This is a genomic window from Sphingomonas canadensis (genome assembly GCF_026013525.1).
In the GTDB taxonomy this organism is placed as follows: domain Bacteria; phylum Pseudomonadota; class Alphaproteobacteria; order Sphingomonadales; family Sphingomonadaceae; genus Sphingomonas; species Sphingomonas canadensis.
The window spans coordinates 160212-216620 of sequence record NZ_JAPDRA010000003.1 but is presented as its reverse complement, the minus strand read 5'-3'; the positions used below and the strand labels follow the sequence as shown (position 1 = coordinate 216620).

Annotated in this window: 53 protein-coding genes, 1 pseudogene and 1 riboswitch (2 of these 55 running past the window's edge); of the genes and pseudogenes, 30 read left to right on the top strand and 24 right to left on the bottom strand. The window is 69.0% G+C overall.

Translation table 11 applies throughout. The annotated features are described in order from the left end of the window. Positions 1 to 301, top strand: the final stretch of a protein-coding gene (locus OM513_RS08670) for a mechanosensitive ion channel family protein (RefSeq protein ID WP_264943775.1). It extends 806 nt beyond the left edge of the window; 301 of the gene's 1107 nt are visible here — the last part of the coding sequence; its start codon lies beyond the left edge, outside the window; it ends in the stop codon at positions 299 to 301. Positions 302 to 305: 4 nt separating this feature from the next. Here the strand turns inward: OM513_RS08670 and OM513_RS08665 are convergent, their stop codons facing one another. Further along, the gene (locus OM513_RS08665) at positions 306 to 797 is read right to left on the bottom strand and encodes a hypothetical protein (protein ID WP_264943774.1); all 492 of its coding nucleotides are present in this window, start codon (positions 795 to 797) and stop codon (positions 306 to 308) included. A 127-nt stretch (positions 798 to 924) separates the two neighbouring features. Here OM513_RS08665 and OM513_RS08660 point away from each other — a divergent pair, with 127 nt between their 5' ends. After that, the gene (locus tag OM513_RS08660; protein ID WP_264943773.1) at positions 925 to 1533 is read left to right on the top strand and encodes a TetR/AcrR family transcriptional regulator; all 609 of its coding nucleotides are present in this window, start codon (positions 925 to 927) and stop codon (positions 1531 to 1533) included. Positions 1534 to 1558: 25 nt separating this feature from the next. Here the strand turns inward: OM513_RS08660 and OM513_RS08655 are convergent, their stop codons facing one another. Further along, positions 1559 to 2533, bottom strand: a complete 975-nt coding sequence (locus OM513_RS08655; RefSeq protein ID WP_264943772.1) for a DUF2167 domain-containing protein — start codon at positions 2531 to 2533, stop codon at positions 1559 to 1561. 151 nt (positions 2534 to 2684) lie between these two features. Beyond that, positions 2685 to 5615, bottom strand: a complete 2931-nt coding sequence (locus OM513_RS08650; RefSeq protein WP_380916293.1) for an L-glutamate gamma-semialdehyde dehydrogenase — start codon at positions 5613 to 5615, stop codon at positions 2685 to 2687. A 145-nt stretch (positions 5616 to 5760) separates the two neighbouring features. Between OM513_RS08650 and OM513_RS08645 the strand changes: the two genes are divergently transcribed. The 4 genes from OM513_RS08645 to OM513_RS08630 all read left to right on the top strand — a co-directional run bounded on the left by OM513_RS08645 (position 5761) and on the right by OM513_RS08630 (position 9448). Beyond that, complete coding sequence (locus OM513_RS08645) at positions 5761 to 6222, top strand: MaoC family dehydratase (protein ID WP_380916300.1); 462 nt, start codon at positions 5761 to 5763, stop codon at positions 6220 to 6222. A gap of 137 nt (positions 6223 to 6359) precedes the next feature. Further along, positions 6360 to 7538, top strand: a complete 1179-nt coding sequence (locus tag OM513_RS08640; protein ID WP_264943769.1) for an acetyl-CoA C-acyltransferase — start codon at positions 6360 to 6362, stop codon at positions 7536 to 7538. 544 nt (positions 7539 to 8082) lie between these two features. After that, entirely contained in the window at positions 8083 to 9030 is a 948-nt protein-coding gene (locus OM513_RS08635) for a glucokinase (RefSeq protein WP_264943768.1), read from the top strand. A gap of 49 nt (positions 9031 to 9079) precedes the next feature. Then, the gene (locus OM513_RS08630; protein WP_264943767.1) at positions 9080 to 9448 is read left to right on the top strand and encodes a YkvA family protein; all 369 of its coding nucleotides are present in this window, start codon (positions 9080 to 9082) and stop codon (positions 9446 to 9448) included. A gap of 36 nt (positions 9449 to 9484) precedes the next feature. On the opposite strand, the gene OM513_RS08625 is transcribed toward OM513_RS08630, so the two are convergent. Then, positions 9485 to 10714 (bottom strand): polyhydroxyalkanoate depolymerase, encoded by a 1230-nt coding sequence (locus tag OM513_RS08625; protein WP_264943766.1) that lies wholly within the window; start codon positions 10712 to 10714, stop codon positions 9485 to 9487. A gap of 177 nt (positions 10715 to 10891) precedes the next feature. Between OM513_RS08625 and OM513_RS08620 the strand changes: the two genes are divergently transcribed. Continuing rightward, the gene (locus OM513_RS08620) at positions 10892 to 12691 is read left to right on the top strand and encodes an ABC transporter transmembrane domain-containing protein (protein ID WP_264943765.1); all 1800 of its coding nucleotides are present in this window, start codon (positions 10892 to 10894) and stop codon (positions 12689 to 12691) included. A 24-nt stretch (positions 12692 to 12715) separates the two neighbouring features. On the opposite strand, the gene OM513_RS08615 is transcribed toward OM513_RS08620, so the two are convergent. After that, positions 12716 to 13582 (bottom strand): restriction endonuclease, encoded by an 867-nt coding sequence (locus OM513_RS08615; RefSeq protein ID WP_264943764.1) that lies wholly within the window; start codon positions 13580 to 13582, stop codon positions 12716 to 12718. A 363-nt stretch (positions 13583 to 13945) separates the two neighbouring features. Between OM513_RS08615 and OM513_RS08610 the strand changes: the two genes are divergently transcribed. Continuing rightward, complete coding sequence (locus OM513_RS08610; protein WP_264943763.1) at positions 13946 to 15118, top strand: saccharopine dehydrogenase family protein; 1173 nt, start codon at positions 13946 to 13948, stop codon at positions 15116 to 15118. 8 nt (positions 15119 to 15126) lie between these two features. Here the strand turns inward: OM513_RS08610 and OM513_RS08605 are convergent, their stop codons facing one another. Continuing rightward, positions 15127 to 15489 carry a hypothetical protein gene (locus OM513_RS08605; protein ID WP_264943762.1) on the bottom strand — a complete coding sequence of 121 codons (363 nt, stop codon included), beginning with the start codon at positions 15487 to 15489 and terminating at the stop codon, positions 15127 to 15129. A 107-nt stretch (positions 15490 to 15596) separates the two neighbouring features. Then, positions 15597 to 17969, bottom strand: coding sequence for a ribonuclease R family protein (locus tag OM513_RS08600; RefSeq protein ID WP_264943761.1), 2373 nt, complete (start codon positions 17967 to 17969; stop codon positions 15597 to 15599). A gap of 117 nt (positions 17970 to 18086) precedes the next feature. On the opposite strand from OM513_RS08600, the gene glpD reads away from it, so the two are divergent. Next, on the top strand, positions 18087 to 19538 hold the full coding sequence (gene glpD / locus OM513_RS08595; protein WP_264943760.1) for a glycerol-3-phosphate dehydrogenase: 1452 nt from the start codon (positions 18087 to 18089) through the stop codon (positions 19536 to 19538). An 81-nt stretch (positions 19539 to 19619) separates the two neighbouring features. Then, a complete protein-coding gene (locus OM513_RS08590) occupies positions 19620 to 20264 on the top strand; it encodes a hypothetical protein (protein WP_264943759.1) in 645 nt (214 codons plus the stop codon). Between the two features lie 20 nt (positions 20265 to 20284). Here the strand turns inward: OM513_RS08590 and OM513_RS08585 are convergent, their stop codons facing one another. Next, positions 20285 to 20539 (bottom strand): hypothetical protein, encoded by a 255-nt coding sequence (locus tag OM513_RS08585; RefSeq protein ID WP_264943758.1) that lies wholly within the window; start codon positions 20537 to 20539, stop codon positions 20285 to 20287. A gap of 55 nt (positions 20540 to 20594) precedes the next feature. Between OM513_RS08585 and OM513_RS08575 the strand changes: the two are divergent. Continuing rightward, a pseudogene (locus tag OM513_RS08575) lies at positions 20595 to 21406 on the top strand (IS5 family transposase). 134 nt (positions 21407 to 21540) lie between these two features. Here OM513_RS08575 and OM513_RS08570 read toward each other — a convergent pair. Together OM513_RS08570 and proS are read right to left on the bottom strand one after the other, a co-directional pair. Then, complete coding sequence (locus tag OM513_RS08570) at positions 21541 to 22158, bottom strand: TIGR02466 family protein (protein WP_264943756.1); 618 nt, start codon at positions 22156 to 22158, stop codon at positions 21541 to 21543. A gap of 158 nt (positions 22159 to 22316) precedes the next feature. Then, complete coding sequence (proS, locus tag OM513_RS08565; RefSeq protein WP_264943755.1) at positions 22317 to 23849, bottom strand: proline--tRNA ligase; 1533 nt, start codon at positions 23847 to 23849, stop codon at positions 22317 to 22319. 118 nt (positions 23850 to 23967) lie between these two features. Between proS and OM513_RS08560 the strand changes: the two genes are divergently transcribed. Together OM513_RS08560 and OM513_RS08555 are read left to right on the top strand one after the other, a co-directional pair. Then, positions 23968 to 24759, top strand: a complete 792-nt coding sequence (locus OM513_RS08560; RefSeq protein ID WP_264943754.1) for a hypothetical protein — start codon at positions 23968 to 23970, stop codon at positions 24757 to 24759. Positions 24760 to 24803: 44 nt separating this feature from the next. Further along, on the top strand, positions 24804 to 25703 hold the full coding sequence (locus OM513_RS08555) for a DMT family transporter (protein ID WP_264943753.1): 900 nt from the start codon (positions 24804 to 24806) through the stop codon (positions 25701 to 25703). On the opposite strand, the gene OM513_RS08550 is transcribed toward OM513_RS08555, so the two are convergent. Next, positions 25678 to 26271, bottom strand: a complete 594-nt coding sequence (locus OM513_RS08550; protein WP_264943752.1) for a class I SAM-dependent methyltransferase — start codon at positions 26269 to 26271, stop codon at positions 25678 to 25680. The two genes, OM513_RS08555 and OM513_RS08550, sit on opposite strands and share 26 nt — an antisense overlap. Before the next feature lie 91 nt (positions 26272 to 26362). Here OM513_RS08550 and OM513_RS08545 point away from each other — a divergent pair, with 91 nt between their 5' ends. Further along, on the top strand, positions 26363 to 26836 hold the full coding sequence (locus OM513_RS08545; RefSeq protein ID WP_264943751.1) for a methyltransferase family protein: 474 nt from the start codon (positions 26363 to 26365) through the stop codon (positions 26834 to 26836). A gap of 4 nt (positions 26837 to 26840) precedes the next feature. Further along, the gene (locus tag OM513_RS08540) at positions 26841 to 27536 is read left to right on the top strand and encodes a tail fiber protein (protein WP_264943750.1); all 696 of its coding nucleotides are present in this window, start codon (positions 26841 to 26843) and stop codon (positions 27534 to 27536) included. Positions 27537 to 27553: 17 nt separating this feature from the next. On the opposite strand, the gene gcvPB is transcribed toward OM513_RS08540, so the two are convergent. From gcvPB to OM513_RS08515, 5 genes are all read right to left on the bottom strand, one after another. Next, entirely contained in the window at positions 27554 to 29125 is a 1572-nt protein-coding gene (gene gcvPB / locus OM513_RS08535) for an aminomethyl-transferring glycine dehydrogenase subunit GcvPB (RefSeq protein ID WP_264943749.1), read from the bottom strand. A 118-nt stretch (positions 29126 to 29243) separates the two neighbouring features. After that, on the bottom strand, positions 29244 to 30602 hold the full coding sequence (gene gcvPA / locus OM513_RS08530) for an aminomethyl-transferring glycine dehydrogenase subunit GcvPA (protein ID WP_264943748.1): 1359 nt from the start codon (positions 30600 to 30602) through the stop codon (positions 29244 to 29246). A 110-nt stretch (positions 30603 to 30712) separates the two neighbouring features. Beyond that, positions 30713 to 31084: a glycine cleavage system protein GcvH gene (gene gcvH / locus OM513_RS08525; protein ID WP_264943747.1), complete on the bottom strand. Its 372-nt coding sequence runs from the start codon at positions 31082 to 31084 to the stop codon at positions 30713 to 30715. Between the two features lie 4 nt (positions 31085 to 31088). Then, positions 31089 to 32228: a glycine cleavage system aminomethyltransferase GcvT gene (gene gcvT / locus OM513_RS08520; protein WP_264943746.1), complete on the bottom strand. Its 1140-nt coding sequence runs from the start codon at positions 32226 to 32228 to the stop codon at positions 31089 to 31091. A 59-nt stretch (positions 32229 to 32287) separates the two neighbouring features. Continuing rightward, a riboswitch (glycine riboswitch) is annotated at positions 32288 to 32394 on the bottom strand. 230 nt (positions 32395 to 32624) lie between these two features. Then, positions 32625 to 33275 carry a hypothetical protein gene (locus OM513_RS08515; protein ID WP_264943745.1) on the bottom strand — a complete coding sequence of 217 codons (651 nt, stop codon included), beginning with the start codon at positions 33273 to 33275 and terminating at the stop codon, positions 32625 to 32627. A 107-nt stretch (positions 33276 to 33382) separates the two neighbouring features. Here OM513_RS08515 and ispH point away from each other — a divergent pair, with 107 nt between their 5' ends. From ispH to rnhA, 3 genes are read left to right on the top strand one after another with little or no spacing between them, the layout of a single operon-like run. Then, on the top strand, positions 33383 to 34336 hold the full coding sequence (ispH, locus tag OM513_RS08510) for a 4-hydroxy-3-methylbut-2-enyl diphosphate reductase (RefSeq protein ID WP_264943744.1): 954 nt from the start codon (positions 33383 to 33385) through the stop codon (positions 34334 to 34336). A gap of 2 nt (positions 34337 to 34338) precedes the next feature. Further along, on the top strand, positions 34339 to 35295 hold the full coding sequence (gene thrB, locus OM513_RS08505) for a homoserine kinase (RefSeq protein ID WP_264943743.1): 957 nt from the start codon (positions 34339 to 34341) through the stop codon (positions 35293 to 35295). Continuing rightward, the gene (gene rnhA, locus OM513_RS08500; RefSeq protein ID WP_264943742.1) at positions 35292 to 35744 is read left to right on the top strand and encodes a ribonuclease HI; all 453 of its coding nucleotides are present in this window, start codon (positions 35292 to 35294) and stop codon (positions 35742 to 35744) included. The genes thrB and rnhA overlap by 4 nt, the downstream gene beginning before the upstream one ends. 47 nt (positions 35745 to 35791) lie before the next feature. Here rnhA and OM513_RS08495 read toward each other — a convergent pair whose 3' ends face one another. The 4 genes from OM513_RS08495 to OM513_RS08480 all read right to left on the bottom strand — a co-directional run bounded on the left by OM513_RS08495 (position 35792) and on the right by OM513_RS08480 (position 38626). After that, entirely contained in the window at positions 35792 to 36208 is a 417-nt protein-coding gene (locus OM513_RS08495) for an acyl-CoA thioesterase (protein WP_264943741.1), read from the bottom strand. Between the two features lie 190 nt (positions 36209 to 36398). Next, on the bottom strand, positions 36399 to 36569 hold the full coding sequence (locus tag OM513_RS08490) for a YegP family protein (RefSeq protein ID WP_264943740.1): 171 nt from the start codon (positions 36567 to 36569) through the stop codon (positions 36399 to 36401). Positions 36570 to 36581: 12 nt separating this feature from the next. Beyond that, positions 36582 to 37682, bottom strand: coding sequence for an NAD(P)/FAD-dependent oxidoreductase (locus OM513_RS08485; protein WP_264943739.1), 1101 nt, complete (start codon positions 37680 to 37682; stop codon positions 36582 to 36584). Beyond that, positions 37679 to 38626 (bottom strand): alpha/beta hydrolase, encoded by a 948-nt coding sequence (locus OM513_RS08480; RefSeq protein WP_264943738.1) that lies wholly within the window; start codon positions 38624 to 38626, stop codon positions 37679 to 37681. The genes OM513_RS08485 and OM513_RS08480 overlap by 4 nt, the downstream gene beginning before the upstream one ends. Before the next feature lie 50 nt (positions 38627 to 38676). On the opposite strand from OM513_RS08480, the gene OM513_RS08475 reads away from it, so the two are divergent. From OM513_RS08475 to OM513_RS08440, 8 genes are all read left to right on the top strand, one after another. Beyond that, a complete protein-coding gene (locus tag OM513_RS08475; protein WP_264943737.1) occupies positions 38677 to 39147 on the top strand; it encodes an A24 family peptidase in 471 nt (156 codons plus the stop codon). 53 nt (positions 39148 to 39200) lie between these two features. Beyond that, positions 39201 to 40241, top strand: coding sequence for a Flp pilus assembly protein CpaB (gene cpaB, locus OM513_RS08470; protein WP_264943736.1), 1041 nt, complete (start codon positions 39201 to 39203; stop codon positions 40239 to 40241). A 1-nt stretch (position 40242) separates the two neighbouring features. Beyond that, positions 40243 to 41823, top strand: a complete 1581-nt coding sequence (locus tag OM513_RS08465; protein WP_380916292.1) for a type II and III secretion system protein family protein — start codon at positions 40243 to 40245, stop codon at positions 41821 to 41823. A 21-nt stretch (positions 41824 to 41844) separates the two neighbouring features. Then, on the top strand, positions 41845 to 42483 hold the full coding sequence (locus tag OM513_RS08460; RefSeq protein WP_264943735.1) for a CpaD family pilus assembly protein: 639 nt from the start codon (positions 41845 to 41847) through the stop codon (positions 42481 to 42483). Next, positions 42480 to 43766: a P-loop NTPase family protein gene (locus OM513_RS08455; protein WP_264943734.1), complete on the top strand. Its 1287-nt coding sequence runs from the start codon at positions 42480 to 42482 to the stop codon at positions 43764 to 43766. Before OM513_RS08460 ends, OM513_RS08455 begins: the two co-directional genes overlap by 4 nt. A 57-nt stretch (positions 43767 to 43823) precedes the next feature. Continuing rightward, positions 43824 to 44804 (top strand): type II secretion system F family protein, encoded by a 981-nt coding sequence (locus tag OM513_RS08450; RefSeq protein WP_264943733.1) that lies wholly within the window; start codon positions 43824 to 43826, stop codon positions 44802 to 44804. Between the two features lie 4 nt (positions 44805 to 44808). After that, positions 44809 to 45810 carry a type II secretion system F family protein gene (locus tag OM513_RS08445; RefSeq protein WP_264943732.1) on the top strand — a complete coding sequence of 334 codons (1002 nt, stop codon included), beginning with the start codon at positions 44809 to 44811 and terminating at the stop codon, positions 45808 to 45810. An 84-nt stretch (positions 45811 to 45894) separates the two neighbouring features. Beyond that, positions 45895 to 46449 (top strand): hypothetical protein, encoded by a 555-nt coding sequence (locus OM513_RS08440; RefSeq protein WP_264943731.1) that lies wholly within the window; start codon positions 45895 to 45897, stop codon positions 46447 to 46449. A 22-nt stretch (positions 46450 to 46471) separates the two neighbouring features. Here the strand turns inward: OM513_RS08440 and OM513_RS08435 are convergent, their stop codons facing one another. From OM513_RS08435 to OM513_RS08420, 4 genes are all read right to left on the bottom strand, one after another. Continuing rightward, entirely contained in the window at positions 46472 to 47014 is a 543-nt protein-coding gene (locus OM513_RS08435) for a hypothetical protein (protein ID WP_264943940.1), read from the bottom strand. Positions 47015 to 47019: 5 nt separating this feature from the next. Then, positions 47020 to 49686 carry a pyruvate, phosphate dikinase gene (ppdK, locus tag OM513_RS08430; protein ID WP_264943730.1) on the bottom strand — a complete coding sequence of 889 codons (2667 nt, stop codon included), beginning with the start codon at positions 49684 to 49686 and terminating at the stop codon, positions 47020 to 47022. A 209-nt stretch (positions 49687 to 49895) separates the two neighbouring features. Further along, the gene (gene glyS, locus OM513_RS08425; protein ID WP_264943729.1) at positions 49896 to 52208 is read right to left on the bottom strand and encodes a glycine--tRNA ligase subunit beta; all 2313 of its coding nucleotides are present in this window, start codon (positions 52206 to 52208) and stop codon (positions 49896 to 49898) included. Positions 52209 to 52243: 35 nt separating this feature from the next. Beyond that, positions 52244 to 53098, bottom strand: a complete 855-nt coding sequence (locus OM513_RS08420; RefSeq protein WP_264943728.1) for a glycine--tRNA ligase subunit alpha — start codon at positions 53096 to 53098, stop codon at positions 52244 to 52246. 172 nt (positions 53099 to 53270) lie between these two features. Here OM513_RS08420 and OM513_RS08415 point away from each other — a divergent pair, with 172 nt between their 5' ends. The 4 genes from OM513_RS08415 to pth form a co-directional block, all read left to right on the top strand. Next, positions 53271 to 54290, top strand: coding sequence for a TraB/GumN family protein (locus OM513_RS08415; protein ID WP_264943727.1), 1020 nt, complete (start codon positions 53271 to 53273; stop codon positions 54288 to 54290). Positions 54291 to 54298: 8 nt separating this feature from the next. Further along, entirely contained in the window at positions 54299 to 55183 is an 885-nt protein-coding gene (locus OM513_RS08410; RefSeq protein WP_264943726.1) for a TraB/GumN family protein, read from the top strand. Between the two features lie 506 nt (positions 55184 to 55689). Continuing rightward, the gene (locus tag OM513_RS08405; RefSeq protein ID WP_264943725.1) at positions 55690 to 56301 is read left to right on the top strand and encodes a 50S ribosomal protein L25/general stress protein Ctc; all 612 of its coding nucleotides are present in this window, start codon (positions 55690 to 55692) and stop codon (positions 56299 to 56301) included. Between the two features lie 81 nt (positions 56302 to 56382). Continuing rightward, on the top strand, positions 56383 to 56409 hold the 5' end (the start) of the coding sequence (gene pth / locus OM513_RS08400) for an aminoacyl-tRNA hydrolase (RefSeq protein ID WP_264943724.1). 543 nt of this gene lie beyond the right edge of the window; 27 of the gene's 570 nt are visible here — the first part of the coding sequence; its start codon is at positions 56383 to 56385; its stop codon lies off the right edge, out of view.

Below are 56409 nucleotides of genomic sequence, written 5' to 3'. Positions count from 1 at the left end.
CCGCCGCCTGAAGCTGGTCTTCGGCCTGATCTACCAGACTCCGGCGGACAAGCTGGCGCGCGTGCCGGATATCCTGCGCGCGCTGGCGGAGGCGAACGGCGCGGTGTTCCGCCGGGCGGCCTTCACCGGTTTCGGCGCGAACGCGCTCGACTTCGAATTCGAGTTCGAGCTGGAGAGCGCCGATTTCGCCACCGCGGACGCCGCGCGCCACCGGATCGGGCTGGCGATGGTCGAGCGCTTCGCCGCGGAGGACATTGCGTTCTTCTCGCCCGTCCGCCCCGAGCTTCCGCCAAAAGCCTGAGGGTTCAGGCCCCGGCGCCCATCGCCTGCATCAGCCGGTTCCAGCCCGCGACCGTCATCGTCTCGCGATATTCGGCCTGCATCTCGGGCGTCAGCACCTCGATCATGCGGGTGCCCTCGACCCAGATCTCCAGCACGCCGAAGATGTCGCCGCGCTTGCGGTATTTCACCGGCCAGCCCTCGCGCCGGGCGATCGCGATCACCTGCTCCACGCCCAGCGCGGTGCCCATGGCGAAATGGGTCGCGGAACGTGCGCCCGTGCCGCCGGGCACGCCATAGGCGTCGGTGTCGCCCTCGCCCTCCACCAGCACGGTGCCGCGCGGATACACCTCCAGCGTGGTGTTCCGCTCGTCTCCTGCCATCGCCATCCAGCTTCCTTCCGTAACCGGTGGAAAAGGCGTGGCGATGCCGCCCCACAGCTCGGCGATCACCTCGGCCACGTGGCGCGGATCGTCCGCGTCGATCGACAGGTGGAAGATCATCTTTCTCGACTCCATGATGTGTATTGCCCGCTCAATACGCATGGCACAATTTGTGTCAATAGGGATTTGACACTTTTTGTGCCATTCCCTAGGGTCGCGTCCGGGCCGCTTCCGGCCCACACCCTCCCGCAGCGGACAGGACATGACAGGCCGCAAGTTCATCCTCTCCGATCCCGCGCGGCCCGAACGGCCGGAAAACCCGCACACCCGCCACCGGATCGAGGATGCGCTGCTCGCGCTGATGGCGGACGGCGAGCCGCTGAACCATGACGGCGTCGCGGCACGCGCAGGCGTCTCGCGGCGCACGGTCTATCGCTACTTCCCCGATCGCGAGGCGCTGCTGCGCGCGCTGTGGGCGCGGCTCAGCCCCGGTCCGCCGGGGCAGAAGATGCCGCAGAGCCTGGAGCAGATGCTGGAGCGCCAGCGCGAGCTGTTCGAATGGTTCGATGCCAACGCCCCGGCGATGACGGTGGCGATGGCAAGCGCACAGGGCCGCGCCATGCGCAACGCGGTGACGGACCAGCGCACCGCCGCCTATCGCGAGGCGCTGGCCCCGCATGTCGCCCACCTGCCCGAACCCGCGCGGACCCAGGCGGTGGCGGCGATCCAGCTCCTCAACTCGGGCTTCGCCTGGCGCGAGATGCGCGATCAATGGGGGCTGGACGGCGCAGGGATCGCCGCCGCCTGCGGCTGGGCGATCGCGGCGCTGGCGAAGGACCTGGACGCGGGCGGCGGACCAGCCCCGGACTGAGCCGGCCGCGCCACCCCGCGCGCGCCTATGCCGGGTTCCCGCCCTCGCCATCCCCGGCCGGCGGAGGCGGCGGGGGCGGCTGCTGCGCCGCATCGCCCGCGTCATAATATTCCTCTTCCTCCTCGTCCTTGCGGCCGAAAAGGCTGCGGATCGCTCCCCATATCGCCGCGCCGAAGGCGACCAGGCCGATCAGGATGAACTTGCCGAACTTGAACAGGATCGCGAGCAGCCCCGCCTTCTTGGCCACGGCCACCGCCGTCCCGCCGGCCACCAGCCCGGCCAAGCCATAGCCCGCCACGGCATCGGTGCCCGCGTCGAAATCGGCATAAGCAGCACCCGGATCGAACGCGGCGGTGCGGCCGAATTCCTGCGCCGCCGCGCGCACCTGCGCCAGCGCGCGCATGTCGGAGACCATGTTGAGGCTCAGCACCCCGGCCCGGCCCAGCATGCGCACGTCATAGTTCAGGCCATGGACCGGCGAGCCCTCATTCTCATATTCCAGCGCCCAGATCAGCGAATGCGCGGCCTTGTCATAGGACGGCGCCTGCGCCCAGCCGACCAGCCGCATCGCCGGATAGCCCGCCGCCTTGCGCGCGCGATTGTCCTCCTCCTCGCCGCTGCGCATGCCGGCGAGCACCTGATCATAATCCGCCTGGGCGGCATCGTCCGAGACATGGCCTACGTTGCGATAGGTGATCACGGCGCCCCAGGGAGCGTCCAGGATCGTCTGCCCCGCCTCGATCACCAGCCCCAGCACATCGCCCACCGAATCCGGCGGATTGCCCCAGGCCTCGGTCAGCACGCGCCGAGCCTCCAGCGCGGGAAAGAACTGATAGCGGTCGCCCAGGTGCAGCACCGCCTTTGCCTCCGCGATGCGGACGTCGCCGTTCACCGGGTGCAGGCTCTGCTGCAGCGCGCGCAGCTCCGCAGTGATGCCGGACTTTGCGGGCTTTGGCGCGGGCGCCGGGGCCGTTGCCTGCACCGGAGCGGGAAGGGGCATGGAAGCGGCCCCGCCCTCTTCCCTGGCTCCCGCGGCCGCCGCCATTGTTGCCGCCAGCGCCACTGCCGCGAGCCAGGCGCCCGCCCTGATCAATCCCCGCATCCTGCCCCCCCGATTCGCGCGGCGAGTCGCGCGAAGGGGGATTCGCGCCTCAGATGCCGCCTTCGTCAAGGCTCAGCAGCGTGGCGTTGCCGCCCGCGCTGGTGGTGTCCACCGAAACCGCCCGTTCCGCGCAGAAGCGCTGGAGATAGTGCGGCCCGCCCGCCTTGGGGCCGGTGCCCGAATGGCCTTCGCCGCCGAACGGCTGGCTGCCCACCACCGCGCCGATCATCGAGCGGTTGATGTAGAGGTTGCCCACGCGCGCCCGCGCCTCGGCCAGTTCGCCCGATCGCGCGATGCGGCTGTGCAGCCCCATGGTGAGGCCATAGCCCTTTGCGTTCATCCGCGCGATCGTCTCGCCCAGCGTCCCCGCCTTCCACGTCGCGACGTGCAGGATCGGGCCGAACCATTCCTGGTTCAGCGCGTCCATATCCGCCAGGCGGATCAGCGTGGGCGGCACGAACAGCCCGCCCGCGGGCGCGGGCAGCGACTTGATCCACTGCGGCTCCATCGCCGCGCGATAATCCATCAGCCGGTCATAGGCGGCGCGATCGATCACCGGGCCGATGTCGGTCGCCGGATCGCCGGGATCGCCCAGCACCAGCAGGTCCATCGCGCCCTTAAGCATCGCGATCACGCCTTCGGCGATATCGTCCTGCAGCAACAGCAGGCGCAGCGCCGAGCAGCGCTGCCCCGCCGAGCGGAAGGCGGAGGTGATCACGTCCGCCACCACCTGTTCGGGCAGCGCGGTCGAATCGACGATCATCGCGTTGATGCCCCCGGTCTCGGCGATCAGCGGCACCAGCGGGCGGCGCTCGTCCTCCAGCAGCGTGCGGGCGATCCGCCGCGCGGTGGCGGTCGATCCGGTGAAGGCCACCCCCGCCACGCGCGGATCGGCGACCAGCGCGGCGCCCGCCTCCGGCCCGCCGGGGCACAGCACCAGCGCGTCCTGCGGCACGCCCGCCCGGTGCGCCAGCGCCACCGCGGCGCGCGCGATCTCCGGCGTCTGCGGCGCAGGCTTGGCGACCACTGCATTGCCCGCCACCAGCGCGGCGGCGGTCTGGCCCAGGAAGATCGCGAGCGGGAAGTTCCACGGCGCGATCGTGGCCCAGACGCCGCGGCCCTCCATGTGCAGCTCGTTGCGCTCGCCGGTAGGCCCCGGCAACGCCACCGGCCACAGATCGGCGCGGGCGCGCGCGGCATAGTAGCGGCAGAAATCCGCCGCCTCGCGCACCTCGCCCAGCGCGTCGGGGATGGTCTTGAACGCCTCCTTCACCGCCAGCGCCATCAGCGGGATCCGGTTCTCCTCCAGCAGGTCCGCCAGCCGCTCCAGGATCGCGGCGCGATCGTCGATCGGGGTATCGGCCCAGTCGCGGAAGGCGGCGGCGGCGCGGTCCACCGCCTCGGCGGCGCCCGGGTCCGCCGCGTCCGTGCCCGCCGTCGCCGGGGCGGCGGCAATGCCCTGCGCGGTCTGTACCAGCACCTCGCGTACCGAAAGATCGATCCCGCCCGAATTGCGCCATTCGCCGAACAGATCGACGGGCAGCGGGATGCTGGGGTGGCGCGTGCCGCCCACCGCGGCGATCTTCTCCACCGGATCGGCGAGCAGCTCCTCCTCGCTCAGATGCTCGTCGGCGAGCTGGTGGACGAAGCTGGAGTTGGCGCCGTTCTCCAGCAGCCGCCGGACCAGATAGGCGAGCAGGTCGCGGTGGCCGCCCACCGGGGCATAGACGCGGCAGCGATAGCCCTGCTCGCGCACCAGCCGTTCGTACAGCCCTTCGCCCATCCCGTGCAGCCGCTGGAACTCGAAGTTGCGCGTCTCGCCCGCCCATTCCAGGATCGTCGCCACCGTCAGCGCATTGTGGCTGGCGAAGGCGGGAACGATGTTCTTCGCCTGCAGCATGTCGCGCGCGCAGGCGAGGTAGGACACGTCGGTCGCCGCCTTGCGCGTGAACAGCGGGTAATCGGCCAGCCCCTCCACCTGGGTGCGCTTGATCTCGCTGTCCCAATAGGCGCCCTTCACCAGCCGCACGTTCATCGGCCGCCCGAGCGCGTCCGCCCAGCCGATCACCGCACGGGCGCGCTTGCCATAGGCCTGCACCGCCATGCCGAAGCCGTCCCAGCCTTTCAGCCCCGGACGCGCGGCGACGTCGCCGATGATGTCCAGGCTCATCTCCAGCCGCTCGCTCTCCTCCGCATCGACGGTGAGCGGGATGCCCAGCGCCGCCGCATCGGCGGCCAGATCGGCCAGCATCGCGGTCAGCTCGGGCACGCAGCGGTCATATTGCGCGACCTCGTAGCGCGGGTGGAGCGCGGAGAGCTTCACCGACACCGAATGGCCCGCCGCCGCATCGGCGCCCACCGCGCGGATCGCGTTGCGATAGGATTCGAAATAGCGTTCGGCGTCCTCGCGCGTGCGCGCCGCCTCGCCCAGCATGTCGAAGCTGGCGGTGAAGCCCTGGTGCTCGGGCCTGGCCATGCGGTCCATCGCCTCGCCGATGGTGCGGCCCATCACGAACACCTCGCCCATCAGCCGCATCGCCGCGCCCACCGCCTGGCGGACGAAGGGCTCGCCCGCGCGCTGGATCAGCCGGCGCAGCACGCCGCCCTGCTCGCCCACCACCGCGCGGCCCAGCATCAGCCCCCAGGTGGCCGAATTGACCAGCACCGAATGCGAACGCCCGGCATGCGCGCGCCAGTCCGCGTCGCCCAGCTTGTCGGCGATCAGCAGGTCCGCGGTTTCCGGGTCCGGCACGCGCAGGAACGCCTCGGCCAGGCTCAGCAGCGCCACGCCCTCCGACGAGTTCAGCCGGTATTCCTGGAGGAACTGGTTTACCCAGCCGCGGTTCTGCGCGGCGCGCAGATCGGCGAGCAGCGCCAGCGCATGGCCCATCACCCGGCGCCGCGAATCGGGCGTCAGCCGCGCGCGCTCCAGAAGCGGCTTTAGAACTTCGGGTTCGCTCGCGCGGTGCAGCGCAACCATGGAAAACCGTGGGGACGACGTAACGTCATTCGTCATTTTCAAATATCCGGTCAGCCAAGGGCTTGCGGGAGACCCGCGTCGCTCACTAGATGGGATGCCGCGCTATGATACGAAAGCCGGTGGGAGGATAGTCTCTTTGGATACCATAGCCTTCGAGCCGGTAAGCCCCGAACAGCGTGCCGCCCAGGTGGGCAGCGAGTCCGTTTCGGACTGGGTTGAGGTGACCCAGGCGATGATCGACAAGTTCGCCGACGCGACCGGCGATCATCAATGGATCCACACCGATCCCGAACGCGCGAAAGCGACGCCGTTCGGCGGCACGATCGCCCACGGCTTCCTCTCGCTTTCGCTGATGCCGATGCTCGCGGCGCAGACGCCCACACCCCCCATCGCGGGCGCGAAGATGGACGTGAACTACGGCGGCAACAAAGTCCGTTTCATGACCCCGGTGCGATCGGGCAGCCGCGTGCGCGGCCGTTTCAAGCTGCTCAAGTTCGTCGAGCGCAAGCCCGGCGTATGGGAGCAGGCCACCGAATTCACGCTTGAGATCGAGGGGCAGGAACGCCCCGCCCTGATCGCCGAATGGATTAGATTGACCTACGTGTGACCCGAACGGGGCCGTTCTCCCTGGGGAGCGCGGCCCGGGGGTGCGGCATGTCTCCGGAACGACATCGCTTTCGGACATGCCCCATCCCACCCCCCTCGCGCCGCGGCGGAGGGGCCATAGAGAAAGGAAGAAACAGCATGTCCCGCTCCGCAGTCATCGTTTCCACCGCCCGCACGCCGATCGGCCGCGCCTATCGCGGCGCGTTCAACGCGGTGCTCGGCCCCTCGCTCGGCGCGCATGCCATCAAGCATGCCGTGGCCCGCGCCGGAATCGACCCGGCCGAGGTGGACGACGTCGCGTTCGGCGCCGCGCTCCAGCAGGGCAGCCAGTCGCCCAACATCGCCCGCCTGGCGCTGCTGCGCGCCGGGCTGCCGATCAGCGTGGCGGGCATGTCGCTGGATCGCCAGTGCGCGTCCGGCCTGATGGCGATCGCCACCGCCGCCAAGCAGGTGATCGTCGACAATATGGACATCACCGTAGGCGGCGGGCTGGAATCGATCAGCACGGTGCAGACGCCGCAGATGCGCGTGCAGGCCGATCCCGATCTGATCGCGATGCACGACGACACCTATATGCCGATGCTGCAAACCGCCGAGGTGGTGGCCGCGCGCTATGGCATCGGGCGCGACCGCACCGACGCCTATTCGCTCCAGTCGCAGCAGCGCACCGCCGCTGCCCAGGCCGCAGGCAAGTTCGACGACGAGATCGTGCCGATGACCGCGGTGATGAACGTCACCAACAAGGAGACCAAGGAGGTCACCCAGAAGGAGGTGACGCTGGCCAAGGACGAGGGCAACCGCGCCGATACCACGCTGGAGGGGCTGAGCGCGCTCCAGCCGGTGCTGCCGAACGGCACCATCACCGCCGGCAACGCCAGCCAGCTTTCGGACGGCAGCTCCGCCTGCGTGGTGATGGAGGAGAAGCTGGCCGAGAAGCGCGGGCTCCAGCCGCTGGGCCGCTATGTCGGGATGGCGGTGGCGGGCACCAAGCCCGACGAGATGGGCATTGGCCCCGTGTTCGCGATCCCGAAGCTGCTCGATCGCTTTGGCCTGAAGATGGACGACATCGGCCTGTGGGAGCTGAACGAGGCGTTCGCGGTGCAGGTGCTCTATTGCCAGGACAAGCTGGGCATCCCCGGCGAGCTGCTGAACGTCAACGGCGGTGCGATCTCGATCGGCCACCCCTATGGCATGTCGGGCGCGCGCATGACCGGTCACGCGCTGATCGAGGGCAAGCGCCGCGGCGCGAAATATGTCGTCGTCACCATGTGCATCGGCGGCGGCCAGGGCGCGGCGGGTCTGTTCGAGGTGCTGTGAGGCGCCTGACCGGGGCGTGCCGCACAGGCACGCTCCGGCAATGACCGGCCGAACGGGCTGGGCCGCGCCGGCTTGGTTTATGGTTCACGCGAAGGTGCGGAGGCGTGGAGATGCTTCGCTTGCTTGCGCCGAAGGCACCCAAGCGACGGCCCGCCTGCGGCGGCGCTGGACATGGAGGGCCGCTATCGCGGCAAGTCCTTCTCCGCGCCGTCCGGGCCTTCGCTTGATTCAAATCGAGGCGGGCCAACGCCGCCACCCGGGCACCGCCGCCCGGCCTCCACAGCAGACTGCGTTCAATCCGCCGAGGAACGCGCCCCGGATCTGAGACGCGATGCTCCCGCCACACCGGCGGCATCCGCGATTCTACCGGTGCGCCGTCTCATGTGGCGCTAACCGCGCGGCGCGACAATGCCCGCCGATGGAAGCTCCGTTCAGCCGCCTCCCGTGCCTGCCCGACAACGCCATTGCCATTTCCCGCGACATTGGTAGCGTTACCATAATTCGATCCCCGCAGAATGGGGACGATGGGGAGAGGGGAACGGCGATGCCCGGGGCGCTCGCGCTCGTTGCGGATATCGGCCGGCTGTCGGTCCGGTTCGGGCTGGTGGGCGGCGATGGCGGCCCGATGCCGCGCGAGGTCCGCAAATATCTGACCGCCGATCACCCGACCTTCACCAGCGCGCTGGTCGCCTATCTGGCGCACGCCGGGTTGCACGACGCCCGGCTGCCCGCGGTGCTGGCGGTGGCGGGCGCGGTGCATGGCGACCTGATCAACCTGACCGGCAGCCGCTGGTACATCTCGCTCTCCGGCGTGGAGGCGGTGCTGCGCGAGCGGCCGCGCGCGCTGAACGAATGCGCCGCCAACGCGCTGGCGCTCACCCGCGTCCCCGCCAGCGCCTTCACCCCGCTCCACGGCCCCGCGCCGCGCGCGGTGGAGGCCGGCGGCAATTACCTGGTGATCGGCGTGGGCACCGGGCTGGGCGTGGCCGCGCTGATCAGCGCGGGCGGCAAGCTGGTCCCCGTGCAGAGCGAGGCCGGGCACATGAGCTTCGCCGCGCAGACGGTGGACGAGCAGAAGTTCGCCGAATTCTGCATCGCCCGCGGCCAGCAGGTCGATGCCGAGACGCTGCTGAGCGCGCCGGGCCTGCTCACCGCCTATGAAGCGCTGAGCGGCGGCCAGCGGCTCGCCCGGCCGGAGGATGTGACGCGCGCGATGGGCCGCGATCCGCTGGCGACGCGCGTGGTGCGGATGTGGGTGGAGCACCTCGGCTCGTTCGCGGGCGACGTGGCGATGGCGTTCGGCGCGTGGGACGGCGTGTTCCTGACCGGCGCGATCGCGCGCGCGCTCCAGCCCCAGCTCGCCGACGCCGGCTTCCGCCGCCGGATGGAGGCTAAGGCCGCGTTCCGCCGCCAGCTAGGCGTCGTCCCGGTGGCGCTGGTCAACCGCAACGACCTGGAGCTGATCGGTGCCGCCGCCGCGCTGGACGGATGAACCGCCACGCCGCTTGCGCCACCCCGCCCTGCCCGTCCATAGCCGTGCCATGGGACCGACCTTAGGCCATCGTATCCGCGTCGAGGCGCATGCCGTGTGGCTAGCCGCGCGCGATCCGCGCACGCCGCTGCTCGCCAAGCTTATCGGGCTGCTGGTGGCGGCCTATGCGCTTTCGCCGATCGACCTGATCCCGGATTTCATCCCGGTGCTCGGGCTGGTGGACGATGCGCTGCTGATCCCGGCGGGCGCATGGCTGTTCGAAAGGCTGGTTCCGGCCGAGGTGCTGGCCGAGCACCGCGCGGCGGCCGAGGCCGCAGCGGAGCGGCCGGTGTCGCGCTGGGGCATCGCGATCGTCGTCGCGCTATGGCTGGCGCTTGCCTGGCTGGCGTGGAGCGCCGCCACCTTCCACTTCGACTGATCGCGCGCCCGGACCTCGGCCGGCCTCAACCGGCCTTCAGCCGGAGTGTTCGGCCATCCAGCGCTCGACCACCGGGGCGATGCGGTTGCGCCACTTGGATCCGTTGAAGATGCCGTAATGCCCCACCTCGGGCGCGAGGTGGTAATGCTTCAGCCCGGCGGGCAGCGCCGTGGCGATTTCCAGCGCCGCGCGCGTCTGGCCGATGCCGGAGATGTCGTCGCGCTCGCCCTCGATCGCCAGCAGTGCGACATCGGTGATCGTCGCGGGATCGACCGGGCGGCCGCGGTGCGCCATCTCGCCCTGCGGCAGCGCGTGCTTCTGGAACACGGTCTCGATCGTCTGGAGATAGAATTCGGCGGTCATGTCGCACACCGCGCGATATTCGTCGTAGAAGGCCATGGTCGCCTCGGCGCTGTCGTCGTCGCCGACCACCAGATGCTTGAACATCTCCCAATGGCTGATCATGTGGTTGCCCAGGTTCATCGTCATGAACCCGGCGAGCTGCAGGAAGCCCGGATAGACCTTCCGCCCCGCCCCGCCATAGGTGACCGGCACGGTGGCGATCACATTCTGCTCGAACCAGGCGCGCGGCCGCTCCGTCGCCAGCGTGTTGACCGCGGTGGGCGCCTCGCGCGTGTCGATCGGGCCGCCCATCATGGTCAGCGTGCGCGGGCGGCACGGGTGGCCGTCCGCGCTCATCAGCGCAGCCGCGGCATAGCAGGGCACCGAGGGCTGGCACACCGCCAGCATGTGCGGCCGTTCGCTGCCGCCGCCGATATGCGTCAGATATTCGACGACATAGTCGATATAGTCGTCCAGATCGAAACGCCCGTCGGCCAGCGGCACCAGCTTCGCGTCGCGCCAATCGGTGATATAGACGTCCGCCACCGGCAGCATCCGTTCCACCGTGCCGCGCAGCAGCGTGGCAAAATGGCCGGACATCGGGGCGACGATCAGCAGCTTCGGACCGCCCTCCACGCCCTCGCGCACGAAGCGCTTGAGCTGGCCGAACGGCTTGCGCAGCACCACCTCCTCATGCACCGCGACCTCGGTGCCGCCGACGGTGGTGCGATCGAGCCCGAAGGCGGGCTTGCCGCGCGGGGCCGAAGCGTGGGCGAAGACCTCCAGCGCGGAGGCGAGCACCGGACCGCCGCCGAAATAGGCGAAGGGATTGGACGGGTTGTTGAGCAGCCCCGCGCTGAAATTGGCCACGGCGCTGGCGCCGGCAAGCCAGGAGCGCTGAATCTCGTAAGCGTTATAAAGCATCACTCGCGTCCCCCGTCCGTCACCATAGCAAACGGCGGCGGCCCGCGCGGTTATAGCGTGGTCATGGTGCGGTGCAACGTCCGTCGAATTCCGGGTATGCTCCGGCACCGTCCCATTTGCGCAACCGCGGAAACAGCCTTTCCCCCGGACCCGCATTCGCGCTAGGCCGCGTGCGAAATGGCCGACCAAGCATCGCCTCCCGCCCCGCCCGCCCCGGCTGCGCAGCCCAAGCGCAAGCTCTCCAACCTGCGCGTCGTCTGGGGCTTCGCGCGGCGCTATCCGCTGGTGTTCACGGTGGCGATGGCGGCGCTGGTCACCTCGTCGCTGGCGACGCTGTGGATCCCGCGCACCTTCCAGCAGATCATCGACCACGGCTTCACCGCAGGCGCGGACATGAGCCGTATCAGCACCTATTTCCAGGGGCTGCTGCTGGTCGTCGCGGTGCTGGCGGTGGCGACGGCGACGCGATTCTACTTCGTCTCCTGGCTCGGCGAGCGGACGGTGGCGGACATGCGCGTCGCGGTGCAGCGCAACCTGCTGCGCCTGCCGCCGCGCTGGTTCGAGGAGAACAGCCCGTCGGAGATCGCATCGCGGCTGACCGCCGATACCGCGATCATCGAACAGGTGGTGGGCTCCACCGTCTCGATCGCGCTTCGCAACCTGCTCACGGGCACCGGCGGTGTGATCTATCTGTTCACGCTGTCGCCCAAGCTCGCGGCCTATCTGGTGATCGGCATCCCGGTGGCGGTGATCCCGATCGTGCTGCTGGGCGGGCGCGTGCGCGCGCTTTCGCGCAGCAGCCAGGACAGCGTGGCGAAGGTGGGCGCCAACGCCGTGGAGACGCTGGGCGCGATGCGCATCGTCCAGGCGTTCGGCCAGGAACCGCGCGAGGCGCAGCGTTTCGCCGATACCGTCGCCGCCACCTTCGCCGCCGCCAAGCGCCGCATCGCGCTGCGTGCCTTCACCACCGCGACGGTGATCGGGCTGTTCTTCACCGCGCTAACGCTGATCATGTGGGACGCCGCCTATCAGGTCTCGTCCGGGCATCTCAGCGGAGGGGCGATCGCAGCCTTCGTGTTCACCTCCGCGCTGGTCGCCGGATCGTTCGGCGCGCTGACCGAGGTGTACACCGATCTGCTGCGCGCGTCGGGCGCCGCCAGCCGCCTGGCCGAGCTGCTGGCGGAGGAGCCGGAGATCGCAGCGCCCGCCGATCCGGTAGCGCTGCCCGTGCCGCCGCTGGGGGCTATCGTGTTCGATCAGGTCCGCTTCCGCTACCCCACCCGGCCGGAGGTGCTGGCGCTCGACGATTTCAGCCTGTCGGTGAGCCCGGGAGAGACGGTGGCCGTGGTCGGCCCGTCGGGCGCGGGCAAGTCCACACTGTTCCAGCTCGTCCAGCGTTTCTACGACCCCGAAGGCGGCGAGGTGCGCGTGGACGGGGTGCCGGTGAAGCGCGCCGATCCCGCCGAAGTCCGCGAGCGCATGGCGCTGGTGCCGCAGGAAACAGTGATCTTCGCCGCCAGCGCTCGCGACAACCTGCGCTATGGCAAGTGGGACGCGCCCGACGAGGCACTGTGGAAGGCCGCCGAGGCCGCCAACGCCGCCGAATTCCTGCGCGATCTGCCCCAGGGCCTCGACACCTTCCTGGGCGAGGGCGGCGCGCGGCTTTCCGGCGGCCAGCGCCAGCGCATCGCCATCGCCCGCGCGCTGCTGCGCGACGCGCCCATCCTGCTGCTCGACGAGGCCACGAGCGCGCTGGACGCGGAGAGCGAACGGCTGGTTCAGGACGCGCTCGATCGCCTGATGGAGAACCGCACCACGCTGGTGATCGCCCACCGCCTCGCCACCGTCCGCGCGGCGAGCCGCATCATCGTGATGGAGGAAGGCCGCATCGTCGAAAGCGGCACCCATGCCGAACTAGTGAGCCGCGACGGCCTCTACGCCCGGCTGGCGGCGCTGCAGTTCAACGAGCCGGCCTGATTCCCGGCGGCCCTGCGCGCAGGCTCAGTCGGGCGGCGCGAGGAAATAGACCGGCACGAGGGGCAGTTGCCGCTGCGCCTCGTCGCCAAGGCGCGGATAATGTTCGACCCACATGTCGAAGAAGCGCCGCGCGTCGATCAGGGTGACCCGCCGGGTCTCCTGATTGCGCGCATAATCCTGCGCGTCCTTGGTGAAACCCGCTAGACAGACATAGATGCCGACATCGCCCGTCGACAGCGTGGCGAGGAAGGATTTCAGCCCGTCGCTGTCGATCTTGCTCTGCCAGCGCTTCACCTGCGCCTTGATCCGCGGCCCAGTGGCGCCGAGCGGATCGGTGAACGCGATGACGTCGACGCCATTGTCCTTCCCCGGCGGAGAGACCCAGGCGACATGATAGCCCATCGCGCGCAGCAGCCCGGCGACCATCTCCTGAAACTCGAACGGATCGGTGGAATGGAGATAGGCCGAAATCTCGGTCCATGCATGGTCGATCGCGGCTTCGACGGTCACGCTCAGCTTCTCGGCCGCCTCGTCGATCGCCTCTGGTTCGGCGGCTTCTCCAGGCTGAACCGAAGTCGCGTCCCGCTGCGCCTTCCACTCGCCGTATAGGCGGCAGGCTTCCTTGTAGAAGGCCTCCGGATCCGCGTATTTCAAATAGGCCTGACGCCCCGCCTCGGTGACGGTCCAGATGCCCTTGTTCTTGTGCAGCCAGCCCGCCTTGACGCAATCGATGGTGGCGAAGCGAAGGATCTTCTCGAAACGCTGGCCGCCGGATGGATAATGATCGGACTCGAACTTGGTCAGGGACATCGACGCGCGGACGGCTTCCAACGCCGCGGCGGCACCGACTCCCTCAGGCTCGGCGAGCAGTATTTCAAAGAGCCTGCGCAAGAACTCACCGGTCCGGCGGCGCGAGATATTAGCCAATCACCATCTCCTTTCCGGGCAGACTAGGCACCGGTGCCGCCATCGCCAATAGTCATTGCAGGCGGCAATGCTTCCGCGACGCTCCGGCTACTCCATCACTCCGCTACGCGAAGGCGTGTCCCATGCGGGATCGCCTTGCCCGGTCGCGGCCGGGCGGCGGCGCGTGTTCTGCCGGTTCGAATATCGGGTAGCGTGGCGCGCCACCCGCTTTGCTGTTGGCCAGCGGCTTGGCTTTGGAATATGGAGTATGCTGCGGGCACAGGCCATGCGGCCGGCGCATCATGATAAACTTCCGGGACCGCCGGATCGAAATGGAGAGGGAAGCGGATGGCATCGCGCGAGTTCGACATCATCGTCTATGGCGCCACCGGGTTCACCGGCCGGCTGGTCGCCGAATATCTCGCCGAACGCTATGGCAAGGACGTGCGCTGGGCGATGGGCGGGCGTTCGCTGACCAAGCTGCAGGAGGTGCGCGACGCGATCGGCGCGCCCGCGGACACCCCGCTGATCACCGCCAACGCCGACGATCCCGCCAGCCTGGAGGCGATGACCGCGCGCGCCAGCGTGGTGATCACCACCGTCGGCCCCTACCAGCTTTACGGCGAGCCGTTGCTGGAGGCCTGTATCGCGACGGGCACCGCCTATGCCGATCTATGCGGCGAGCCCGCATGGATGGCGCAGATGATCGCCAAGCATGAGGCGGCGGCCAAGGCCAGCGGCGCGCGCATCGTCTTTTCCTGCGGCTTCGATTCGATCCCCTTCGATCTTGGGGTATGGACGGCGCAGCAGGCCGCGATCACCCGGTTCGGGCGCCCGGCCCCGCGCGTGAAGGGCCGGGTGAAGGCGATGAAGGGCACTTTCTCCGGCGGCACCGCCGCCAGCGCCAAGGCCAGCATGGCCGCCGCGGCGCGCGATCCATCGGTGCTTAAGGCGCTGCTCGATCCGTTCGCGCTGGCGGGCGGCTTCCGCGGGCCGGACCAGCCCAACGGCGCCATCCCGCATTACGACGCAGCCGTGGGCGCCTGGGTCGCGCCTTTCGTGATGGCGGTGATCAATACCAAGAACGTCCACCGGACCAACGCGCTGTCCGGCCGCCCCTATGGCGACGACTTCCAATATGACGAGATGATGATCGCCCCCGGCCTGGGCGATCTGGGCAAGGCGGCGGCGGAGGCGATCGCCAAGATGCCCGCGATCGGCGCCGGCGACGGCGGCCCCAAGCCCGGCGAGGGGCCGAGCAAGGAAGAGCGCGACACCGGCTTCTACGAGCTGCTGTTCGTCGCGGAGATGCCGGGCGGCGAGCGGGTGACCGCCACGGTGAAGGGCGATCGCGATCCCGGCTATGGCTCGACGAGCAAGATGATCGCCGAGGCCGCGCTATGCCTGATCCGGGACGTGCCGGACGCGCCCGGCGGCATCTGGACGCCGGGCGCGATCATGGCCGCGCCGCTGGTGAAGCGGCTGGAGGCCAATGCGGGGATCAGCTTCGCGACGGATTGACCGCCGCGTCAGGGGCAGGCGGTGACCACCGGCCCCACCAGCGTGCGGCCGTCATCCTCCGATTCGACGCGCAGCTTGGCGCCGCTGGTGAAGAAATCCGCGCCCTCCTTGCAGAATCCGCTCAGCAGCGCGTCCGACACGTCATCGGCGTCGAGCCCGGCACGCCAGCCGCTGGGGCCGCCGACGCCGATCACCAGAATCTCGCCCTCGGCGCCGATCTGGGTGATGGTCAGGCCGCCCTCGAACTCGGAGCCGACCATCGACTGCATGCCCTCGGCAACCGTGGCGACGAGTTCGGCGACACCGTCGCTCTGCGCGGCAGCGGGCGTGGCGAAGACGAGCGCGACGGCGGGGATGAGATACTTGAACATGGTGGCTCCCAGACTGGTTCGCGGGTGAGACTAAGGGTGCGGGCCGCAGCGTCAACCGTTCTTGCGCGGCCCGACCGCACGCATCGTCCCGCCGCGCGCCGGTAAGGCTAGCGCCGCTTGCCCTGATGCCGGATGCCGGGGGGCCGTCCGCGCCGCTTCAGCACGCGCTTGGGGCCGCCCTTGCCCCGCCCCGGCCCGCGCCCGCCTCCCGCGCCGCCGAAGCTCCCTTCGGGCAGTTCGAAGCGCAGCGCGCCGGACACTGGATTGGCCTCGGCCAGCCGGAGCCGGAGCCGCTGGCCCAGCGCATATTCCTCGCCGCTATCGTCGCCCACCAGCCGCTGGCCGGCCTCGTCGTAGCGGAAATATTCGGTGCCCAGATCGCGCGCGGGGACCAGTCCGTCGCCGCCCACGCCCTCCACCGTGGCGAAGAAGCCGAAGCTCTGCACCCCGGTGATCCGCGCATCCATCACCTGCCCGACATGCTCGGCCAGATAGGCGGCGACATAGCGGTCGATCGTCTCGCGCTCCGCCTCCATCGCACGGCGTTCGAGCTGGCTGATGCTCTCGCCGATACGCTCCATGGTGGTGGCCTCGTCGGCCGTCAGCCCGCCGGGGCCGAGCCGGTACGCCTCCACCAGCGAACGGTGGACGACCAGATCGGAATAGCGGCGGATCGGGGAGGTGAAATGGGCGTAGCTGCCCAGCGCCAGGCCGAAGTGGCCGGCGTTCTGCGGCCCGTAATAGGCCTGGGTCTGGGTGCGCAGCACCTGCTCCATCGCCTGGGGACGGAAATCGGCATCGCCGACACGCTCCAGCACGCGGTTGAAGGTGGCCGGGCGGATCACCTGCCCCAGCGCGAACTCGACGCCGAAGGTGGCCAGATAGTCCTTGAGCGCCACCAGCTTCTCACGCGCGGGCGGCTCGTGGATGCGGTACATCACCGGCGCCTTCTTCGCCTCCAGCGCCTTGGCCGCGGCGACGTTGGCGGTGACCATATATTCCTCGATCAGCCGGTGCGCGTCGAGCCGCTCGCGCGGGGCGACCGACATGATCCGTCCCTTCTCGTCCAGCACCACGCGGCGCTCCGGCAGGTCGAGGTCCAGCGGATCGCGCTTGCGCCGCGCCTTGTCGAGCGCGGCCCAGCAGCCCCACAGCGGCCTGAGCGCGTCGATCATCGCGCCCTCGCCCGCGTCGAACGTCGCCTGCGCATCCTCATAGGCCAGGTTCGCCGCCACGCGGATCACCGCGCGGGTGAAGCGCCACGCCTTCAGCGCGCCGTCCTTCGACACCTGGAGGTGGCACACCAGCGCGGCGCGATCCTCCCCCGCCTTCAGCGAGCAGACGTCGGCCGACAGCAGCTCGGGCAGCATGGGCACGACGCGATCGGGGAAATAGACCGAGTTGCCGCGCCGCCGCGCCTCACGGTCCAGCGCCGATCCGGTGCGGACGTAGAAGCTGACGTCGGCGATCGCCACGATCGCCTTCCAGCCGCCGGGGTTCCCGGGATCGTCGTCCGGCGCGGCCCAGACGGCGTCGTCATGGTCGCGCGCATCTGCCGGGTCGATCGCGACGATGGGCAGGTGGCGGAGGTCCTCCCTAAATCCTGCCCGGGCTTGCTCGGGGAGGGGGACCGCCGAAGGCGGTGGAGGGGCGGCGGCGTCAGCCGCCGTCTTCGACGGCGCCCCTCCACCACGCCGCTTCGCGTCGCGGTCCCCTTCCCCGAGCGGAGCTCGGGGGGGAATGATCGGGAGCTTCGCCACCCGTACCGCTTCCTCGAACACTTCCTCGCCGAAGACGCTGGGGATGCCGTGCTTGTGGATCGCGATCAGCGAGAAGCTGCGCGGCTCGAACGGGTCGCCCAGCCGCTGGGTTACGCGCGCGGTGATCCGCGGCGGGCGGCCGGCCTTTTCTGCGAGCACCAGATCGCCCGGCTGCGCGCCGCCCGCGTCGGAGACCGGGAAGTCGCGGCGCTCCTTCTTCTCGACGCCCTGGAGCCAGAGCTTGCCGCCCTCCTCGTGCAGCACGCCCAGCATCAGCGCCTCGCCGCGCTGCAGCTTCTTCATCGGGTGCGCGATCCAGCCGTTGCCGGCCTCTTCGGTGCGCGCCAGGATGCGGTCGCCGGGCGCCAGCTCCGAACGCTTGCCGCGCTCGCGCACCCTCAGCCGCGGCTCGGGCACGCCTTCGGCCTCCCAGCGTTCCGGCTGGGCCCAGACGTTGCCGCCGTCGTCCACATCGGTGATGCGCAGCACGGTGACACGGGGCAGCCCGCCCATCTTGTGGAATGCCCGGCCGGGTGCGCTGTCGATCAGCCCCTCGTCCGCCATGTCCTTGAGCAGCGCCTTGAGCGCGATCTTGTCCTGGCCGTGGAGCCCGAAGGCGCGCGCGATCTCGCGCTTGCCGGCCGGCGTATCGGAATTGGTGATGAAATCGATGATCTGCTGCCGCGTGGGCAGCCCAACTTGCTTGTTCTGTCTTTTCATTGACCCCCGATATAGGCGCGCGGCGCGGCGATACCAACCGGACAAGTTCGAATGCGATCAATCGAAAGGGCGGCACGCCCCTAGCCTCCGGGGCCGCGCGCCCGCTATTGCCGGGACATGGCCCATGACCTGCTGATCATCGGCGGCGGCATCAACGGCTGCGCCATCGCCCGCGAGGCGGCGCTGAACGGCCTGAGCGTGCTGCTGGTCGAGAAGGACGATCTTGCCGCGCACACCTCGTCGGCGTCGACCAAGCTGATCCATGGCGGGCTGCGCTATCTGGAAACCTATGAGTTCCGGCTGGTACGCGAGGCGCTGCACGAGCGCGAGCGGCTGCTGGCGGCGGCGCCGCACCTGATCCATCCGCTGCGCTTCGTGCTGCCGCACGCCCATGCGCTGCGGCCCTGGTGGATGGTCCGCGCGGGCCTGCTGCTCTACGATCTGCTCGCGGGGCGCAGCTCGCTGCCGCGTTCGCGCGGGCTGGGGCGCGGCGATGCGGGGCTGACCGCCTCCCTCGCCCATCCGCATGGCGGCTTCGTCTATTGGGACGCGGCGGTGGACGATTCGCGGCTGACGATCGCCAACGCGCAGGACGCGGCGCTCCACGGCGCGGAGATCGCGACGCGCACCGAGCTGCTCTCCGCCCGCCGCGCGGACGGGCTGTGGCACGCGGAGCTGTCGGACGGGCGCAGCGTGCAGGCGCGGATGGTGGTGAACGCGGCCGGCCCCTGGGTGGCGGCGCTGTTCGGCCGGCTGGGGACGGGCGCACGATCGGCGGTGCGGCTGGTGAAGGGCAGCCATATCGTGGTGCCGCGGCTGTTCGAGGGGGATCAGGCCTATATCCTGCAGCAGCCCGACCGGCGGATCGTCTTCGCCATCCCCTATGGCGACCATACCGAGGTGGGGACGACCGACGTGCCCGTCGAGCGGCCCGAGGATGCGCAATGCTCCGATGATGAGGCCACCTATCTGTGCGAGGCGGTGAACCGCTATTTCCGGCACCAGGTGACCCCCGCCGATATCGCGTGGCGCTGGTCCGGCGTGCGCCCGCTGCATGACGACGGGACCAGCGCCGCCCAGTCGGTGACGCGCGACTATCTGCTTGAAATAGATAGCGAAGGCCCGCCGCTGCTATCGGTGTTCGGGGGCAAGATCACCACCGCGCGGGCGCTGGCCGAGGACGCGATGGCGCGGATCGCGCCGCTGCTGGGCACCGAGGTTTCCGCCACCAGCCGGGGCCGCGTGTTCCCCGGCGGGGCTATCCCGGAATTCGACCGCTATCTGGAGCAGGTGCGCGCGCGCTGGCCCTTTCTGGGCGCGGCGCGGAGCCTGCGGATGGCGCGCGCATATGGCTCCATGCTCGGCACCATGCTGGAACATGTCGACGCCGAAGTTGATATGGGAAGCGATGCCGGCGCGGGGCTTACCGCGATCGAGATCGCCTGGATGCGCGACCGCGAATGGGCGCGCACGGCCGAGGACGTGCTGTGGCGGCGCAGCAAGCTGGGACTGGCCGGCGTGCCGGGCATGGCCGAACGGGTGACGGCGGCGCTTGCGCGATCCGGATAAGCCCCGATGGCCGCGCAAAGCGGCGGGCGATAGCGACGGCGGCAGCAAGGCCGAGACGGTCGCGGCGACAGGACACCCGCAATGCCCCATGCCCACCCGATTCGCCGCTGGGTGATCGCCTGCGCCGCGGGCGAGCTGATCGGCATCGCCGTCGCCGCGCTGTGGTGGGTGACGATGGACCGGATCGAGCCCGATCCGGTCAGCGCCGCCGCCAAGGCCGCGATGCTGGCCGCCAAGGGGCTGTCGGGGCTGTTCGAGGGCGCCGTGCTGGGGCTGTTGCAGGCGCATGCGCTGCGCGCCTTCTACCCGCGCCTTTCGGCCGCGCGCTGGACGGGCGCCACGATCGCGGTGGCGATGGCCGGATGGGTGATCGGATCGTCCTTCTCGGTTCTCGCCTCGAGCGTCCCGGCGGGGCCGCCGCCGCCCGATCCCGGCGCGCTGGCCACCGCCGTCATGGCCGCGGCCTTCGGCCTGGCGGTGGGGGCGCTGTTCGGCGGAGCCCAGGCGATCGCACTGCGCGGCGCGGCGCGCGCCAGCGGCTGGTGGGTGCTGTTCAACGCGCTGGGATGGGCGGTGGCGCTGCCCTTCATCTATCTGGCGGCGGGAGTGGACCTGGGCATCGGCATCGCGGGCGCGGTGCTGAACGGCCTTGCCGGCGGCTGCGCGGCCGGGGCGATGCTGGGGCTGGTCACCGCGCTCGCCTTCCGCCGGATGCCCGCGCGCTAGGCAGCGTGGACAAATTCAGGTCAGTGATCGAGCTTTGATGCGAACGGCGGCTGGTTGCCCATAACGATGCCGATCTTGGCGCTCAGATGCGCCGGCAAGGCTTGGATCAGTCCAAACATCTGATCGTCAGGAAGCGGCCTGAAGATCAATACGCTCAACCCACCATCATCCTTTTCGATGGCCATTGGAGAATAGCCGCGTGCTTCGAGGTACGCGATGGCAGCAGCCTCATTTTCGGCAAGGACGCTAAATCTCGTGGGTATTGGCTTTGCCATGGATCATGTTTTGCCGCCTATTCGACGAGGACGCAATTGACGCGAGCGCTGTTGATTGATTCAAGGCTGCTTTTTGGAGGCAGGCTTGAGCCGGGGCGATCTCACCGAAGCGGAATGGCGCGTTCTGAAGGACTTGCTGCCGATTGAACCTGAAAACCGTGGTCGAGGCCGACGCCCGGGGCAGAACCGCTCGATCATCAACGGCATATTGTGGCGGCTTCGCTGTGGCGCTCCATGGCGCGATGTGCCGCCCAAATACGGCAGTTGGAACACGATCTATCGGAGGTTCCGGCGGTGGAGCGAAGCCGGAGTCTGGGAGACCGTCGCCGTGACGCTTGCCGAGGTCATGGCAGACAGCGGCCACTACAGCATCGACAGCACCACAGTCCGCGCCCACGTCTCGGCAGCGGGCGGAAAAGGGGGACTCATCGACGCGCTCTTGGCCGCTCGCGGGGCGGGTTCACCAGTAAGCTTCACTGCCTGGCTGATGCCCTCGGACGACCGCTTGCCTTCCACCTGACAGTTGGTGAGGCGGCGGACTGCAAGGCCTATGAGCAGCTGATCGATCTGCCCGAGCGCGCACCTGTCGCGTTGCTTGCCGACAAAGGCTACGACGCCGACGCGATCCGCGCAGACCTTGCCAACCGGAAGATCGAGGCTGTCATCCCCGGTCGATCAAACCGCCGTGTAAAGATCGAGCATGACCGGGGGCTCTACAAGCAGCGGAACCGCATCGAGCGCATGTTCGGGCACCTGAAGATCAACCGTGCCATCGCCACCCGCTACGACCAACTGGCGAACAGTTTCCTTGGCATGGTCCATATCGCCACCACCATATACTGGCTCAAATTTGTCCACGCTGCCTAGAGTCTGTCCTGTTCAGGCGGCACCAGCCCGCTCCCCCACCCGGCCACCCATGGGATAGACTGGCGTTGGGTGGCCGGGTGGGGGAGCGGGCTGGTGCCGATTCCGCCAAAGGCGGACAGACGCTACGGCCGCTCTCACCAGCGATAGTTGAAGCTGACGCTGATCCGCTTGCCCGTGCCGCTGCCGGGCGGCACCTCATGCCTGAGCCAGCTCTCCCACAGCAGCACCGTGCCCGGTTCCGGCTGGACATCGATGAAGGTCTGGAGATGCTCCGGCGCGTCCTCGCGCCGTGGCGGGGCGGCCATCATCAGCGCGAGGCGCGGGTCTTCCAGCTTCAGCCCGCGCGATCCCGGCGGCAGCGCGACATAGACAGTGCCGGAGACGACGCTGTGCGGATGGATATGCCCGCCGTGCCCGCCCCTGCCGTCGAGCACATTGACCCACAGGCTGTCGAGCCGGAGCCTGCGTCCGCCGAGATCGAAGGCGCACGCCTCCGCAAAGCGCGCGACATGGCGATCGAGCAGCCGCTTGAGATCGGCGAAGGCCGGATCGCGGATGGGCAGATCGTCGAGCGAGGCATAGCTGGTGTAGCCGCGATAATCGTGCGCGCGGCACCAGCGGCGCCCGGCCGCGTCATCCTGCGCGAGTTGCAGGCACGAAGCCTCCAGGTCCGCGATCAGCGCGGCATCGCCCAGCGGCCGCTGGTAGAGCTGGGTCGCGAACAACATGCTGAGGGGCGAGGTTTCGGGCATCGTCTGTCGTTCCTTGGCGCGGGCCTATCCTTGCAGCGCGATCGGGCGGGAGCAAATGCGCCAGCGCCGGTCGCCCTCCCCCGGCAGCGGGCGGGGCGGTTTCCGCAGCGGGCGGGCGTGCCCCCTCCCTCCCCCTGGCGGGGGAGGATCGGGACGCCTCAATAGGCGCGTGCCACCAGGATGCGTTCCACCGCGGGCTTGCCGGTGAAGATGCACTCCCCCTCCGGCGCGCCGGCGCCGTTGGGCACGTTGCGGAAGGTGAGCTTGAGCGCCTTCAGCCGCTCGACTACCGCGTCCAGCTCCGCGCCCGAGGGCCTGGCCCAGCTCACCTCGACCCAGCCGGGATATTTGCCGCCCTCGTCGAACGCCTCGACCAGCCCGGCGAAGTCGGTCACGTCGCGGCGGATGCTGGTCTGCATCCGGTCGCTCGCGTCGAGGAACAGCGACTGCTGGATGCTTTCCAGCATCACGCCCGCCTCCAGCACGAAATCGCCCCGCGCCATCACCTGCGCGTTGAGCTTGCCGTCCTCGCGATAGAGCTGGTGGCGCTGGATCACCGATACGTTGCCGCCCGCCACGTCGCGGCCGCCGACCTCCAGGATGATCGGCGCGCCCTTCTTCACCCAGCCCCAGCGCTTGACCGCGGCCTTCGCCGCCTTGGCGTCCAGCAGCACGCGCAGCGGCTCGCCGAACTGGAAATGCCCCGCCAGTTCAGCGCGCAGCGCGCGGCAATATTCCAGCACCGCCTCATCCTCCGGCGCGTCGCGCAGCATCGGCACGATCACGATCTGCCACGGCGCCACGACCGGCGGCACGCGCAGGCCGTCGTCGTCGCCATGGACCATGATCAGCCCGCCGATCATGCGCGTGGAGACGCCCCAGCTCGTCGTCTGCGCCAGCTCCAACTGGCCCTCGCTGTTCTGGAAGCGGATGTTCTGCGCGCTGGAGAAGGTGGTGCCGAGGAAGTGGCTGGTGCCCGCTTGGAGCGCCTTGCCGTCCTGCATCATCGCCTCGATCGAATAGGTGGCGACGGCGCCGGGGAAACGCTCGTTCTCCGGCTTCTCGCCCGCGACCACGGGCATCGCCAGGCAATCCTCGGCGAAGGCGCGATAGACCTCCAGCATCTTCAGCGTCTCTTCGCGCGCCTCCTGCTCGCTGGCGTGCGCGGTATGCCCTTCCTGCCACAGGAATTCGGCGGTGCGCAGGAACATGCGCGTGCGCATCTCCCAGCGCACCACGTTCGCCCATTGGTTGACCAGCACCGGCAGATCGCGCCAGCTCTGCACCCAGCGGCTGAACGCCGCGCCGATCACCGTTTCGGAGGTGGGGCGCACGACCAGCGGCTCCTCCAGCTTCGCCTCCGGATCGGGAACCAGCCGCCCGTCCTTCTGGATCAGCCGATGGTGCGTGACGACCGCCATCTCCTTGGCGAAGCCGTCGACATGCTCGGCCTCCTTCTCGAAATAGGAGAGCGGGATAAACAGCGGGAAATAGCAGTTCTCGTGCCCCGTCGCCTTGATGGCGTTATCGAGCAGGCGCTGGATGCGTTCCCAGATGCCGTATCCCCACGGCCGGATCACCATGCAGCCGCGCACGCCCGATTCCTCGGCCATGTCCGCTTCCGCGATGACCTGTTGATACCATTCCGCGAAGTTCGCCTCGCGCGTGACGGACAGAGCGTGCTTGATCATGCCCCGAGCCGATACCGCAATGCGCGCCCGGGGCAAGGGGGAGCTGCCGTTTGGGGGGTGGGTTGCCAAGGGCCACCGCCGGATGGTCTGTTCACCGCGGGCCGAGGGGGATGCAGCGATGGGATATCTGGACCGGGACGATGGCTACAAGCGGCCGCTGTGGATACCGGTGGTGGTCGCGCTGGGGTTGCTCGCCTTCTGCGTGCCGCGCCCCTCGACCCGGGACCGGCAGGTCACGGCGAGCGATCTGAGCTCGCCCGAGGCCGTCGAGAAGCTGCTGCTGTCCGGCAGCGGAAGCCAGGTACGGCTGTTCGGAACGCTCAAGCGCACCCATCCCGAGGAATTCGAAGGGCTGAAGCGGATGGTGGCCGAGCAGGCGCGCAACCGCCCCACCCCGGCGCAGATGGATGAGCTGATCCTGAGCTATCTGATCGACGCGAGCCGCCGGCAGGATCGCTACATCGTCCAGGCACCCCACGCCCAGCTCGCGGCATATAGGGAGGCCGAGATCAAGCTGTTCGAGGCGATGCGGACAAGCGATCCGGAGCTGTGCGCGACGTTCGCAGCGAAGGGATCCGTACGTTCGACAGCGCCCACGGCCGTTCCGGAAGAACTGTTCATCGACCACCGGATCGCCCGGCTAGAAGCCGCTGCCGCCGGACGCGACCATCCCGCGAACCGGCAGCCGTCGATGATCCCCCCTACGGACTTGCGCACGATTCGATCGGCGATGATCGTGCAGGGCATGAACACCGCCACCGTCGACGCCTTTCTGCGGAACGGCAGCTCGGCGCTGGCGTCGGGTCAGGACCGATGCGCCGCCAGCCTGGCCTTCATCCGCGCGGTCCATGGACTGCCGGAAGCGCGCGCCGACAGCGTACACGCGGCGCTGCTCGCACAAGCGAGCTGACCTGCGATCTTGCCCCGCCGTCCGCCATGCCATAGCGGCGGGGCGTGGCATCCGACCGCATCCTTCCCGGGCTGGGCCTGCGCCTGTTCGCGGTCTTCTGTCTTTCGACCATGATGGCGATGACGAAGCTCGTGGACGCGATGGGCGCCCATCTGTTCGAGATCCTGTTCTTTCGCCAGTTGCTGTCGATCCCGGTTGCGCTGGCGTGGCTGGGGATCGGGCCGGACGGGATCGGGGGCGTGCGCACCGCGCGGCTGGGCGCGCATGCCTGGCGCACGCTGGCGGGGCTGATCGGGCTGTTCGCCAATTTCGGCGCCGTGCTGCTGCTCCCGCTGGCGGAGGCGACGACGCTGCAGTTCACCGTGCCGATCTTCGCCACCGTGCTGGGCGCGCTGGTGCTGCACGAGCATGTCGGCCGCTATCGCTGGGCGGCGGTAACGGCGGGGCTGATCGGCGTGGTGGCGGTGGCGCAACCAAGCGGCGGCCATTTCCCGATCGCAGGGACCATGGTGGGGCTGATCGGCGCGTTCGGGATCGCGCTCGTATCGATCCTGCTGCGCCAGTTGGGCAAGACCGAGAGCGCCGGGACCACCGTGTTCTGGTTCTCGCTATTTTCGGTGGGCGCGCTGACGCCGCTCTATCTGATGAAGGCGCAGGCGCATGATCCGATGGTGTGGCTGCTGCTGATCGGGATCGGTGTGGCGGGCGGCGCGGGCCAGGTGGCGCTAACCGGGGCGCTGCGGCTGGCGCCGGTCAGCGCGGTGGTGCCGATGGACTATTCCGGGCTGATCTGGGCCACGCTCTACGGCTGGATCCTGTTCGCGGCGCTGCCCACGCCGACGACCTGGCTGGGCGCGCCGCTGATCGTGGCGGCCGGGCTGGTGATCCTGTGGCGCGAGCGGGTCAAAGGGCGCGAGATCAGTTCCGGCGATAGACCAGCATGAGGTTGTTCGCCGGCATCTCCACCAGCCGGTCGAGCGCCAGCCCCTGCGCCGCCGCCTCGGCGCTCACCGCCTCCACATGGCGCAGGCCATATTCCGGGCTGCGCTCCTTCAGCCACAGCTCGAACTCTTCGTTGGAAGGCGCGGTGGGCACGCCTTCGCGGCGATAGGGGCCATAGAGGATCAGCGGCGCCCCCGGCGCCAGCAGCCGCCCCGCCCCCGCCATCAGCCCCAGCGTGGCGCTCCACGGGCTGATGTGGACCATGTTGATGCACAGGATCGCGTCCGCCCGCGCCGCCGGCCAGTGCGCGGCGGAGGCGTCGAGCGCGAGCGGGGCGAGCACGTTGGGCAGCCCCGCGCACCAGTCCGCGATCGACGCGCGATCCTCCGCGCCCGGATCGCTCGGCTGCCAGGTGAGCGCGGGGAAGCGTCCGGCGAAGAAGGCGCAATGCTCGCCCGTGCCGCTCGCGATCTCCAGCACCAGCCCCGATGGGGGCAGCGCCTGCGCCAGCACGCCGGCGATCGGTTCGCGGTTGCGGGCGGTGGCGGGGGCGTGGCGGCGGGCATCCATCCGCGCATCTTCACCCGGCCCCGCGCGAACGCAAGCGGGAGGTTGCGGGCCGCGCCGCGCCGCGCCATCTGTGCGCGGAGGGAGAGTTCGCATGCAGATCGACAAGGACAGCGCCGGGGTGCGCTTTCCGCCGCCGCTGATGTTCCTGGGCGCGCTGGGCGCCGGGATGCTGCTCGATGCCCTGATCGGCCGCTGGGGGCTGCCGTTCGGCAATTATCTGGAGCATTCGGCGGGATGGGTGCTGCTGGTGGGCGGCGCGGCGGTGCTGCTGAGCGCGGCCGGGCTGTTCCGCCGCGCGGGCACCCGGCTGGAACCGTGGAAGACCAGCAGCGCGCTGATCACCGACGGCGTGTACCGCTGGACCCGCAACCCGATGTACCTGGGCATGGCCGCGGCCTACCTCGGCATCGCGCTGATCCTCGACAGCCTGACGGTGGCGCTGCTGCTCGTCCCGCTGGTGCTGGCGGTCGAGCGCGAGGTGATCGCGCGCGAGGAGGGCTATATGGAGGCCAAGTTCGGCGACGCCTATCGCGCGTACAAGGCCAGCGTGCGGCGCTGGTTCTGACCGGATGAGCGTCCGGCGGTCCAAGGCGATGTCGCTGTGGCTGCGGCACGATCCGGCGGCAGGCGGGATCGTGCTGGACGCCGCCGGATGGGCGCCGTTCGACGCGGTGCTGGCGGCGCTGAAGGCACGCGGGCTGGCGGAGGACGCGGGCGACGTGCTGGACACGGTGGCGCAGAGCGACAAGCAGCGCTTCGAGCTGTCGCCGGACTGCACCAGTATCCGCGCGCGGCAGGGGCATTCGGTGGCGGTGGACCTTGATTGGCCCGCGGCCGAGCCGCCCCATATCCCCAAGCGGCGGCCTTGCTTTTCGCCGGCGCCGGGCGGAATCGTTTCCCTCCTGAATCGAAGGGAGGGGAAGATGATCAACCGCAAGCTCAAGATCGCCGCCGCGGCGGCAGTTGCCATAGGCTGTTCCGCGCCCGCAATCGCGAGCGCGGACCCCTATATCAGCGAGATCCGCTATCTCGCGACCAACTATTGCCCCGAAGGAACGTTCGAGGCGGACGGCCGGATCCTGCCGATCCAGCAATATCAGGCGCTCTTCGCGCTGATCGGCAACACCTATGGCGGCGAGATGAGCAAGATGACCTTCGCCCTGCCCGATCTGCGCCAGTCGCCAGCGCTGGTGACGACGCCGAACGGGCCGAAGCTGAAGGCGTGCATCGTCTACAGCGGAGACTGGCCGCACCGCCCCGACTGACGCGGCGGGCGGCGGCGCTATTCGGCCGCCGCCGCCGCCGCCACGGGTTCCTTCCACACCAGCACCGGCCTGCGCGCGGCCAGCGTCTCGTCCAGGCGGCGGCGCGGGGCGTGGTGGGGCGCGGTCTTCAGGCCGGGGTCGCCCGCCTTGGCGCGCTCCGCCACCGAACGCAGCGCGCCGATGAACTGATCCAGCCCCGCCTTGCTCTCGGTCTCGGTCGGCTCGATCAGCATCGCGCCGTGGACGACGAGCGGGAAATACATCGTCATCGGGTGGAAGCCCTCGTCGATCAGCGCCTTGGCGACGTCGATCGTGCTGACGCCCTCGGCCAGCCCGGCGTCGGAGAAGATCGCCTCATGCATGCACGGGCCTGCCGCGGCGAAGGGCGCGTCGAGCACGTCCTGAAGGCTGCGCAGCACATAGTTGGCGTTGAGCACCGCATCCTCCGCCACCTGGCGCAGGCCATCGGCGCCGTGGCTGAGGATATAGGTCAGCGCGCGGGTGAACATGCCCATCTGGCCGTGGAAGGCGGTCATGCGGCCGAAGCTGCCCGCATGATGCTCGCCCGCGGTCTCCTCCTCCACCAGGCGGAAGCCGTCCGCGGTCTTCTCGACAAAGGGCAGCGGGGCATAGGGCGACAGCGCCGCGCTGAACACCACCGGGCCGGAGCCCGGGCCGCCGCCGCCGTGGGGCGTCGAGAAGGTCTTGTGCAGGTTGATATGCATCGCATCGACGCCGAGATCGCCCGGGCGCACCCGGCCGACGATCGCGTTGAAATTCGCCCCGTCGCAATAGACGAAGGCGCCCGCGGCATGCACCGCGTCCGAGATCGTCTTCATGTCGCGCTCGAACAGGCCGCAGGTGTTGGGATTGGTGATCATCACCGCCGCCACGTCCGGCCCCAGCCGGGCGATCAGCGCGGCGGTATCCACGCGGCCGTCGGGCGTGGCGGGGATATCCTCCACCGCATAGCCCGCGAAGGCGGCGGTGGCGGGATTGGTGCCGTGCGCGCTTTCGGGAACCAGGATCGTCTTGCGCGCGCCCTCGCCCCGCGCATCCAGCGCCGCGCGGATCGCCAGGATGCCGCAGAGCTCACCATGGGCGCCCGCCTTGGGGCTCATCGCCACGCTGTGCATGCCGGTGAGCGTCACCAGCCAGTGCGCAAGCTGATCGATCACCGCCAGCGCGCCCTGGCAGGCATCGACGGGGGTGAGCGGGTGGAGGTCCGCGAAGCCCGGCATGCGCGCCACGCGCTCGTTGAGCCGCGGGTTGTGCTTCATCGTGCAGGAGCCGAGCGGGAACAGGCCCAGGTCGATCGCATAATTCTGGCGGCTGAGCCGGGTGTAGTGGCGCACCGTCTCCGGCTCGGACAGGCCGGGCAGGCCGATCGGGGCGGTGCGCAGCAGGCCGCCCAGCCCCCCGGCCGGAAGCGCGGGCGCGTCGAAATCCACGCCCGTCGTGGCGCCCGAACCGATCTCGAAGATCAGCGGCTCCTCAAGCATCAGCGCGCGATTGCCGGTGAAGGTGGCGGGCTCCGCATCGCCTTCCAGGGGACGCGCCGGGCGCCAGCCGCTCTGATTGATCGTCATGCCAGCACCTCGTTTTCAACGTCGCCGTTCGCCCTGAGCCTGTCGAAGGGCGGTTTCCGGATCTCACCGCGCGCGCGGCCATGCCCCTCGACAAGCTCAGGGCGAACGGAGTGCGGGATCATGCCAGCACCTCCTGCAGCGCTTCCGCGAGCGCATCGACATCCGCGGCCGGCGTGGTCTCCGTAACCGCGACGACCAGTCCGTTCGCCAGGCCCGGTTCGTCCGGATAGAGGCGGCCGAGCGACACGCCCGCCAATATCCCGCGGCCCGCCAGCGCACGCACCACGGGGCGGGCCTCCTGCGGCAGCCGGATCGTGAATTCGTTGAAGAACCGGTCCGTAACCAGCTCGATTCCGGGGACCTTGGCCAGCCGCGCGGCCGCGTCCACCGCCGCGGCGTGGTTGATCGCGGCCAGATCGCGCAGCCCCTTCTCGCCCAGCAGCGTCATGTGGATCGACATGGCGAGCGCACACAGCACCGAGCTGGTGCAGATGTTGCTCGTCGCCTTCTCGCGCCGGATATGCTGTTCGCGGGTGGAAAGCGTCAGTACAAAGCCGCGCCGCCCCTCCGCGTCCACCGTCTCGCCGCACAACCGGCCGGGCATCTGGCGCACCAGCTTTTCCGAACAGGCGAACAGCCCGGCATAGGGGCCGCCGAACTGGAGGCCGACGCCGAGCGACTGGCCCTCGCCCACCACGATGTCCGCGCCCATCTCGCCCGGCGCCTTGAGCAGCCCCAGCGCCACCGGCTCGGTCACCACCGCGACGAGCAGCGCCTTCTTCGCATGCGCCGCCGCCGCCAGCTCCGAGAGATCGCCGACGCGGCCGAGGATGTCGGGATATTGGACGACCACGCAGGAGGTGTCGTCGTCGATCGCGTCGAGCAGCGCGGCGAAATCCGGATCGGGGCCGAGCGCGGGCGCGGCGGTCTCCAGCACGTCGCCGGTGAACCGGGCCATCGTCTTCGCGACCGACACATAGTGCGGGTGGAGGCCGGAGGAGAGGATCGCCTTGCCCCGCCGCGTGACGCGCCGCGCCATCGCGATCGCCTCCCAGCAGGCGGTGGAGCCGTCATACATCGATGCGTTCGCCACGTCGCAGCCCAGCAGGCGCGCGACCTGCGACTGGAACTCGAACATCATCTGCAGCGTGCCCTGCGCGATCTCCGGCTGATAGGGCGTGTAGGCGGTCAGGAACTCGCCGCGCTGGATCAGATGATCGACGCTGGCGGGGACATGGTGGCGGTATGCCCCGCAGCCGAGGAAGAACGGGCCGTCGCCGGCCGCCATGTTCTGCCGGGCGAGCGCGGCCATGTGGCGCTCGACCGCCATCTCGCTGGCGTGGAGCGGCAGACCGGGGATCGGGCCGGAAAGCCGGGCGGCCTCGGGCACGTCGGCGAACAGATCGTCGATCGATCCCGCGCCGATGGCGGCGAGCATCGCCGTGCGATCGTCACTGGTCAGGGGAAGGTAGCGCATCGTCTCGTTCCTTCTCCCCTCCCGTTCACGGGAGGGGTCGGGGGAGGGGCTGTTCGGGCAAGGGAAATTCGGCACGCCCTTCCCCGGCCTCTCCCGCAAGCGGGAGGGGGCTAGAGCTTGCTCACGAACTCGGCATATTTGGCCTCGTCCATCAGCCCTTCCAGCTCGGCGGGATCGCTGAGGGTGAGCTTGAAGAACCAGCCCTCGCCCTCCGCATCCTCGTTCACCAGCTCGGGCTTGTCGGCCAGCGCGGCGTTGCCCTCGATCACCGTGCCGGAGACCGGCGAATAGACGTCGGAGGCGGCCTTCACACTCTCCACCACCGCGGCGTCGTCGCCCTTGGCGAGCGCGCGGCCTTCATCGGGAGTCTCGACGAACACGATGTCGCCGAGCTGGCCCTGCGCATATTCGGTGATGCCGACGGTGCCGATGTCGCCATCGACGTCGATCCACTCATGGTCCTCGGTGAAATAGCGGCTCATTGGGTCAGCTTCCCTTTCTGACGTAGCGATGGGGGACGAAGGGGAGCGCCGCGACCTGGGCAGCGTGCGGCTTGCCCCTTTGCGAAAGCGTGATGCGGGCGCCCGGCACGGCGAGCGCGGCGGGGAGATAGGCGAGCGCGATGGGCGCCCCAACGCTGGGCGCGAAGCCGCCGCTGGTGACGCGGCCGATCACCGCGCCGGAAGCGTCCACCACCTCGGCGCCCTCGCGCACCGGCTGGCGCCCCTCGACCGCCAGGCCGGCGAGGCGCAGCGGCGCGCCCTCCGCCAGCTCGCGCAGGATGCGATCGACGCCGGGGAAGCCGCCCTCGGCGCGGCGGCGCTTCGACAGCGCGAATTCCAGCCCGGCGGCGACCGGCGTGGTGCCCTCGTCCAGGTCATGGCCGTAGAGCGGAAGCCCCGCCTCCAGCCGCAGCGAATCGCGCGCGCCCAGGCCGATCGGCTTCACCTCGGGATGCGCCGCGAGCGCATCGGCCAGCGCCTCCGCGGCTTCGGCGGGCACGGAAATCTCGAACCCGTCCTCGCCAGTATAGCCCGAACGGCTGATGCCCAGCGCATGGCCGCGCCATGCGAACGCCGCCGCCTGCATGAAGCCCAGCGAATCGACGCCGGGGACCACCGCCGCCAGCGCCTCCGCGGCGCGCGGCCCTTGCAGCGCGAGCAGGGCGTGCTCCTCCAGATGATGGAGCGTGATCTCGTCGGGCAGATGCTCGCGCAGATGGCCGATATCGTCCCATTTGGTCGCGCCGTTGACGACCAGGAAGAAGCCGTCCTCCTCGCGCGTGACCATCAGATCGTCGAGGATGCCGCCCTCTTCGGACAGCAGCAGCGAATAGCGGATGCGGCCGGGCTTCAGCGCGGCGAAATCGCCGGGCATCAGCGCCTCCAGCGCCTCCGTGGCGCCGGGGCCGCTGACGCGGAGCTGGCCCATGTGGCTGACGTCGAACAGCCCGGCATGCTCGCGCGTCCACAGATGCTCGGCCATGATGCCTTCATACTGGACGGGCATCAGATAGCCGGCGAAGGGTACCATCCGGCCGCCGCGGGCGCGGTGCCAGGCGTCGAGCGGGAGCTGGAGCAGCTCCTGCGGCTCGGCGGTTCCGGTGAGGTCTTCGGTCTGGCCCATGCGCGCTCCGTGACGGTCTGCGGCCGGAGGGCGCGCGGGCAATCCGCGCTCCTGATCCAGCCGCCCCCTCTGTCACGGAACCTGAGAGCTTTCCCCCGGAGCGATGCCGGGGTTACCCCTTCGGTGGCCCCCGCCTGGGCGGGAAGCGCTTTCCAGAGTGTCGTGGCACGCGCGGTCCGTGGTGCCTGAGAGATTCCGGGGCGGTTGCTCCTTCGGCGGCCCGCGCCGGCCGGGGCCGGTACGGACGCTCTCCCGCGTGTGCCTCAGCGGTTGCCCGCCATCGACACGTCTTTGATGCCGCGCCGCAGCATGCGAGTCAATCGCGCGCGCCGGATCGGCTCGAAAAAATCCAATATTATGAAATAATTGTCAGCAACGCATACAATCGCGCGCCGATCAGCGCGTCGCGTTGTACTTGAGCTGATCGTCGGTGAGCTGGAAGCCGACCAGCGCCTCGAACGTGGCGGAGAGCACCGCGGTGCGGATCGCGGGATCGGACAGCGGGTCCATCGCCGCTTCCTGCTCGCCGGCCTTGCGGCGCTTGGTCAGCCGGTCGCGAACCTCCTGCGGCAGCGTGGCGGCGGCGCGGTTGACGACGGTGGAGCCGCTGCCGGTGGCGCTGGCGCGAAGCTGGCCCGGTTCGAAATGCAGCGTCACCGTGCCGATCCGCTTGGCGACGACCGAGGAGCCGCCGCGCACCAGCGCGACGAAATAGGGAAGCTGCACATCGCGCGCGCCTTCGCCGTTGGTCCGGCGGGCGAACACCTCGAAATTGACGCTGGTGGTCACCTGCTCGCCCTCGTCCGCGCAGGTCGAGGTGACGTTGGTGAGCGCGGCGGTGACGTCGATCGCGTCCTCGGTACGCACGGTGGGCGAGGAGAAGAGCGTCACATCGCCGGTGGCGGCGGGAACCGCGACATAGGGGCACGGCGTGCGCAGCGCGGTGATGCCGGCGCCGCCGCCTGCGGCCGCGATCTCGCCGGTGCGCGAACAGCCGCCGAGCACGGCGAGGGCGATGGCGGGTACGATAAGCTTGGCGACGGACACGGGCACACCTTTCGCGAAAGGGCGGCCGCTGATCGCGCCGCCCCGGACGCCGCGCAGCATAGGAACCGCCTTCCGCCCGCGCAAGCAATCGCGTAGAGCCGCCATCGATGTCCAGTCCCGAAAAGCCCCCGCTTGAGCTGCTGATCGCGGCGCCCCGCGGCTTCTGCGCCGGCGTGGACCGCGCGATCCGCATCGTGGAGCTTGCGATCGAGCGCTATGGCGCGCCCGTCTATGTCCGTCACGAAATCGTCCACAACCGCTTCGTGGTCGACGGGCTGAAGGCCAAGGGCGCGATCTTCGTCGATGAGCTGGACGAGGTGCCGGACGGGGTGCCCGTGGTCTTCTCCGCGCATGGCGTGCCCAAGGCGGTGCCCGCGAAGGCGGCCGAGCGGGGCCTGTCCTACCTCGACGCCACCTGCCCGCTCGTTTCCAAGGTCCACCGCCAGGCGGAGCGGCTGGTGAACCAGGGGCGGCACATCCTGTTCATCGGCCACGCCGGCCACCCCGAGGTGATCGGCACCTTCGGCCAGGTGCCGGAAGGCGCGATCACGCTGGTGGAGACGGTGGCGGACGTGGCGGGACTGGCCGTCGCCGATCCGGACAATCTGGCCTTCCTGACCCAGACGACGCTGTCGGTGGACGATACCGCCGCAGTGCTGGCCGCGCTGCGCGAGCGCTTTCCGTCGATCCTGGCGCCCGGCGCCGACGACATCTGCTACGCCACGTCGAACCGTCAGGCGGCGGTGAAGGCGATCGCCGAGACCTGCGACCTGGTGCTGGTGATCGGCGCGCCCAATTCGTCCAACTCGCTGCGGCTGGTGGAGGTGGCGGTGCGCAACGGCACCTGCGCCACGCTCATCCAGCGGGCGTCGGACATCGATTTCGCCTGGTTCGAGAACGTCCGCACCGTGGGCATCACCGCGGGCGCCTCCGCCCCCGAACTGCTGGTGCGCGAGGTGGCGGACCGCATCGCCGAGCATTTCACCGTCACCGAACGCCAGGTGGAGACGGTGGCGGAGAATGTCGCGTTCAAGCTGCCGCGCGGGCTCGAAGCGGCCTAGCCATGGCGGTCTATACGCAGGTTTCCGCCGAGGCGCTGTCCCGGTTCCTCACCCGTTTCGACGCGGGCGAGCTGGTGTCCGCCAAGGGCATCGCCGAGGGCGTCGAGAATTCCAACTATCTGGTGGAGACGACGCGCGACCGCTTCATCCTGACGCTGTACGAAAAGCGCGTCGCTGCGGCGGACCTGCCCTTCTTCATGGCGCTGCTGGATCACCTGGCGGACAAGGGGCTGCCCGTTCCGCCCGCGATCAAGGACCGGCAGGGCGTGGAAATCCACGAGCTGGAGGGGCGCCCGGCCTGCCTGATCCGGTTCCTGCCGGGCGTATCGGTGTCGCATCCCACCCCTGCCCAGGCGCAGGCCGCCGCTCAGGCGATGGGGCAGATGCACGCCGCGCTGGCGGACTTTACGCTCGAACGCCCCAACGCGCTCGGCCCCGAAGGCTGGGCGCCGCTGGCCGAACGCTGCGGAAAGGACCTGGACGCGATCGCCCCGGGGCTTCGCGGGGATGTGCAAAAGGCTGTGGACCGCGTGTTGACGGCATGGCCCGCCGGCCTGCCGCGATCGGCGATCCACGCGGATCTTTTCCCTGACAATGTGCTGATGCTGGGCGACAGGGTGACCGGCGTCATCGACTTCTACTTCGCCTGCACCGAAGTGCGCGCCTATGACCTGGCGGTGATGCACGGCGCCTGGGCGTTCGACGGCGCCGGAAAGCGCTTCGACGCGGAGATCGGGACGGCGGTCATCAACGGATATGCTGGCGCCTTCGGGCTTTCGGACGCCGAGCGCGCGGCGCTGCCGGTGCTGGCGGAGGGCGCGGCGCTGCGTTTCTTCCTCACCCGCGCATGGGACTGGCTCAACACCCCCGCCGACGCGATGGTGACGCGCAAGGACCCGCTCGCCTATTGGCGCCGGCTGGAATTCTATGCCGCGCACGGGAGCGCGCTGTTCGCGTGACCGCGCCATCGCCAAGCCTGCCGCGTGTCGAGATCGCGACCGACGGCGCCTGCAAGGGCAATCCCGGCAAGGGCGGCTGGGGCGTCGTCCTGCGCACGGGCGCGACCGAGAAGGAGCTTTCGGGCGGCGAGGCGCACACCACCAACAACCGCATGGAGCTGATGGCCGCGATCCAGGGGCTGAACGCGCTCAAGCGCCCGTGCCGCGTCACCCTATCCACCGACAGCCGCTATGTGATGGACGGGCTGACCAAGTGGATCCACGGCTGGCAGAAGAACGGCTGGAAGACCGCCGACAGGAAGCCGGTGAAGAATTCGGACCTGTGGATCGCGCTGCTGGAGGCCGCCAAGCCGCACCAGATCAAATGGCTGTGGGTGAAGGGCCATGACGGCCACCCCGACAACGAGCGCGCCGACAAGCTGGCGAGCGACGCCGCGCTCGGGATGTGAACGGGGGGGATGTGAACGGAGCGGGAGGCGGGGCGTGCGGGAGACGCTCAGCCCTCCGGATCGGCCTTCACGAAGAAATGATCGATGACGTTCTGGGCCAGCCGCGCGGGGCGTAGCGTCTCCGCATCGACGCAGCACCAGCTCGACTTCACCTCGGCCAGCACCTCGCCGCCGCGGCGGATCACCGTTTCATAGAAGGCGCGCGCGCCGTGGACCTTCTCCAGCAGCACGGTGGCGACCACATCGTCGTCCAGGAAGGCCGGGCGGCGATAGGTGATCTCATGCTTCAGCGCGACCCACAGATGCTGGGCCACCGCCTCCACCGGGGCGAGCGAGCGCCAGTGGCTGATCACCGCCTCCTGCACCCACTTCAGGTAGGAGGCGTTGTTGACATGGCCCATGAAGTCGATGTCGTCGGGCGCCACATCGACCGTGAATTCATAGGGGCGCGCGCTCATCGTCATGCAGCGCAATATAGGCGATATCCGCGCCGATTGCGACGGGGAGCAATGAAAAAACCGCGGATTCCCGCGGCTTCGCGCGGGGCAAGCTTGCCGTAGCGTCATCCGCGCGGCGGCGGGGCGCGGTGTCCCGAAACCGGCCGGGCGGCGATGCCCCGGCCCGCCGCGGCATGCGCGGCGGACCGGCGGGCGATCACTCCTCGACGGGTGCGCCGGGGCCGTTCTTCAGGATCGATTCGATCGCATTGCGCGCGTTCGCCTTGCTCGAATATCCCTCGGTCCAGAAGATCACTTCGCTGTTGTACTTGAACTTGGCGACATACTCGCCAGCCTTGTTCTGCTCGATCACGAACTTGTGTGCCATCCGGCCCTCCCTTCACGAATCCGGCGTTACGCTAGCCCGGAATCGGGCCGCGGAATAGCGATTTGGATCAATTCCGGAGAGAGAATCGGGCAGCGCGCCGCCCAGCGCCAGCGCGGCCGCCATCTTCGACGCGGCGGGCGCTGTCTGGATGCCGAAGCCGCCCTGCCCCGCGCACCAGAAGAAGCCCGGCACGTCCGGATCGAAGCCATAGACGGGCAGCCGGTCCGGCGCGAAGCTGCGCAGGCCGGCCCATTTGTGCTCCAGCTTCGCCACGCGCCAATCGACGCAATGTTCGAACCGGTCGATCGCGATGGCGACGTCGATATCCTCGGGCTGGGCGTCGCACGGCGGGCTGGGAATCTCATCATGCGGCGAAAGCCACAGCCGCCCGCCGGCCTCCGGCTTGAAATAGAAGCTGCCGCCCAGATGGCCGACATGGGTCAGCTTCTCCGGCGGTGGCGGATCGGTGAGGATCTGAACCATCGTGCGGCGATAGGGCTGGATGCCGATCGGCCGGGCGCCCGCCATCTCCGCCACCGGATCGGCCCAGGCGCCGGCCGCGTCGACCAGCACGTCCGCGGCGAAATCCCCCGCGCTCGTCGCCAGCCGCCAGCGGCCGCCCTCACGCGCCACGCCGGTCAGCCGCGCGCCGGTGCGCAGTTCCGCCCCCGCCGCGCGCGCCGCCTTCAGAAAGGCGCCGTGCAGCCCGCCCACGTCGATATAGGCGCAGCTCGGCTCATAGACCGAAAGGCTCCATTGCTCGCGCAGCCCCGGAATGTGCGGGCGCGGATCGACCGGGATCAGCTCGACCCCGCTGTTCGCGAAATCGGCGAGATATTTGTCGACGATCGCCTGCTCGTCGAACCGGGCGATGTGATAGGAGCCCAGCGGCTCCAGAAAGGGCGATATCCCCTCGGTGGAGGCGGTGGTGAGCGGCTGGATCAGCGGGCCGCCATAGGTTTCGGACCAGAAGGCCGCGGATCGCCCGGTGGTGTGATATCCCGGATGATCCTCACCCTCCAGGATCAGCACGCGGGCGTGCGGCGCCAGCTCGGCGGCGATCCCCGCCCCGGCGATGCCAGCGCCGATGATCGCGAAGTCGAACCCGCTCACCGCTTTTGCGCCCGCGCCTGGAGGAACAGGTCGATCTCGCCGATCGCGCGGTTGCGCACCTTGTCGCCCTCCCGCAGGATCTCGTGCGCGCTCTCCTTGCCGAAGCGGACGACGCGGACGTCGGGCAGCTTCGACGCGATGGCGAGCGCGGCCTTGGGATCGACCAGCCCGTCGGCCTCCGCCACCAGCATCAGCAGCGGCACATCCATCGTCTTCAGCGCGGGATTGCCGCGCAGCTCGCGCATCGAACGGAACGCCTCGATCAGCCAGTGCCAGCTCGGGCTGCCGGTGTGCAGCTCTGGCTTCTGCTCCTTCCACCAGCCTTCATCGGAATAGCGCGCGGCGTCGTGGGTCAACAGCTTCTGGCGGCTTTCGGTGGTATAGGGCTTCTCGTTGGTCTTCCACGCCGGGCGGGTATCGTCGCCCACCCCGCCCATCAGCCGCGCCAGCCGCTCGCCCAGCCAGGCGCCGCCGATTGCGTGGACGCCCAGCATCGGCGCCACCAGCACCGCCGCATCGGGCCGCACCGCGCCCTCCACCAGCCCGCGCAGCAGGATATGGCCGCCCATCGAATGCGCGATGGTGACGTGCGGGCCTGGAGTCGCGGGTAGCCATTCGGCGGCGAAGGCGCGCAGATCGGCGACGTAATCGGCGAAATCTCCGATATGGCCGCAATTCCTGCGCTCGGTCAGCCGTCCCGATCCGCCCTGGCCGCGCCAGTCGAACGAGGTGATCGTCCAGCCCTGCGAATGCCAGTGGCCGAACAGCTCCAGATATTTCTCGAAAATGTCTCCGCGCCCGCCCTGGAACAGGATCGATCCGCGCGGACTGGCGGTCTCGGCGGGCCAGGCGAAGGCGCGCAGTTCCCACCCGTCGGGGGCGGGCCAACTGTGGATGCGCGATCCGGCGGGATAGGCGCGGCGGTCGTACTGGGGTTCTGCCATTGCCTCTGGTTACTTTTTGGAAAGCCGTCCCGTCTAGGGATTTGCCGGGGATGGGGACGATATTGACCACCTTTCTGCTCGTCGCGCTTGTGCTGCTCCTGGTTTCGGCCGGGATTCAGGACGCGCGCACGCGCGAAATCGCCAATTGGAAGAACGCCGCCATCGCGCTGATGGCCCCCGCCTGGTGGTATGCCAGCGGAGTCGAGCCCTGGCCCGGCATGGCAATCCAGTTCGGCGTGGCGCTGGCGGTGCTGGCGCTGTTCGCGGCGGCCTTCGCGCTGGGCCAGATGGGCGGCGGCGACGTGAAGATGATCGCCGCGCTGGCGCTGTGGCTGCCGCTGGTCCCGCTGGTGTGGATGCTGGTGCTGATGTCGCTGCTCGGCGGCGCGCTCACGCTGGTGATGGTGGCCGACAAATGGCTGCGCAAAAGCAGCTCCCCCCTGGAAATCCCTTACGGCGTGGCGATCGCAATCGCGACGCTGATCGTAATTCGCGAACCGATAATTAACCATTTTGGGTGACTGAATGACGCCGGTTCAACCCGGCCATCAGTTTGGAAAAAGGCCCGAGCGTCATGGATGCACGCAAGATCATTCTTCTCGTCGGCGCGCTGATCGTCGCGGCCGTCACGGCATTCATGGCGCGCAACCTGATGGTGGGCAGCCCCGCGCCGGTGGCCGGCGCGGCGCCCGGCACCCCCGGGGCCGCACCCGCGCAGAACACCACCGAGGTGCTTGTCGCCACGCGCGCGCTGCCGGTGGGCACGATCCTCGATCCGGAGGCGATGAAGTTCATCCCCTGGCCGAACGAGATGATCGAGGGCGCCTATTTCAAGAAGGACGCGATGGATCCCAAGTCGCTTCAGGGCACGGTGGTCCGCTTCGCGATTCCCGCGGGGCAGCCGCTGACCCAGGGCGCGCTGGTGAAGCCCGGCGATCGCGGCTTCCTGGCTGCCGCGCTTGGCCCGGGCATGCGCGCCGTCACCGTGCCGGTGAACGCGCAGAGCTCGGTCGCGGGCTTCATCTTCCCGGGCGACCGCGTCGACCTGATCCTGACGCAGGAAATCGCCGGCGGCGGCGATGGCCCGCCGCTGAAGGCCAGCGAAACCGTGCTGAAGAACCTGCGCGTGCTGGCCACCGACCAGCGTACCGACAAGCAGACCGACGACAAGGGCAACACCGTCGTCGCCACCTATTCCACCGTCACCGTCGAGGCGACGCCCAAGATCGCCGAGAAGATCGCGGTGATGCAGACCGTGGGTAGCCTTTCGCTGTCGCTGCGCTCGATCGCCGACAACCAGGGCGAGCTTGAGGATGCGATCGCCAGCGGCGACGTGCAGGTGCCCGACGATCCCAAGGCGGAGAAGGCGATGCTGACGCGCGCCGCCGCCCGCCCGATCGACGCGGGCAGCACCGTGACCACCGGGGCCGACGTGTCGCGCTTCCAGCGCCGCACCGTCCCCGCCAAGCCCCGCGACGATCGCGGCCCCGGCGCGGCCCCCGCGCCCGGCGGACAAACCTATCCAGGAGCGCCTGCGCCCGTGCAGCAGGGTCCCGTGGTCAATGTCATGCGCGGTAACAACGTGACCGTCGTCCCGGTCGGGGGGAAGAATTAGCATGCGCACGCCAGCAAAGCCCTTCGCGGCGCCGCTCGCGATCCTGGCGCTCGTCTGCGCGCCGATGGTGCCGCCGCTGCCCGCGGCCGCCCAGTCGGTCGCGCCCTCGCCCAGCACGACGCTCCAGATCAACACCGGCCGCGGCCGCCTGATCAACCTGGAAGCGCCGATCGACAGCGTGTTCGTGGCGAACGACCAGATCGCCGACGTCTCCGTCCGTTCGCCCACGCAGATCTATATCTTCGGCAAGGGCGCGGGCGAGACCACGGTCTATGCCACCACCAAATCGGGCCGGGTCGCCTATTCGGCCAACATCCGTGTCGGCCAGAACCTGGATTCGATCGATTCGATGCTGCGCCTGGCGATGCCGGATGCGGAGATCGTCGCCACGCCGATGAACGGGCTGGTGCTGCTCACCGGCACGGTGAAGAGCCCGTCCGACGTGGCCGAGGCCGAACGGCTGGTGCAGGCCTTCGTCGGCAAGGACACCCAGATCGTCAGCCGGCTGCAGACCGCGACGCCGCTACAGGTGAACCTGCAGGTGCGCTTCGCCGAAGTGAGCCGCAGCTTCGCCAAGAACATCGGCGTCAACCTGCAGAACCGCGACGGAGGCCCGTTCACCTTCGGCGTCGCGCGCGGCCGGCAGGGAAGCTTCACCTATAACAACGGCACCACCACCGATACCAACGGCATCCCGCCCGGCGGCTGGGGCGTAGCCTTCCCCGGCCCCACTACCGGGGGCACCGTGATCGGCGGCGCGGGCAACATCCTGGGCACCACGCTGCTCGGCTCGCTCGATCTGGGCGAGACGCTGGGCCAGGTGACCACGCTGGCCCAGCCGAACCTGACCGCGCTCTCGGGCGAGACGGCCACCTTCCTGGCGGGCGGCGAAATCCCGATCCCCGTTCCGCAGAGCGGCAACGGCGGCACCGTGATCACCATCGAATACAAGCAATATGGCGTCAGCCTGGCCTTCACACCGACGGTGCTTTCGGACGGCCGCATCTCGCTGCGCGTGCGCCCGGAGGTGTCGCAGCTTTCGGCCGCGGGCGCGGTGACGCTGAACAACGTCACCATTCCCGCGCTCACCACCCGGCGTGCCGAGACATCGGTCGAGCTGGGATCGGGCGAGAGCTTCATGATCGCCGGGCTGCTTTCCAACAGCCACGACAACTCGATCGACAAGGCGCCGGGCCTGGGCGACGTGCCCGTGCTGGGCACGCTGTTCCGCTCCAACGCCTGGAAGCGCAACGAGACCGAGCTGGTGATCGTGATCACCCCCTATCTGGTGAAGCCGGTCAACGCCAACGAGATCGCGCTGCCCACCGACGGATACAAGGCGGCGGACGATTTCTCGCGCATCTTCGGCGGCCAGCTCGGCTCCGGCACCACCGGCGGCGACCGGCCCAAGCCGACGATGGCCCCGCCGCAGGACGCGCCCGCGACGCCGACGATCGGCGCGCTGACACAGCCCCCGGCGCCCGCCAAGCCCGAGGAAGGCGTGCGCCCCGGCAAGGCACAGCCGCCCGCGGACAAGAAGAAGCGCAAGGACGTGGCCGCCGGCCCGGGCTTCGGCTTCTGACGCAAGGTTGAGGAGATGAACATGTTCAAGCGTAGCGCACTCCCCCTGCTCCTCGCCCCCGCCCTGCTGATGGGCGGCTGCGGGCCGTACAACGGCGGCGTCAACTCGATCTATCAGCCCGTGGTCCAGCGCACCGACTATACGCTCGACCTCGATACCTCCGGCTATGCGCTCGCCCCGGGAGAGGCGCAGCGGCTGGGCGGCTGGCTCCAGTCGATGAACGTCGGCTATGGTGATCGTATCACCATCGACGACGGCAACGACGGCTCCACCGGCCGCGAGCAGATCGCCGCGGAGGCGCGCCGCTATGGCCTGATCGTCGCCGGCCGCGCGCCGCTGACCGCCGGCCAGCTCCAGCCCGGAACAGTGCGCGTGGTGGTGACGCGGATGAGCGCCACCGTGCCCGGCTGCCCCGATTATTCGCGCGTCTACCAGCCGGACTATTCGGCGAGCACCAGCTCCAACTTCGGCTGCGCGACCAACAAGAACCTGGCCGCCATGGTGGCCGATCCGGCGGATCTGGTGCGCGGCGCGCCCGGATCGCCGACCGCGGACCCCGCGACCGCCGCCAAGGCGATCAAGGCGCTGCGCGATGCCAACCCCAGCGGCGGCGGCGGCACCGTCGTCAAGAGCGAGAGCACCGGAGGCGGATCCCAGTGAACGCGCCCTTCAATCCCGGACGCGCCAGCCATCGCGAGCCGTTCGTCGCCTTCGTATGCGACGAGACGACGGCCGAGGCGCTGCGCCCGATCGCGGTCGAACTCGGCTGGAGCCCCGAAAAGGTCAACAAGGGCGGGCTGCGCAACGCGGTGCATACGCTGTCGGTATCGGCCAGCCCCAATGTGCTGTTCGTCGATCTTTCCGAATCGGGCGATCCGCTGAACGATATCAACGCGCTCGCCGAAGTCTGCGAGCCGGGCACGGTGGTGATCGCCTCCGGCCAGGTCAACGATGTGCGGCTGTACCGTGATCTGGTGGCCAGCGGCATCCAGGACTATCTGCTCAAGCCGCTGAACCCCGACATGCTGCGCGAGGCGTTCACCCATGCGCAGATGTCGCTCAACGCGCCGAAGCTGGCCGATCCGGGATCGGACCGGCCGCATTGCGCGGTGGCGGTGATCGGCACCCGCGGCGGATGCGGCGCCTCTACCGTGGCGACCTCGCTCGCCTGGCTGCTGAGCGACAAGCACAAGCGATCAACCGCGCTGCTCGACCTGGACGTGCATTTCGGCACGGGCGCGCTGGCGCTGGACCTGGAGCCCGGCCGCGGCCTGACCGACGCGATCGAAAACCCGAGCCGCATCGACGGGCTGTTCATCGAACGCGCGATGGTGAAGGCATCGGACACGCTGTCCGTCCTGTCTGCCGAGGCGCCGATCAACTCGCCCGTGCTGACCGATGGCGCGGCCTTCTTCCAGCTTCAGGAGGAAATCCGCGGCGCGTTCGAATGCACCGTGGTCGATCTGCCGCGCAACATGCTGGTGCTGCATCCGCACCTGATCAGCGACGTGCAGGTGGCGGTGCTGGTGACCGAGCTGACGCTGGCCGCGGCGCGCGATGCGATCCGCATCCTTTCGTGGTTCAAGTCCAACGCGCCGCAGACGCAGGTGATCGTGGTCGCCAACCGCGTCCAGCCCGCCGCGATGCAGGAGATCAGCCGCAAGGACTTCGAGGGATCGATCGAGCGCAAGATCGATTTCCTGATCCCCTTCGAGCCCAGGATCGCGGCGCAGGCCGCCAAGCTGGGCAAGCCGCTGGCGGAGGCCGGGCGCAGCACGAAATCGCTGCACCCGATGGCCGAGCTTGCGCAGCGCGTGACCGGGATCACCGATTCGGGCGAGCGCGAGGAGCCGCGCGGCAAGTCCGCGGGGGCCGGCAAGCCCGGCACGAAGGGCGGGTCGCTGCTCGGCAAGCTGATGGTGAAGATGCCGGGCAAGAAGTAGTTTCTTAGCCCCCCGGCGCTAGCGTCGGCGGGCAATGGTGCGGAGACGAGTGCGGGCATGGACCTGTTGCCCCTTCTGATGATCGGCGGCGGCGCCTTCGCGGTGCTGGCGATGATGGTCTTCGCCTTTTCCGGGCCGTCGGTGGAGCGCGCGGGCGCGCGGCGCCTGACGGGCCTGCGCGACCGGCATACCGTGAGCGCCACCGGCCAGGCGGCGATGGAGGCGCAGATCCGCCGCGTCTCTGCCGCGCGCGCCACGCGCATGGACAATACGTTCGCGCGGTTCCTGCCCAATCCGGCGCAGCTCAAGAAGCGCCTTTCGATGACCGGCAAGACCTGGACGGTCGGCCAGTACGGCATGGCCTCGCTCGGGCTCACGCTGATCGGCTTCGCGGCGCTGTGGCTGCAGGGCGCGCCGATCTGGCTTTCGCTGTTCGTCGGCCTGTTTCTGGGCGCGGGCATCCCCCACTTCGTCGTCGGGGTCTTCATCAAGCGCCGGGTGGGCAAGTTCACCGCCAAGTTCCCCGACGCGATCGAGCTGCTGGTGCGCGGCCTGCGATCGGGCCTGCCGATCACCGAGACGATGACCGTCGTCGGCAGCGAGATCGACGGGCCGGTGGGCGAGGAATTCCGCGCGGTCAGCGACAAGATGAAGATCGGCAAGTCGCTCGACACCGCGCTTCAGGAGACCTCGGACCGGCTGGGCACGCCCGAATTCCAGTTCTTCGTCATCACCATCGCGATCCAGCGCGAGACCGGCGGCAACCTGGCCGAGACGCTGGCCAACCTGGCCGACGTGCTGCGCAAGCGCAGCCAGATGAAGCTGAAGATCAAGGCGATGTCTTCGGAATCCAAGGCATCGGCGCTGATCGTCGGCGCCCTGCCCTTCATCGTGTTCGGCCTCGTGTGGTTCATCAACAACAACTACATGGCCAATTTCTTCAAGGACGAGCGCCTGATGGTCGCCGGCGGCGGCGGGCTGATCTGGATGGCGCTGGGCGCCTGGATCATGGCCAAGATGGTCAATTTCGAGATCTGACGCGATGGACGTTCCTCCCTCCTCCGGACCGACGATCCTGGGCGTCGACGTGCTGTGGGTCGCCACGCTGCTGGCGGGCGTCGCCGCGATGTCGATGATGCTGGCGATCTATGCCGCCACCACGGTGCGCGATCCGATGGCCAAGCGCGTCAAGGCGCTGAACGACCGCCGCGAGCAGCTCAAGGCCGGCATCACCGCCTCGACCTCGAAGCGCCGCGCCAAGCTGGTCCAGAAGAACGAAAGCGCCGATCGCATCCGCGCGCTGATGTCGTCGCTCAAGGTGCTGCAGGAAAGCCAGGTCAAGACGGTGCAGATCAAGCTGCTCCAGGCCGGCATCCGCCAGAAGGAATGGGCGCCGGCGGTGATCTTCGGCCGGCTGGTGCTGCCGATCGTGTTCGGCGGCACGATGCTGTTCCTCGTCTACGGCACCGAGATGTTCGCGACCTGGAGCCCGCTCAAGGCCTATGGCCTCGTCGCCGGCAGCTTCATCCTGAGCTACAAGGCGCCGGACATCTATCTGAAGAACCAGATCACCAAGCGCAGCCATGCGATCCGCAAGGGCCTGCCCGATGCGCTCGATCTGCTGGTCATCTGTGCCGAAGCGGGACTCACCGTGGACGCCGCATTCTCCCGCGTGGCAAAGGAGCTGGGCAAGGCCTATCCCGAACTGGGCGAGGAATTCCAGCTCACCGCGATCGAGCTGGGCTTCCTTACGGATCGCCGCCAGGCGTTCGAGAATCTGGCGACGCGCATCGATCTGGAAGCGGTTCGTGGCGTCGTAACCACCATGATTCAAACGGAAAAATACGGCACCCCGCTCGCCTCAGCGCTGCGCGTGCTTTCCGCCGAGTTCCGCAACGAGCGCATGATGCGCGCCGAGGAGAAGGCCGCCCGCCTGCCCGCGATCATGACCGTGCCGCTGATCCTGTTCATCCTGCCGGTGCTGTTCATCGTCATCCTCGGCCCGGCCGCCTGCTCGATCAACGACGCGCTGATGACCGGCTGATCCCGGCCCGAACCTGCCTATGGCGCGCGCGGCGCCGCGTCGATAAGTTCGCGCCCCGGCACGTACAGGGGGAGGCCGGGGACCATGAGCGAGCTGCCATTCGAGACTCTGACCCAGTTTACAGCACTGGCGCTGACGCTGATCGGCGGCTGGTGCCTGGGGCTTGCCAGCTCGTCCGGCGGCAAGCGCTGGCGTGAGCAGTTCGAGGATGAGGAGATCTCCCACGCCGCCTATCGCCACCAGGCCGAGATGGACCTGAAGGAGGCCAACCGCCGTATCCGCGACTTGGAGGCCGAGGGAGACAAGCTGCGCAAGGCCGCCGCCGCGCCCGCCCCCGCCGCGCCGCCGCCGCCGCCGGTGGCGAATCCGGAGCCCGGCCAGGGCTGGCGCGGCTGGTTCGGCTGGGGCCGCGACAATCTGGCGCGCATCAAGGGCGTCGATCCCGCGCGCGAGAAGCGGCTCAACGAACTGGGCATCAAGACCTATCGCGAGATCGAGAAGATGACCGCGGAGGACGAAGGCGCGCTGGAACAGCGGCTGGAGATGCCCAAGGGCACGATCGCCAGCGAGCAATGGCGCGAACAGGCCGCGCTGCTGCGCGCGGGCAACGAGGACGAGCACAGCAAGCGATTCGGCTGATCCCCGCGGCCGGGGCGCGGGATCAGTCGCGCCCGGTCACCAGCACGCGCTTGTAATCCTCGATCACCTGGGCGAGCGGGCGGCCGCGCGAATCGAGCACCAGCGCCCGGTGGCGCAGCACCGTGGGCTTGGCCACGCCGCGCCCGTTCCAGAATTTGCGCACCGACAGCGTGCGCCGGGTGGGCTCCAGCGGGCGGATCACCGCGCCGAAGGGCGTATCGCCGCCATCCAGCGCCGCGTTCATCTCCGGCGTGAGGCGCGAGGGGACGTACCAGTTCACCGCCTCCGACAGCACATGATCGCCGCACATCAGCCGCACGCGGCGATAGCCGAGCATCTCGCGCCGGCCGACCTGGAGCAGGCGGCGCTGCGCCCCGCTGACCGGCAGCACGCGCGCGCGCTTCACATCGGCGCGGATGCGCGGCGGATCGGCCAGCCCGCCGGCGGCGCACCAGTGCTCCAGAACCGCGGTGGCGCTGCGGCTGCCCAGCAGATCGGCGTTGAGCCGCGCCACCGGATCCTCGCGCGGCGGCGCCACTGCCAGCAGCAGCGCCGCCAGCGCCATTGCGATCAATGCCCGGCCTTGAGCGCCGCCTGCGCCGCCGCCAGCCGCGCGATCGGCACGCGATAGGGCGATGCCGAGACATAATCGAGGTCCACGCTCTCACAGAAGGCGATCGAGGCGGGATCGCCGCCATGTTCGCCGCAGATGCCCAGCTTGATCCCCGGACGGGTGGCCCGGCCGCGGTCGGCCGCCAGCTTGATCAGCTCGCCCACGCCCTCCACGTCGATGCTGACGAAGGGATCGCGGGCATAGATGCCCTTCTCGACATAGGTGGTCAGGAAGCTGCCGGCGTCGTCGCGGCTCACGCCCAGCGTGGTCTGGGTCAGGTCGTTGGTGCCGAAGCTGAAGAACTCGCCCACCTCGGCGATCTCGCCCGCGCGCAGCGCCGCGCGCGGCAGCTCGATCATCGTGCCGACCAGATATTCGATGGTGCGGCCCTTCTCAGCGAACACGGCCTGGGCGGCCTTGTCCACCACCGCCTTCATCAGCTCCAGCTCCTTGCGCGTGGCGACCAGCGGGATCATCACCTCGGGCACAGGCGCGGCGCCGGTTTCCTCGGCCACCTGGCAGGCGGCCTCGAAGATCGCGCGCGCCTGCATCTCGTAAATCTCGGGATAGGAGACGCCGAGGCGGCAGCCGCGATGGCCCAGCATCGGGTTGAACTCGTGCAGTTCCGCCGCGCGGCGCTTGAGCGTGGCGACGTCGAGCCCCGCGGCTGCGGCGACCTCGGCGAACTCGGCCTCCTCGTGCGGCAGGAACTCGTGCAGCGGCGGATCGAGCAGGCGGATCGTGCAGGGCAGGCCCGCCATCACCTCGAAGATCTGCACGAAATCGCTGCGCTGCTCGGGCAGCAGCTTGGCCAGCGCGGCGCGGCGGCCGGCCTCGTCCTCGGCCAGGATCATCTGGCGCACCGCGGTGATGCGCGCCGAATCGAAGAACATATGTTCGGTGCGGCACAGGCCGATGCCCTCCGCGCCGAATTCGCGCGCGGTGCGGCAATCGAGCGGCGTTTCCGCATTGGTGCGCACCTTCAGCCGGCGCTTGGCATCGGCCCACAGCATCAGCGTGCCGAAATCGCCAGCCAGCTCGGGCTGCACCGTCGGCACCGCGCCCAGCATCACCTCTCCGGTGGCACCGTCGATGGTTACGATGTCGCCCTGCTTCACCTCGCGCCCGGCGACGCGCAGGATGCCCGCCTTGCCGTCGATCGCCAGGCTGCCCGCGCCGGAGACGCAGGGGCGGCCCATGCCGCGCGCCACCACCGCGGCGTGGCTGGTCATGCCGCCGCGCGCCGTCAGGATGCCCTGGGCGGCGTGCATGCCGTGGATGTCCTCCGGGCTGGTCTCGACGCGGACCAGGATCACCTTCTCGCCCGCCGCGGCCCATTTCTCCGCGGTGTCGGCGTCGAACACCACCTTGCCCGATGCCGCGCCCGGCGATGCGGGCAGGCCCTTGGTCAGCACGTCGCGCGGCGCCTTGGGATCGAGCGTGGGGTGGAGGAGCTGGTCCAGCGCGGCCGGATCGACGCGCAGCACCGCCTCTTCCTGGGTGATCAGCCCTTCGCTGGCCATGTCCACCGCGATCTTCAGCGCGGCCTTGGCGGTGCGCTTGCCCGAGCGCGTCTGGAGCATCCAGAGCTTGCCCTGCTGCACGGTGAACTCGATATCCTGCATGTCGCGATAGTGACGCTCCAGCAGGTCGAAGACCGCGGCCAGCTCGGCATAGGTCTCCGGCATCGCTTCTTCCATCGACAGCGGCTTGGCCCCGGCCCGCTCGCGCGCGGCCTTGGTCAGATACTGCGGCGTGCGGATACCGGCGACCACGTCCTCGCCCTGGGCGTTGATCAGGAACTCGCCGTAATAGGCCGCCTCGCCGGTCGCGGGATCGCGGGTGAAGGCGACGCCGGTGGCGCTGGTATCGCCCATGTTGCCGAACACCATCGCCTGGACGTTCACCGCCGTGCCCCAGTCGCCCGGAATGTCGTTCAGGCGGCGATAGACCTTGGCGCGTTCGGACTGCCACGATCCGAACACCGCGCCGATCGCGCCCCAGAGCTGGTCATGCACGTCCTGCGGGAACGGCTTGCCCCACAGCTCCTGCACCAGCGCCTTGTATTCGCCCACCAGCGCCTGCCAGTCGGCGGCGCCCATCTCCGTATCCAGGTGATAGCCGCGGTCTTCCTTGGCGATCTCCAGCGCTTCCTCGAAGCGGCCGTGATCCAGCTCAAGCACCACGTCCGAATACATCTGGATGAAGCGGCGATAGCTGTCCCAGGCGAATCGCGCGTCGCCGCTGACCTGCGCCAGCCCGGCCACGGTGGCGTCGTTCAGCCCCAGGTTGAGCACCGTATCCATCATGCCCGGCATCGAAACGCGCGCGCCCGAGCGGACCGAGACGAGCAGCGGATCGGCGGCGTCGCCGAATTTCTTGCCGGTGATGCCCTCGATATGCGCGATGCCGCCGGAAACCTCCGCCTTCAGGCTTTCGGGGAAGCTCTCGCCCGCATCATAATAGAGCGCGCAGACGGGGGTGGAGATGGTGAAGCCCGGGGGCACGGGCAGGCCGATCGAGGCCATGCCGTCCAGATTCGCGCCCTTGCCGCCGAGCAGATTCTTGTCGCCCTTGCCGCCATCCGAGACGCCGCCGCCGAAGCGGTACACATATCGAGTCATCCGGTTTCCTTCGTGCTTATGTGGCGCCCGGGGGAGGCCAGCGCGCCCTATCGCACCTGCGAAGAAAATGGAAATGTTGACTGCGTTGTCAGGACTGTTCGTTACCGAAAATTGGCTGTTCGGTTGCGGATTCGATCAGCCGCGGCGCGCACGGCAGGGGCGGAATGCCGGGCCGCGCGGCGCCGGAAGCCCGGCGGGCCGCGCGGAAATCAGCCCTCGATGCGGGAGAAGTCGGCCACCTTGTGCACCGCGTCACGCATGCGCGCGAGCAGCGCCAGCCGCGCCGCGCGCTTGGCAGGATCGGGATCGTTCACGGTCACCGTTTCGAAGAAGGAATCGATCGGCTCGCGCAGCGCGGCGAGCGCGGCCATGGCACCCGCGAAATCCTCCGCCGCCACCGAAGCCGCCGCCATCGGCTCCGCCACCGCGAGCGCGTGGATGAGCGCGTCCTCCGCAGGCTCGGGGGTATAATCCCCCCTCGCTGCAGGGAGGGGAGAATCATGGCCTTCCTTCTTCAGGATGTTCGCCGCGCGGCGATAGCCGGTGAGCAGGTTGGCCCCGTCCTCGGTGCCGATAAACGCCTGCAACGCCTTCACCCGCGCGAGCAGCCGGACCAGATCGTCCTCCCCGCCCAGCGCGAACACCGCGTCGATCAGATCGTGCCGGACCCCGGCCTCGCGCTGCTGGACCTTGAGGCGGTCGGCGAAGAAGTTGAGGAGATCATAGCTTCTCGAATCGTGCGCATCAGAAGAATAGGCACCCCGGCGAATAACTACGGCATCAGCTTTCCCAAAGGCCACCATCATCGATCCGCCGGCAATCGCGTAGTCGGCTAATGCGTCGCGGCGTCTTTCCTCCGCGGTGTTGATGGTCTCGGCCACCGGTACCCAAAGGACATCGAGTGTCCGAAGCAAGCATGTCCTCACGGTGTTTTCGAGCGTGATTCGGATACAACCGAGAACTGCGCGACGTAGCGCGAATGGATCTTTCGACCCCGTAGGCTTCTCATCAATCGCGAAGAACGCCGCAATCGTATCCAGCTTATCCGCCAGGCTCACCGCCACCGTAACCGGCGCGGTAGGCACCTCGTCGCCCTGCCCGACCGGCTTGTAATGGTCGCGGATCGCCTCGGCGACCGCCGGATGCTCGCCCTGCGCGGCGGCGTAATAGCCGCCCATCAGGCCCTGAAGCTCCGGGAATTCGCCCACCATGCCGGTGACCAGATCGGCCTTGCACAGCCGCGCCGCGCGTTCCGCCAGATCGGCCAGCAAATAGCCCTCTCCCGCTTGCGGGAGAGGGTTGGGTGAGGGTGAGTCGGGCACAGGCGAGGTCTGCGCTTCGGGCTTCCCCGCCGCACCCTCACCCCGGCCCTCTCCCGCGAGCGGGAGAGGGAGATCGCTCCCGACAATCCCCTGCTCCACCAGCCAGCGCGCCAGCTTCGCCACGCGCTCCACCTTGTCGGCGACGGTGCCCAGCTTTTCGTGGAAGACGATGTTCTTCAGCTTCTCCGCCTGCTGCTCCAGCGGCACCTTCAGGTCGGTTTCGTAGAAGAAGCGCGCGTCGGAGAGCCGCGCGGCGAGCACCTTGCGGTTGCCCTCGACGATCTTCGCGCCGCCGTCCTTCGCGCTGATGTTCGCCACGCAGACGAAGGCGTTGGCCAGCTTGCCGCCGGCATCGCGGCAGACGAAGTATTTCTGGTTCACGCGCGCGGTGAGCTGGATCACCTCGGGCGGCACGTCCAGGAAGTCCGGATCGAAACGCCCGAGCAGCGGCACCGGCCATTCGGTGAGGCCCGCGTTCTCGAACAGCAGCCCTTCGTCCTCGATCAGCGCCAGCCCGGCGTCGGCGGCCAGGTTGCGCGCGCCCTCGCCGATGATCGCGCGGCGTTCCGCCCCGTCGACGATCACATGCGCGGCGCGCAGCTTGACGGCATAATCGTCCGCGCCGCCGATGGTGACGGGATCGGGATGGTGGAAGCGATGGCCCACCGTGGCCGCGCCCGAACGCACGCCCGCGACCTCGCAATCGACCACGCTGCCGCCCAGCAGCGCGACGATGCCCTGCAGCGGGCGCACCCAGCGCGGGCTTTCGGTGGAGAGCGAAGCCTCGCCCCAGCGCATCGACTTGGGCCAGGGGAAGGCGCGGACGATCGCGGGGATCGCGTCGGCGATCACGTCCGCGGTGGCGCGGCCGGGCTTTTCAACCACGGCGAAATACACGCCGTCGCGCTCGACGAGCTGGTCCTGGCTGAGCCCGGTCTTGCGCAGGAAGCCGTCGAGCGCCTGGGGCGGCGCCCCGACGCGCGGCCCCTTGGTCTCCTCGCGCACCGCCTCGGTCTGCTCCGGCAGGCCGCGGGCGATCAGCGCCAGGCGGCGCGGCGTGGCATAGGTGACGGTTTCGGCGGCCTTGATGCCCGCCTTGTCCAGCTCCGCCGCGAACAGGCGCGCGAGATCCTCCCGCGCCTTTTCCTGCATGCGGGCGGGGATCTCTTCGGAGCGGAGTTCGAGGAGGAAATCGGTCATCTAAAAATCGTCCCCGGCACGGGAAGGAGCGGGAATCACGCCGCCCATCCGTTCTTCTCCATCCAGGCCTGGCACGATCCCTTCGCCAGATCGCGGACGCGGCCGATATAGGCCTGGCGCTCGGCGACGGAGATCACGCCGCGGGCGTTGAGCAGGTTGAACACATGGCTCGCCTCGATCGCCTGTTCATAGGCGGGGATCGGCAGGCCGTGGTCCAGGCAGTTGCGGCACTCCGCCTCCGCCTTGCGGAACAGGTCGAACAGCGCGTCGGTGTCCGCGACTTCGAAGTTCCAGGTCGACATCTCGACTTCGTTCTCGTGGAACACGTCGCCATAGCTGAACTGGGGCGAATTGCCGTCCGCGTCGTTGAACTTCAGCTCGTACACATTGTCGACGTTCTGGATGTACATCGCCAGCCGTTCGAGCCCGTAGGTCAGCTCGCCCGCCACCGGCTTGCAGTCAAAGCCGCCCATCTGCTGGAAATAGGTGAACTGGCTCACCTCCATCCCGTCGCACCACACCTCCCAGCCCAGGCCCCAGGCGCCCAGCGTCGGGCTTTCCCAATCGTCCTCGACGAAGCGGATGTCGTGGGTGGCGAAATCGATGCCGATCGCGGCCAAGCTGCCCAGGTACAGCTCCTGCAGGTCGGGCGGGCTGGGCTTCAGGATCACCTGATACTGGTAATAATGCTGGAGCCGGTTCGGGTTCTCGCCATAGCGGCCGTCGGTGGGACGGCGGCTGGGCTGGACGAAGGCGGCGTTCCACGGATCCGGCCCCAGCGCGCGCAGCGTGGTGGCGGTGTGGAAGGTGCCCGCGCCCATCCGCATGTCATAGGGCTGGAGGATCAGGCAGCCGCGCGCGCTCCAATAATCATGGAGCGTCAGGATCATCCTCTGAAAGCTGAGCGGCTGTGACAATTCTGCACCTTGGGACGGGGAATCCGCGGTGCTTTGGCGCAGCGGCCCACAGGGGTCAATGCCGGGCGTTGACTTGCCCAAATGGTTAATGTCTCCTCCGCGAATGGCGGGAATCGCTCGAGGGGGGCAAAAGCGATTTGGCGCGTTGCGCGCCCTGATCGGCTTTCTGCTGGTGGTGGCGGGTGCCACCGCCGCAGTATCGCAGGGCGGCGGGCTGCCGCAGCTTCCCTATACCGCGATCCCGCTGGACGATCAGCTCACGCTTTCCGGCAAGCTGGTGCGCCCCGAAAGCGAGGCGCGGTATGAAGACGCGCTGGCGGCCGAGATCACGCGGGTGCGCGCCTCGCAGAGCTATGAGCCCGGCCCGGCGATCTGGAAGATTGGCGACGCGGACACCACCATCTACATCTTCGGCACGGTCCACACGCTGCCCCCCGGCTTCCGCTGGCGCAGCCCACGGCTGGAATCGATCATCGTGCGCGCCGATTCGCTGCTGCTCGAATCGGTCGAGACCGACGCGGAGCGCGAGGCGGCCAAGACGATCCAGCAATCCGCCACCCCGCAACGCCCGCTGATCGAGCGCGTGTCCCAGCCATATCGCCCGAAGCTGGCGGCGCTCCAGGCGCTGCTGCCCCCGGAAACGGTGGCGGACATGGATACGATGCCCACCTGGGTGGCGGCGATCAGCGTGGGGATGATCCGCGACATGATCGACGGCGACATGCCCAGCCAGGGCGCCGACGACTGGCTGGAAAAGCATTTCCGCGCCACCGGCCGCCCCGTGGAGGGCATCGAGGACAATCGCCAGGTGCTGGCCAACATCGGTGCCATTCCGGAGGACGCGCAGCGGCTGATGCTGGAAGGCGCGCTGGAGGCGCCCAGCCGCACGCATGACGAGATGGACGCCACCGCCCACGCCTGGGCGCGCGGGCTGGTGGGGCTCAATTCGCCGCTGATCATCATGCCGGAAACGAACGACCCCGGCCAGGTGATGGCCGATCCGCTGCTCGTCCAGCGCAACAACGCCTGGGTGGAAAGCCTGATCAGGCGGCTGGAAAAGCCGGGCACGATCCTGTTCGCGGCGGGCGCAGGCCATTTCGTGGGCCGCGGATCCGTGCTGGAGCTGTTGCGCGGGCGTGGCATCCGCATCGAACGGGTGCAATAAGCGCGGAAATGCGTTCGCTATTGCTGTTCCTCGCCGCGCTGCTGGCGCTGGGCGGCTGCCGTTCCGATCCCGGGCCGGTGGCCGATGCCGATCCCGCGCTGTGGGTGGTGCGCGACGAGGATACGACCATCTATCTGTTCGGCACGGTCCATGTGCTGCGCCCCGGCCTGGGCTGGTTCGACGAGGCGGTGAAGGACGCCTTCGACAAGAGCGACGAGGTGGTGCTGGAGTTGCTGATCCCGCCCGCGCCGGAGATGAGCGCGCTGGTGGACGATCTGGGCGAGAACCCGCCCGGCGCACCGCGGCTTTCGCGCACGCTGCCGCCCGAAACCGCGAAGAAGCTGGCCGAGGCGCTGGAGCGGCTGGGGCGCCAGCCCGACGCGCTCGACCGCTATGATCCCTGGGTGGCCGCGACGCTGGTCGGCACGCTGCCCGCGCAGGAGCTGGGCTATTCGGCGTCCGCGGGGGCCGAGGAGGTGCTGCGCCAGGCGGCGGAGCGCGGCGGCAAGCGGCTGATCGGGCTGGAGACGGCGCGCGAGCAGCTCGGCTATTTCGATTCGCTCTCGCCGCCGGCGCAGCGCGCGCTGCTCGCCCGCACGCTGAACGCGCTGCCCGATGGCGCGGCCACGCTGGAGGCGATCATCGGCGAATGGGCGCGCGGCGACGCATCGGCGCTGGCGCGGCGGATCAACGCCGAGCTGAAGGACACGCCCGAGGTGGAGGCAGCGCTGCTCACCGGCCGCAACCGCCGCTGGGCCGACTGGATCGCGGCACGGCTGCGCCAGCCCGGCACCGTGTTCGTCGCGGTGGGCGCGGGCCACCTGGCAGGCAAGGGATCGGTGCAAGAGATGCTGGCCGGACACGGCCTGAAGGCGGCGCGGGTGGCGTATTAGGGCCGGGAACCACTCGAATCCCGCACGACTACAAACAACTCGGGCTAAGCTGAACCGATACGCACAAACACCCTGCGATGCCTCAGAACACCCGGGGCGTCCCAAACCTCTTCGAAGGCCCCAATTTTATACGCTCCCGCGACCGCTCGGCGTAGTCCGGGTGCAACCGCACGAAATGCAGTCACTGGATCATAAGGATCCAAGGCAGGCGCTAAGTCCCTCAGCATTTCAGCATCGACTGCACCGGCAACATCGACTCTATTCTGTTCGTCGAACGCCATGAACAGTACGCAGCCGTCTTTGAGGCCCACGCGCTCCTCATCCCAAATCAGGAGATTTTCATTTGCCATGCGTAATAAATGGCGCGCGAAGCCCAAACTTCAAGCGCAGCGGCTCACACGCCTTGCCCTTTGGGCGCGTCTCCCGTATAGGCGCGCGCTTCCGGTCAGGGTCATCCCTGGAGGCCTGGCCGGGCGAACAGATACTCTAGCGCATTGGAACGACACATGAGCGACACGCTTACGCTGTCGGCCGAGACGCGCGACCGGGTTGGCAAGGGAGCCTCCCGTGCGCTTCGTCGTGAAGGCCGCGTCCCCGCCGTGATCTACGGCAACAAGGAAGAGCCCACGGGCATCCATGTTTCCGAAAAGGAGCTGATGCGGCTCCTGATGACCGGCCACTTCATGAATTCGGTCGTGATGATCGACGCCGGCGGCAAGGCCGTGCGCACGCTGCCGAAGGACGTCGCCTTCGATCCGGTAAGCGACCGTCCGGTCCACGCCGACTTCCTGCGCATTTCCGAGCACACCAAGGTGCATGTGCAGGTTCCGATCGTGTTCGACGAGGCCGGTTCGCCGGGCATCAAGCGCGGCGGCGTGCTGAACATCGTCCGCCACGAGCTGGAGCTGGTGGTCGACGCGGCCGAGATCCCGGACGAGGTCCACATCTCGCTCGCCGGGCTGGACGTGGGCGCTTCGCTGCACATCTCGGCGGTGACGCTGCCCAAGGGCGCGGAACCGGCGATCACCGATCGCGACTTCACCATCGCCACGATCGTCGCCCCCTCGTCGCTGAAGTCCGAGGAAGGCGACAACGAGACCCCGGCGCAGGGCGAATAAGCCCTTCCCGCCGCAAGGCTTGTCCGATAGGCCGCCTCCGCACCCCCGGTGCGGGGGCGGTTCTCGTTCTGGAAGCATGAGATGCAGCTCTGGGTCGGCCTGGGCAAT

Coding starts and splice junctions, on each gene's coding strand:
- OM513_RS08665 (WP_264943774.1), bottom strand. CDS start 797: ATGGAGTCGAGAAAGATGATCTTCCACCTGTCGATCGACGCGGACGAT.
- OM513_RS08660 (WP_264943773.1), top strand. CDS start 925: ATGACAGGCCGCAAGTTCATCCTCTCCGATCCCGCGCGGCCCGAACGG.
- OM513_RS08655 (WP_264943772.1), bottom strand. CDS start 2,533: ATGCCCCTTCCCGCTCCGGTGCAGGCAACGGCCCCGGCGCCCGCGCCA.
- OM513_RS08650 (WP_380916293.1), bottom strand. CDS start 5,615: ATGGTTGCGCTGCACCGCGCGAGCGAACCCGAAGTTCTAAAGCCGCTT.
- OM513_RS08640 (WP_264943769.1), top strand. CDS start 6,360: ATGTCCCGCTCCGCAGTCATCGTTTCCACCGCCCGCACGCCGATCGGC.
- OM513_RS08635 (WP_264943768.1), top strand. CDS start 8,083: ATGCCCGGGGCGCTCGCGCTCGTTGCGGATATCGGCCGGCTGTCGGTC.
- OM513_RS08630 (WP_264943767.1), top strand. CDS start 9,080: ATGGGACCGACCTTAGGCCATCGTATCCGCGTCGAGGCGCATGCCGTG.
- OM513_RS08625 (WP_264943766.1), bottom strand. CDS start 10,714: ATGCTTTATAACGCTTACGAGATTCAGCGCTCCTGGCTTGCCGGCGCC.
- OM513_RS08620 (WP_264943765.1), top strand. CDS start 10,892: ATGGCCGACCAAGCATCGCCTCCCGCCCCGCCCGCCCCGGCTGCGCAG.
- OM513_RS08610 (WP_264943763.1), top strand. CDS start 13,946: ATGGCATCGCGCGAGTTCGACATCATCGTCTATGGCGCCACCGGGTTC.
- OM513_RS08605 (WP_264943762.1), bottom strand. CDS start 15,489: ATGTTCAAGTATCTCATCCCCGCCGTCGCGCTCGTCTTCGCCACGCCC.
- OM513_RS08600 (WP_264943761.1), bottom strand. CDS start 17,969: ATGAAAAGACAGAACAAGCAAGTTGGGCTGCCCACGCGGCAGCAGATC.
- glpD (WP_264943760.1), top strand. CDS start 18,087: ATGGCCCATGACCTGCTGATCATCGGCGGCGGCATCAACGGCTGCGCC.
- OM513_RS08590 (WP_264943759.1), top strand. CDS start 19,620: ATGCCCCATGCCCACCCGATTCGCCGCTGGGTGATCGCCTGCGCCGCG.
- OM513_RS08585 (WP_264943758.1), bottom strand. CDS start 20,539: ATGGCAAAGCCAATACCCACGAGATTTAGCGTCCTTGCCGAAAATGAG.
- OM513_RS08570 (WP_264943756.1), bottom strand. CDS start 22,158: ATGCCCGAAACCTCGCCCCTCAGCATGTTGTTCGCGACCCAGCTCTAC.
- proS (WP_264943755.1), bottom strand. CDS start 23,849: ATGATCAAGCACGCTCTGTCCGTCACGCGCGAGGCGAACTTCGCGGAA.
- OM513_RS08560 (WP_264943754.1), top strand. CDS start 23,968: ATGGGATATCTGGACCGGGACGATGGCTACAAGCGGCCGCTGTGGATA.
- OM513_RS08550 (WP_264943752.1), bottom strand. CDS start 26,271: ATGGATGCCCGCCGCCACGCCCCCGCCACCGCCCGCAACCGCGAACCG.
- OM513_RS08545 (WP_264943751.1), top strand. CDS start 26,363: ATGCAGATCGACAAGGACAGCGCCGGGGTGCGCTTTCCGCCGCCGCTG.
- OM513_RS08540 (WP_264943750.1), top strand. CDS start 26,841: ATGAGCGTCCGGCGGTCCAAGGCGATGTCGCTGTGGCTGCGGCACGAT.
- gcvPB (WP_264943749.1), bottom strand. CDS start 29,125: ATGACGATCAATCAGAGCGGCTGGCGCCCGGCGCGTCCCCTGGAAGGC.
- gcvPA (WP_264943748.1), bottom strand. CDS start 30,602: ATGCGCTACCTTCCCCTGACCAGTGACGATCGCACGGCGATGCTCGCC.
- gcvH (WP_264943747.1), bottom strand. CDS start 31,084: ATGAGCCGCTATTTCACCGAGGACCATGAGTGGATCGACGTCGATGGC.
- gcvT (WP_264943746.1), bottom strand. CDS start 32,228: ATGGGCCAGACCGAAGACCTCACCGGAACCGCCGAGCCGCAGGAGCTG.
- ispH (WP_264943744.1), top strand. CDS start 33,383: ATGTCCAGTCCCGAAAAGCCCCCGCTTGAGCTGCTGATCGCGGCGCCC.
- thrB (WP_264943743.1), top strand. CDS start 34,339: ATGGCGGTCTATACGCAGGTTTCCGCCGAGGCGCTGTCCCGGTTCCTC.
- OM513_RS08495 (WP_264943741.1), bottom strand. CDS start 36,208: ATGACGATGAGCGCGCGCCCCTATGAATTCACGGTCGATGTGGCGCCC.
- OM513_RS08490 (WP_264943740.1), bottom strand. CDS start 36,569: ATGGCACACAAGTTCGTGATCGAGCAGAACAAGGCTGGCGAGTATGTC.
- OM513_RS08480 (WP_264943738.1), bottom strand. CDS start 38,626: ATGGCAGAACCCCAGTACGACCGCCGCGCCTATCCCGCCGGATCGCGC.
- OM513_RS08475 (WP_264943737.1), top strand. CDS start 38,677: ATGGGGACGATATTGACCACCTTTCTGCTCGTCGCGCTTGTGCTGCTC.
- cpaB (WP_264943736.1), top strand. CDS start 39,201: ATGGATGCACGCAAGATCATTCTTCTCGTCGGCGCGCTGATCGTCGCG.
- OM513_RS08465 (WP_380916292.1), top strand. CDS start 40,243: ATGCGCACGCCAGCAAAGCCCTTCGCGGCGCCGCTCGCGATCCTGGCG.
- OM513_RS08460 (WP_264943735.1), top strand. CDS start 41,845: ATGTTCAAGCGTAGCGCACTCCCCCTGCTCCTCGCCCCCGCCCTGCTG.
- OM513_RS08450 (WP_264943733.1), top strand. CDS start 43,824: ATGGACCTGTTGCCCCTTCTGATGATCGGCGGCGGCGCCTTCGCGGTG.
- OM513_RS08445 (WP_264943732.1), top strand. CDS start 44,809: ATGGACGTTCCTCCCTCCTCCGGACCGACGATCCTGGGCGTCGACGTG.
- OM513_RS08440 (WP_264943731.1), top strand. CDS start 45,895: ATGAGCGAGCTGCCATTCGAGACTCTGACCCAGTTTACAGCACTGGCG.
- OM513_RS08435 (WP_264943940.1), bottom strand. CDS start 47,014: ATGGCGCTGGCGGCGCTGCTGCTGGCAGTGGCGCCGCCGCGCGAGGAT.
- ppdK (WP_264943730.1), bottom strand. CDS start 49,686: ATGACTCGATATGTGTACCGCTTCGGCGGCGGCGTCTCGGATGGCGGC.
- glyS (WP_264943729.1), bottom strand. CDS start 52,208: ATGACCGATTTCCTCCTCGAACTCCGCTCCGAAGAGATCCCCGCCCGC.
- OM513_RS08420 (WP_264943728.1), bottom strand. CDS start 53,098: ATGATCCTGACGCTCCATGATTATTGGAGCGCGCGCGGCTGCCTGATC.
- OM513_RS08410 (WP_264943726.1), top strand. CDS start 54,299: ATGCGTTCGCTATTGCTGTTCCTCGCCGCGCTGCTGGCGCTGGGCGGC.
- OM513_RS08405 (WP_264943725.1), top strand. CDS start 55,690: ATGAGCGACACGCTTACGCTGTCGGCCGAGACGCGCGACCGGGTTGGC.